This window comes from Vibrio sp. LB10LO1 (assembly GCF_010092875.1).
Lineage (GTDB): Bacteria > Pseudomonadota > Gammaproteobacteria > Enterobacterales > Vibrionaceae > Vibrio > Vibrio campbellii.
On the sequence record NZ_JAADJW010000033.1, the window covers coordinates 1 to 57665 of the forward strand.

A 57665-nucleotide genomic window follows, 5' to 3' on the forward strand; every position below is an offset into this window, starting at 1 on the left:
TGGCGCGTCCTGGAGGATTCGAACCTCCGACCGCCTGGTTCGTAGCCAGGTACTCTATCCAGCTGAGCTAAGGACGCGCAGATCTTCTTGCTAGGAAGTTGTGAAGTAAATCACATTCATTTCTTACGAAACAAAAAAAAGGCCGTCGGGCCAGTCAATGAATGGCGGTGAAGGAGGGATTCGAACCCTCGATACGGGATAAACCGTATACTCCCTTAGCAGGGGAGCGCCTTCAGCCTCTCGGCCACCTCACCGTTTTCATTGTTATATCTCAGAAGAGATATGGCGCGTCCTGGAGGATTCGAACCTCCGACCGCCTGGTTCGTAGCCAGGTACTCTATCCAGCTGAGCTAAGGACGCACTTTTTGTTGATAAATCAACGTTGCAAGAATGGCGGTGAAGGAGGGATTCGAACCCTCGATACGGGATAAACCGTATACTCCCTTAGCAGGGGAGCGCCTTCAGCCTCTCGGCCACCTCACCGTCTTGCGGAGGCACATATTACGTTTTACCGAAAATATGTCAAACACTTTCTTTGAAAAAAAACGCAAAAATCGCTTAACCGATGCGGATTTAATCAAAGTGACTATTAAACAAACTTTACCACCCTATTATGATGAAAAAAAGAGAGTCTTCTCTTAAAAAATGACATTAATTAGAAACTAAAAAGGCTAGCCCATCGGCTAGCCTTTTTCATTCAAACTAAGCTCTGTAAACAGGAGCGGCTTAGTAGTTACCAGAAGCAACGTTACCATTGCCCTTTTCAGCTTGAATGCGCATGTAGATTTCTTCACGGTGAACAGAAACCTCTTTCGGAGCGTTAACGCCGATACGTACTTGGTTACCTTTAACACCTAGTACAGTTACAGTCACTTCATCACCAATCATCAGTGTTTCGCCTACGCGGCGAGTCAAAATTAGCATTCTTTGCTCCTTGAGTAATCTCTAAATATTCTTGCTACAAAGCTATTATCCAACAAAAGTTATATTTTCGTAAACTACCTTGTGACCGAAAATTAGCCCAAAAAGGCATGTTTTTGCTGAATGTTTACTGCTTCGCTAGATGTGACGTAAGCATCATGAAGAATGTTTGCTGCTGCATCCACACACTCAGGTGGTAAGACTAGCATCATAGTGAGTGCATTCGTTGAGCAGAAATTGATCGCAATATCTTGCTGTGCCAACAATTCGCAGGCGTGGTCAACCATTCCATTGGCTTCAAGCCCCACAGCGGTCAACAGGCTTACAGCCTCACTATTACGGATTTTATCGCTGAACACCAGATCCAACTTGGCACATGCATCTTGTTTTATCATGATACCTGTTCGATCTGTTTCCTCGATCACATTCCAAATGTCGATACCCAACATCTGACATTGCTTTGTAATGCTAGACAAATGTTCGTTGTCGACTTCAATCATGGCAAGGTCACGTTGAATGGCTATACCAGAGACGGCTTTTAAGCCTGCTTCTCCTTTTACCAAACTGCCTTCATTCACATCAAATGTAGAAAGCACGCGCAGCGGTACATTATTCTTCCATGCAAACTGCACAGAAGGGAGATGCAACACTTTCGCTCCACGACTGGCCATTGCTTCCATCGAGGGGAAATCAATCACCGCCATCTTTTGAGCGTTTTTTACTACACGTGGATCACAAGTATAAATACCATCAACGTCGGTAAAGATTTGACACTCATCAGCGCTTAACGCACCAGCCAGTGTCACTGCGCTCGTATCTGAGCCACCTCGACCTAATGTGGTGATATCCCCATTTTCATTCACACCTTGGAAGCCTGCTACGATGACGATTTGGTCTTGCTCAAGTAAATCCATAACCGTAGAAGTATCAATGTGTTTAATCGTCGCGTCATTGTGTTGATTGTCCGTCACAATGTTCGCCTGTGCTCCGGTAAGTGAGCGCGCAGCATAACCCAATTTATTCAGAGTCATTGCCAGCAGTGCCATCGACACTTGCTCACCAGCAGAGAGCAAAACATCAAGTTCTCGAGCCGTAGGAACGCTATCTACTTGTTTAGCTAGGTCCATTAATCGGTTTGTTTCGCCTGACATTGCAGACACAACTACGACAACTTGATTACCATCATTTTTCGCCTTAATGATGTGTTCAGCTACCTGGTGGATTCTCTCAATTGAACCCACCGAGGTTCCGCCAAACTTTTGCACGATAAGGGGCTTTTTCACCAGTCTTCACCTTCCCAAGACCAAAGTCTCATTAGGACCACTCATATTCCACTAGTTGAAATTATATAAGCGGTAGTTACAACAAAAACCAAGCAGCGTAAATGACCTGGTTAAAATACGGTCAATTAAACCACTTGGTTATCATAAAAAAATTACGCCCAATCAAAGAACATTGATTGAGCGTAAGATGTGTTTTAAATAATTATAGGCGTTCTTCTAGCCAAGGCTGTACAGTCTGAATCGCCGCAGGTAGCGCCGCAACATCGGTACCACCTGCTTGAGCCATATCTGGACGACCGCCACCTTTACCACCAACTTGCTCAGCAACCATCTTAACTAGGTCGCCCGCTTTCACTTTGCCGATAAGGTCTTTGGTTACACCTGCAATCAGGCCGATCTTGTCATCGTTCACGTTTGCAAGAAGGATAACGCCGCTACCTACTTGGTTTTTGATGTCATCAACCATAGTACGTAGGTTCTTGTTATCTGCGCCTTCTAGAGCTGCAATCAGTACTTTAGTACCGTTGATATCCTGTACTTTACCCATGATGTTCGCGCTTTCTGCTGCTGCCATCTTGTCTTTCAGTTTTTGGATTTCTTTCTCTAGAGATTTCGCTTTCTGTGCTGATTCAGCCAGTTTCTCTTCGTACTTAGCCGCTTGAGCTTCGATTGCGTCTAGCGCACCTTCACCCGTTACCGCTTCGATACGGCGGATACCTGCTGCGATACCACCTTCAGATGTGATCTTGAATAGACCGATGTCACCAGTGCTTGAAGCGTGGATACCACCACAAAGCTCAGTCGAGAAATCGCCCATAGACAGTACGCGTACTTCGTCGTCGTACTTCTCACCGAACAATGCCATTGCGCCTTTCTTCTTCGCAGACTCAATGTCCATCACGTTGGTTTCAATCACGTGGTTACGACGAATTTGCGCGTTGACTAGACGCTCAACTTCTTTTAATTCAGCTGCAGTTACTGCTTCTAGGTGTGAGAAGTCGAAACGTAGACCATCAGCCTTCACTAGTGAGCCTTTCTGAGTAACATGCTCACCAAGCAATTGGCGTAGCGCTGCGTGTAGCAAGTGCGTTGCTGAGTGGTTTAGAGAGATAGCTGCGCGACGCTCGGCGTCAACGATAGTTGCTACTTCGTCACCTTTCGCTAGCACACCTTCAGCCATCACACCGTGGTGCGCGATTGCGTTACCTAGCTTCTGAGTGTCTTCAACACGGAATACACCAGACTCAGTGCGGATTTCACCAGCGTCACCACATTGACCGCCTGACTCAGCGTAGAATGGTGTTTCACCAAGTACGATGATTGCTTTATCGCCTGCAGATAGTGATTCTACTTCGTTACCTTCAACGAACATCGCTGCTACAGAGCTAGAGCCTTTAGTGCCTGTGTAACCACAGAATTCTGTTTGCGTATCAACTTTGATTGCTGCGTTGTAATCAGTACCGAAGTTACCTGCTTCACGTGCACGTTGACGCTGCTCTTCCATCGCTTTCTCGAAACCTTCCTCGTCGATAGCGAACTCACGCTCACGTGCAACGTCGTTAGTTAAGTCAGCTGGGAAGCCGTAAGTGTCGTAAAGTTTGAATACGGTTTCGCCGTCTAGTACTTTACCGTCCGTTCCTTGCGAAGAAATGTTATCTAGCGCTTCGTTTAGAATCGCCATACCACGCTCAAGTGTACGACCGAAGTTTTCTTCTTCGATACGCAATACTTTTTCAACCACAGCTTGTTGACGCTTCAGCTCTTCACCAGCCGTACCCATGATGTCAGCTAGTACACCAACCAATTTGTGGAAGAATGCACCTTGTGCGCCCAGCTTGTTACCGTGACGAACTGCACGACGGATGATGCGACGTAGAACGTAACCACGACCTTCGTTTGAAGGCATCACGCCATCAACGATCAGGAATGAACATGAACGGATGTGGTCAGCAATAACGCGTAGCGATTGGTTTGATAGGTCTTCGTAACCGATCACTTCAGCAGCGGCTTTGATAAGAGCTTGGAATACATCGATTTCGTAGTTTGAGTGAACGCCCTGCATGATTGCAGAGATACGCTCGATACCCATCCCCGTATCTACCGATGGTTTTGGTAGCGGTTCCATAGTGCCGTCTGCTTGACGGTTGAACTGCATGAATACGTTGTTCCAGATCTCGATAAAACGGTCACCATCTTCTTCAGGTGTGCCAGGACGGCCACCCCAAATGTGCTCACCGTGATCGTAGAAGATTTCAGTACATGGACCACAAGGACCCGTGTCACCCATTTGCCAGAAGTTGTCTGACTCAAATGGCTTACCACCTTTCTTGTCGCCAATGCGGATAATGCGGTCTGCTGGAACGCCTACTTTCTTGTTCCAGATATCGAATGCTTCGTCATCTGTCTCGTAAACCGTTACTAGTAGACGGTCTGCTGGCAGCTTAAGAGTTTCAGTTAGAAATTCCCATGCGAAAGCAATCGCGTCTTCTTTGAAGTAATCACCAAAGCTGAAGTTACCTAGCATTTCAAAGAATGTGTGGTGACGAGCAGTGAAGCCAACGTTTTCCAGGTCGTTGTGTTTACCACCAGCACGTACACAACGTTGAGCCGTAGTCGCTCGAGTGTAGGCTCGCTTTTCTAAGCCTAAGAAACAATCTTTAAATTGGTTCATACCCGCGTTTGTGAACAGCAGGGTTGGGTCGTTATGTGGAACTAACGATGAACTTTCTACGATTTGGTGTCCTTTGCTCTCAAAGAACTTGAGGAACGCGTTACGAACCTCATCAGTGCTCATGTACATGCAGCTCTTCCTGAAAATAGTCGAGTTAGAATTTTGCCGTATTGTAGATCATGCAATCAGCTACGACTAGTTTTCTTACGGAAAAGAGGGGGGAGAAGAAAAAATTTGAAGCAAAACAAAAATCAGCGTGAACCATTCACCGCTAATCTTCGTCCTCAAAGCTCAGCGCATAGCTGATTTGGTCAAAACTGTAGCCACGATATTGCAGAAATCGCACCTGTTTAGCGTACTCTTTCTGGTCTTTGGCTTTTATTCCTTTGAATTTCTTCTCTGCAGCCATTCTTGCCAGTTCAAACCAGTCTTGTGGCTCTTCTGCCATCGCCATATCAATGATGGATTCTGCGACACGCTTTTGGTTCAATTCTTGACGAATGCGACGCTCACCGTGACCTTTGTAAACATGCTGGCGCACTTGGCTTTTTGCATAACGCAGATCATCCAAATAATTATGGTCGAGACAAAAATTAATGGCCGCTTCGATGTCTGCTTCTTCATAACCTTTTAGAGCTAACTTTTGGTATAACTCGTATTGCCCATGATCTCGACGGCTTAATAATTGGATAGCCGCTTCTTTGCTGGATAAGGTCGGCGCTTGACGCTTTTGGTACATGGTGATCCTAAAACTGTTTTTGCTGTACAGGCTCTATAACAATCGTAGTAAACAACCGCTCACTCTAGCTTACTGACGCGCTAGTTCTGATCGCTTACCTACTCTAATTGATATTAATCTAACCTTTGTTTTTTCGGTTTTGATTTCAGCAGATACAACAAAGCCCCGCATAGCAGGGCTTTGTTCAATATGATTCAATCAGAAGATTAAAACTCTTCTTCTTGCTCTGATTTTTCACCCGATTCTGGTGCTTCAGGTAGTGCTGGTGAAAGTAGCATTTCACGCAGTTTAGCATCGATAGTTTTACCGATTTCTGGGTTTTCGCGTAGGTAGTTACAAGCGTTTGCTTTACCTTGGCCAATCTTGTCGCCTTGGTAGCTGTACCATGCACCCGCTTTTTCAACTAGCTTGTGCTTCACGCCTAGGTCAATCAGTTCGCCTTCACGGTTGAAACCTTGGCCGTACATGATTTGCGTGTTTGCTTCTTTAAACGGTGCTGCAATCTTGTTCTTAACAACTTTGATGCGCGTTTCGTTACCTACTACTTCGTCACCTTCTTTGATTGCGCCAGTACGACGGATATCTAGACGAACAGAAGCGTAGAACTTAAGTGCGTTACCACCAGTCGTTGTTTCTGGGTTACCGAACATCACACCAATCTTCATACGGATTTGGTTGATGAAGATACACATACAGTTAGATTGCTTTAGGTTACCCGTTAGCTTACGCATCGCTTGAGAAAGCATACGTGCTTGAAGACCCATGTGGCTGTCGCCCATTTCGCCTTCGATTTCTGCTTTTGGTGTTAGTGCTGCAACTGAGTCGACAACCATAACGTCAATCGCACCAGAGCGTGCAAGTGCGTCACAGATTTCTAGCGCTTGCTCACCAGTGTCTGGCTGAGAAACCAATAGTGCATCGATATCAACGCCAAGTTTCTTTGCGTATACAGGATCTAGAGCGTGCTCTGCATCGATAAACGCACAAGTTTTGCCTTCACGTTGCGCAGCAGCAATAAGTTCAAGAGTTAGCGTTGTTTTACCTGAAGATTCTGGACCGTAGATTTCTACGATACGACCCATTGGTAGACCACCAGCACCCAAAGCGATATCAAGAGAAAGAGAACCCGTTGAGATGGTTTCTACGTCCATTGCGCGGTTATCACCAAGGCGCATGATAGAGCCTTTACCGAATTGCTTTTCAATTTGACCTAGCGCAGCGGCGAGCGCTTTCTGTTTGTTCTCGTCCATTACTTTCTCCGATTTATTCATCTTCTTTGGGCGACGAATAGTAATTCATTTTTCTTAAGCAGAAGAACTGCTCAGCAATGAAAGTTATTATACTGTTGATTCATACAGTGTCTATACCTGTATGAAAAAAATTTGGCTGACCTATAGCCATAATTTGCTCTAGCCCTTATCAACGCTGGGCTAAAACAATTTCAGAAATTCTAGAGCAGATGTTGATGCAATTGAGTCAGTGCATGCTCGACCGCTTTTTTGCGAACTTTTGCACGGTCACCAGTGAAATGCATGGTTTCTACTTGCTGCCAACTTTGGTTATCAGCAAAAGCAAAACAGACTGTACCGACAGGTTTCTCTTCACTGCCTCCTCCCGGGCCTGCAATACCACTGATGGATACGCCGATGGTGGCATTTGAGTTTCTAATTGCGCCCTGCACCATTTCAATCACAACTGGCTCACTCACTGCACCATGCACATCTAATGTTGAAGCCTGTACGCCAAGCATCTCCATTTTAGCCTCGTTACTGTAAGTGACGAACGCGCGATCAAGCCACGCTGAACTACCAGCAATGTCAGTAATGGCGGTTGCAACACCACCGCCTGTACATGATTCTGCCGTCGTTAAAACATGTCCGTGCTTAGCCAATAATGCGCCTAAATCGGCACTCAATTTTGTTGCTCTTTCCATAGCCAAAAATGCCCTTTGTCTCTTTTTACTTGATAGGGATTCACGTATCCTAAGCCGCTACGGAAATAAACAAAAGTACTTACCTGTGAAAGCTGAACAAAAACACACTCCGATGATGCAGCAATATCTCAAGCTAAAGGCTGAGAACCCAGAAATCTTGCTGTTTTACCGCATGGGCGACTTCTACGAACTCTTCTACGACGATGCTAAACGCGCATCTCAATTGCTTGATATTTCGTTGACCAAACGTGGTGCGTCGGCAGGTGAACCTATCCCGATGGCTGGTGTTCCATTCCATGCGGTAGAAGGTTATCTAGCTAAACTTGTTCAGCTTGGTGAGTCTGTGGCGATCTGTGAGCAGATTGGCGATCCAGCAACAAGTAAAGGCCCGGTTGAGCGTAAAGTAGTACGCATTGTTACGCCTGGTACTGTGACTGATGAAGCGCTGCTGTCCGAGCGTATCGATAACCTGATTGCATCGATTTACCATCATAATGGTAAATTCGGTTACGCGACATTGGATGTAACTTCGGGGCGTTTCCAACTAGTCGAGCCGGAAACCGAAGAAGCGATGGCCGCAGAGCTGCAACGCACCGCACCTCGTGAGTTACTCTTCCCAGAAGATTTTGAACCCGTACATTTGATGTCGAACCGTAACGGTAACCGTCGTCGCCCGGTCTGGGAGTTCGAGCTAGATACCGCTAAACAGCAATTGAACCAACAATTTGGTACGCGCGATTTGGTAGGCTTTGGGGTTGAGCATGCTTCACTCGGTCTGTGTGCTGCGGGTTGTTTGATCCAATACGTAAAAGATACTCAGCGCACTGCCCTACCGCACATTCGTTCATTGACGTTTGATCGCCAAGATCACTCTGTCATTCTTGATGCCGCTACACGTCGCAACTTAGAGCTGACGCAAAACCTATCAGGCGGCACTGATAACACGCTAGCTGAAGTGCTCGATCACTGTGCGACCCCAATGGGCAGCCGTATGCTAAAACGTTGGTTGCACCAGCCAATGCGCTGTGTTGATACCCTTAACAACCGTCTTGATGCGATTGGTGAAATCAAAGATCAAAGCTTGTTCACCGACATTCAACCAATCTTCAAACAAATTGGTGATATTGAACGTATCCTCGCTCGTTTGGCACTTCGCTCGGCACGTCCGCGCGATATGGCTCGTCTGCGCCATGCGATGCAGCAACTGCCAGAGTTGGAAGCTGTGACTTCTTCTCTAGCTCACCCATACCTTAAAAAGCTGGCTCAGTTTGCTGCACCATTAGATGAGGTATGTGATTTACTCGAGCGCGCAATCAAAGAAAACCCGCCAGTGGTTATTCGTGAAGGAGGCGTGATTGCAGAGGGCTACAATGCTGAGCTTGATGAATGGCGCAAACTTGCAGACGGCGCAACCGAGTATCTAGAAAAACTCGAAGCTGACGAACGCGAACGTCATGGTATCGACACCCTAAAAGTTGGCTACAACGCTGTACACGGTTTCTTCATTCAGGTTAGTCGTGGTCAAAGCCACTTGGTTCCACCACACTATGTACGTCGCCAAACGCTGAAAAATGCTGAACGCTACATCATTCCTGAGTTGAAAGAGCACGAAGACAAGGTACTGAACTCTAAATCAAAAGCGCTAGCAGTTGAGAAAAAACTGTGGGAAGAGCTGTTTGATTTGTTGATGCCAAACCTTGAGAAGATGCAAAACCTTGCTTCGGCGATTTCTCAGTTAGACGTACTACAAAACCTAGCCGAGCGTGCAGATTCACTTGATTACTGCCGCCCAACTTTGGATAAAGAAGCGGGCATCAGCATTCAAGCCGGCCGTCACCCTGTCGTTGAACAAGTGACTAGCGAACCATTTATTGCCAACCCGATTGAGCTTAGTTCAAACCGTAAAATGCTGATCATCACTGGTCCAAACATGGGTGGTAAATCGACCTATATGCGCCAAACCGCATTGATTGCTTTGATGGCTCACATTGGTTCATACGTACCTGCAGAATCAGCTCATATTGGCTCTCTAGACCGTATCTTTACTCGTATCGGTGCATCTGATGATTTGGCCTCTGGTCGCTCAACCTTCATGGTAGAAATGACTGAAACAGCCAACATTCTTCACAACGCAACCAAGAACAGCTTGGTGCTAATGGATGAGATCGGTCGCGGTACCAGTACTTACGATGGCCTGTCTTTGGCATGGGCAAGTGCTGAATGGCTTGCAACTCAAATTGGCGCTATGACGCTGTTCGCAACGCACTACTTCGAACTGACTGAGCTGCCAAACCTACTGCCAAATCTAGCCAATGTTCACCTTGATGCGGTAGAGCACGGTGACAGCATTGCCTTTATGCACGCAGTACAAGAAGGCGCGGCAAGCAAGTCTTATGGTTTAGCAGTTGCTGGTTTAGCGGGCGTTCCAAAGCCAGTCATCAAGAACGCACGTCACAAACTGTCGCAGCTTGAACAATTAGGTCAAGGAACTGACTCACCTCGTCCGAGTACTGTTGATGTGGCAAATCAACTCAGCCTAATTCCTGAACCTAGTGATGTTGAACAAGCACTGTCGAACATCGATCCTGACGATCTAACGCCGCGTCAGGCATTGGAAGAACTTTACCGCTTGAAGAAGATGCTCTAGTTTCTGAAGTGATCCTGTAAAACGCAAAAAGGCTATGGTCACCCATAGCCTTTTGTTTATTCTGAATTCGCCTCTACAGCGGTCTTTGTTTAGTCGTCTTCTACGTTGAACAGGTTTTCCATATTCAGACCTTGTTTGATCAAGATCTCGCGTAGTCGACGTAAACCTTCCACCTGGATCTGACGAACACGTTCGCGTGTTAGACCAATCTCACGTCCCACTTCTTCAAGTGTTGATGGCTCATAGCCAAGCAGACCAAAACGACGCGCTAGCACTTCTTTCTGTTTTGGATTCAGCTCTTCTAGCCAATGGATCAATGAAGATTTGATGTCATCGTCCTGAGTGGAAACTTCAGGATCCGAGTTGTTGGCATCAGGAATAATATCCAGTAGCGCTTTCTCGCCGTCACCACCAATCGGTGTATCGACAGAGCTAATGCGCTCATTAAGGCGAAGCATTTTGCTTACGTCTTCTACTGGGATATCTAACTGTGCAGCAATCTCTTCTGCTGTTGGTTCATGGTCGAGCTTCTGAGAAAGTTCACGCGCAGTACGCAGATAAATGTTCAGCTCTTTAACCACATGAATTGGCAGACGGATTGTACGAGTTTGATTCATCAACGCACGTTCTATCGTTTGGCGAATCCACCACGTCGCGTAAGTTGAGAAACGGAAGCCTCTTTCTGGATCAAACTTCTCTACCGCACGAATCAGACCTAAATTACCTTCTTCAATGAGATCAAGAAGTGCTAGACCACGATTGCTGTATCGACGAGAGATCTTCACTACAAGACGCAAGTTACTTTCGATCATACGTTTGCGAGCAGCTTCATCGCCACGCAGCGCACGTCGAGCATAAAGTACTTCTTCTTCTGCCGTGAGTAGAGGTGAAAAACCAATTTCGCCTAAGTAAAGCTGAGTAGCGTCTAGGCTCTTGCTGCTCGCGTCGAATTCTTCGCGTGCTGCTGTTTTGGTTCGGTTGGATGTTTTTTCAAGCTCGTTGTTAGCAATGCCTTCCGTTGATGCATTGTCATATTCGAACTCTTCAACTTTGGTTACTGTGTTGCTGATACTCATAACGCCTCCCCCTGGCGAGTTAGCAAGACATGACAACTCAATATGTCGCTAAATGATGTCGCAAGTTGTTATTCAAAGTTTTAAGGTAAATAGCGCTTTGGATTCACTGACTTACCTTGGTAGCGAATTTCAAAGTGAAGTTTGACGGATTTAGAACCTGAACTACCCATGGTCGCAATTTTTTGTCCGCTCTTAACACTTTGTCCTTCTGAAACCAGCAATCTGTCATTGTGTGCGTATGCGCTTAAATAATTGTCGTTATGCTTCACTATAATTAGGTTGCCATAACCTCGTAGCGCATTACCTGAGTACACAACTGTGCCGGCTGCGGTTGAAACGATAGGCTGACCACGCTGTCCTGCGATGTCGATGCCTTTATTTCCCTGTTCTCCCGCTGAGAAGTTCTTGATTACTCTCCCTTTTGTTGGCCATAACCACTTAGATACTTTGTCGTTTTTCGCCGTAGTTACTGGTGGTTTTGGTTTAACATTTTGGTTACCTTTTGACCCAACATACTCCTTTGATTTGGATTGTTCAACCTTCTTTGGCGGCTGTTTTTGTGCAACTTGAGTCGTAGTTGGCTTGGGTTGTTGAGTAGAGCTTTTACTTGAATTTGACGACTTTGACGCTGTTGATGTTTTAGTCACTGGAGCAGGTTTCGCCGCAACTACCGGAGCTACAACGGGTTCCACTTTATGGCCATATTTAGGTGCGACATATTTCGGGGCCCAAAGTTTTAGCTTCTGCCCCGGAAAAATCGTGTAAGGCGCAGACAATTCATTGTAACGAACAAGATCATTTACATTCTTATCTGTGACGTAGGCAATAAAATAAAGGGTATCACCTTTCTTTACTTCGTAATAACTCCCTCTATAGCTGCCACGTTCAACCGCTGAGTAATCTTTGTTTAAGCTAGAAACAGGTGCAGGTGAGTGAGCCGCGCAACCAACCAGTCCCGCAGCCAACAAACAGCTAATACCAAAACGATGTAATAACTTCTTCACCTAGTCTTTAACCCTTAAGCTAAATCACCTGCAACTAATGGCACAAATCTTACCATTTCTACCGCGGTCGACAGATATTGTTCACCCTGACGTTCAATTTTTAATAGTTGTTGCTCTTCTTCACCAACAGGAATGATCATCTTACCGCCCTCTTTCAGCTGGGATAAAAGTGCTTGGGGAACACTTTCCGCAGCCGCAGTGACGATAATCGCATCGAACGGGCCTTTCGCTTCCCATCCGAGCCAACCATCTCCGTGTTTAGTAGAGACGTTATAGATATCCAGTTGTTTCAGGCGACGCTTAGCATCCCATTGCAGAGACTTAATGCGTTCAACTGAATAGACATGATCAACAATTTGAGCAAGGACTGCTGTTTGGTAGCCCGAGCCCGTGCCAATCTCTAAAACATTGCTGTCCGATTTCAAATCGAGCAACTCTGTCATTTTTGCAACGATGTAAGGCTGAGAAATGGTTTGCCCCTGACCAATCGGCAACGCATTGTTGTCGTACGCTTGGTGCATCATTGCTTGTGAGACAAAGCTCTCACGCGGCAGTCGATAAATCGCATCCAACACTCGTTGATCACTGATGCCACTGGAGATAAGAAATGCTATCAACCTGTCAGCATGTGGGTTAATCATTAATTCTCTTCCTTTAACCAACTGTCCATTGCGCGCAGCGACTCATGAGCAGTGAGATCGACTTGCAGTGGCGTGATTGAAACAAAGCCATGTTCAATCGCGTAAAAGTCCGTACCGATACCGGCATCTTGCTCTTTGCCCGGAGGACCGAGCCAATAGATATCATGTCCACGCGGATCTTTCTGCTTGATCATATTCTCAGCGTGATGACGCGCACCTAAGCGAGTCACTTCAATCTCACCAAGCTCTTCAAACGGAAGATCAGGGACGTTCACATTCAATAGACGGTTGGTTGGAATTGGGCGAATCAGATGCTGCTCAACCAACTGGCGAGCAATTTTAGCAGCCGATTCAAAATGTTGTTTACCGACTAGAGAAAAAGCGATCGCCTGCACGCCAAGGAAGTGCCCTTCCATCGCAGCTGCCACCGTACCGGAGTACAACACGTCATCACCTAGGTTTGCGCCGTGATTGATGCCTGACAGCACGAGGTCTGGCAGGTCATCTTTCATCAACTCGTTCAGCGCAAAGTGCACGCAGTCTGTTGGTGTACCTTGCACAGAGAAGGTCTTCGGCGCTATCTCGGTAACACGCAGTGGTTGCTCTAATGTCAATGAGTTAGAAGCACCAGAGCGGTTTCTATCCGGCGCAACGATCGTCACTTCAGCAATGCTTCTTAGCTCATCAGCAAGCGCATGAATTCCCTGAGCATGAACACCGTCATCATTGCTGAGCAGTATTCTTAATGGCTTCGCGTTGTGTGAATCCATTTCCATTAATATTCTCTTTCTACCTTTTCTTCGATGACCAACTCACGCACGATTGAGGTCGCAAATGAACCCGCATCCAGCGAGAATGTCATCGTGATGTTATTGCCATCGACCGTCCAAGCTAGGTCTTGTGGCTTGAGTGCTATATCGCGGCGGTCGTGACGCATGCGGTTACCACGAATCAGTGCCATCAAATCTGGTTCTTCATCTAAGAACGGTTGTTCTAAGGTTAGCGCATCCGCTTGAGTTGGTAGCGCGTTATCACCCGCCAGTGCAGCAGTGATCGCCACTTGGCTTTGAGCAAATTGCGCTTGTAGAGCAGCCATGTTGCTTGCGTCAACTAACTGAGTACCAGAAGCTGTCTGTGCCACATCACCATCGATGAACTTGTCAAACACACCATTCTCCAGGCGAGCGGAAACAATGCGGTTGAAGATCCAGGAACGAGCTGCTGACAGGTACATACTGCGCTTGTTTTGATTACGGGTACGAACGTTCTCGCGTCCCCATCGACGTGCTTCTTCAAGGTTGTTGCCATCGTTACCAAAACGCTGGCTACCAAAGTAGTTCGGCACACCCACTTGTTTCACTTTTTCAAGGCGTTGCTCAACATCCGCTACATCTGTCACTTCAGACAAAGTCACCACGAACTCGTTCCCTACTAGGTCTCCAGGACGCAGTTTTTTATTGTGACGATCCGTTGCAAGGATTTCGATGCTTGGGTATTGCGCCAAAAATGCTGAAAAGTCTGGCGTTTCACCTTTTGGTAAATGCACACTTAGCCATTGTTCAGTCACAGCATGACGGTCTTTAAGGCCCGCCCAGCTAACGTCTTTCGACTTAACACCACAGGCTTTTGCTAGTTCGTTAGCAACAAAACTGGTGTTCTCACCTGTTTTACGGATACGAACCATTAAGTGCTCGCCTTCACCCGTAAAGGCAAAACCTAAATCTTCGCGAACCTGAAAGTGCTCTGGTTGCGCTTTGATTTTTGCAGATGCAACTGGCTTACCTGTTAGGTAAGCCAATGAAGATAAAATGTCTGACATGATGTATTTCCGCTGATATCACAGCTTAGAGGAGCAAATTGCTAATTATTGCTTAAACAGAAGTACAACTGCTTCCGTTGCAATGCCTTCTTTGCGTCCAGTAAAACCAAGACGTTCTGTCGTGGTTGCTTTTACGTTAATGTTGCTAATGTCGGTTTCAAGGTCTTCGGCAATGGCAGCACACATTGCGTCAATGTGCGGTGCCATCTTCGGCGCTTGTGCCATGATAGTGACATCTGCATTACCAAGACGGTAGCCTTGCTCTTTGACTCGACGGTAAACGTCTTTCAGTAATTCACGACTATCTGCGCCTTTCCATTTGTCATCCGTATCAGGGAAGTGACGACCAATGTCGCCCGCAGCAATCGCGCCAAGCAGGGCATCCGTTAACGCATGCAGCGCTACATCACCATCTGAGTGAGCAATCAAACCTTGTTCGTAAGGGATCGCTACGCCACCAATGATTACCGGACCTTCACCACCGAATTTATGTACGTCGAAACCATGACCAATTCGAATCATTTTTTATCCTTTCTTTATTCGCCGCGCTCACGGCTGAGATAAAACTCGGCTAACGCAAGATCTTCTGGCTGAGTAATTTTTATATTATTCGCATTCCCTTGAACTAAAGCCGGCTTCTCGCCTAACCATTCCAAAGCCGAAGCTTCATCAGTAATGGTTGCACCTTGTTCTAATGCGTCAGCCAGTGCTTGAGTAAGCTGCTGAGTTTTAAACATTTGTGGAGTTAATGCATGCCACAATGCTTCTCTATCTACCGTGTGATCGATATCTTGTGCCGCGTTTGCTCGCTTCATCGTGTCTCTCACTGGAGAAGCGAGAATGCCACCCGTAGGATGAGCGCAACAAACATCAATCAAACGGTCAATGTCGGATGTTAATACACACGGTCTTGCCGCGTCGTGGACTAATACCCACTCGCTTTCCAGATGTGTACTTACATAGTTTAGCCCTGATAACACAGAGTCTGCCCTTTCTTTGCCACCAGCTACACGAATCACATCAGGATGTTGAGCAATGGACAGTTCAGGGTAGTATGGGTCGCCGTCGGTAATAGCCACGACAACCTTAGAAATCTTTGGGTGAGAAAGCAGTTTCTCTACGGTATGTTCCAGTACCGCTTTGCCGTCAATCAACAGGTATTGTTTTGGGCGATCTGCCTTCATGCGGCTGCCAACACCAGCTGCTGGCACAATGGCAATATGGGTTGGAGTGTTAGTATCCAACATATTAATGCTCTTCCTCATCGACAATTCGGTAGAAGGTTTCGCCATCTTTAACCAAACCAAGTTCATGACGTGCACGTTCTTCGATTGCATCAAGACCTTGTCGTAAGTCATCAATCTCAGCGAACATCTCGTTATTACGAGCTTGCAGCTTGCTGTTTACTTGCTGCTGCACTTCAATTTCATCTTCTACTGTGTAGTAGTCAGAGACCCCGTTTTTGCCAAACCAGAGGGTATATTGAAGCCAGCCAAACAGTAACGTAAGGGCTATAACAAAGATTCGCATATCGTTGCTAACATTCTGTACCGGAAGGGATTAGATAAGGTGACATATATAGCATAAATGCGTGATTGGCTCTAGGGTATAAAAAGAGACTCACACGCTCCTTACAGGAAAAAAGCAGCAAAATGAAACAAAGAGATTCCCGACTCTCTCCTTCGTCGTTCTAGGGAATGACAAATGAACATGAGCGAAAGACATCAAAAAGCAAAGTCTGTTCTTATATCTCCAAGTGAAGTGCTCTCGAAGGGCGAAGCCCGTTCCCGCCTCTCGAAGCGAAGCGTTCTCGAAGGGCGAAGCCCCTTCCCGCCTCTCGAAGCGAAGCGTTCCTGAAGGGCAAAGCCCGTTCCCACCTCTCGAAGCGAAGCATTCCCGAAGGGCGAAGCCCGCTCCCGCCTCTCGAAGCGAAGCGTTCTCATATGTCAGATACAAAAACGCCCCGCAAGTGCGAGGCGTTTTCAAAAGCTTTAAGTTAAGCTGTTAATTCAGTTAAGAATTAAGCTTGACCTTTAACTTCTTTAAGACCGTTGAAAGGAGCGCGCTCACCTAGAGCTTCCTCGATACGGATAAGTTGGTTGTACTTAGCAACACGGTCAGAACGGCTCATAGAACCAGTCTTGATTTGACCTGCAGCTGTACCTACCGCTAGGTCAGCGATAGTTGCATCTTCAGTTTCGCCAGAACGGTGAGAGATTACTGCTGTGTAACCTGCGTCTTTAGCCATCTTGATTGCAGCTAGAGTCTCAGTTAGAGAACCGATTTGGTTGAACTTGATAAGGATAGAGTTAGCTACGCCTTTCTCGATACCTTCAGCAAGGATCTTAGTGTTAGTAACGAATAGATCGTCACCTACTAGTTGAAGCTTGTCACCTAGTAGTTCAGTTTGGTGCTTGAAGCCAGCCCAATCAGACTCGTCTAGACCGTCTTCGATAGAAACGATTGGGAATTGGTTAGCTAGCTCAGCTAGGTAGTGGTTGAACTCTTCAGAAGTGAAAGTTTTACCTTCGCCTTTCATGTTGTAGATGCCAGCTTCTTTGTCGAAGAACTCAGATGCTGCACAGTCCATAGCTAGAGTAACGTCTTTACCTAGTTCGTAACCAGCAGCTGCAACAGCTTCTGCGATAACTTCTAGAGCTTCAGCGTTAGACTTAAGGTTTGGAGCGAAACCACCTTCGTCACCAACTGCAGTGCTGTAGCCTTTAGACTTAAGAACTTTAGCTAGGTTGTGGAATACTTCAGCACCAATACGTAGACCTTCTTTAAGAGTCTTAGCGCCAACTGGTTGGATCATGAACTCTTGGATGTCAACGTTGTTGTCTGCGTGCTCACCACCGTTGATGATGTTCATCATTGGTAGAGGCATAGAGAACTGACCAGCTGTGCCGTTTAGCTCAGCGATGTGCTCGTATAGAGGCATGCCTTTAGCTGCAGCAGCAGCTTTAGCGTTTGCTAGAGAAACAGCTAGGATAGCGTTCGCACCGAACTTAGATTTGTTTTCAGTGCCGTCTAGTTCGATCATTACTGCGTCGATTGCAGCTTGGTCTTTAGCGTCTTTGCCAACTAGAGCTTCAGCGATTGCGCCGTTTACAGCTTCAACAGCTTTAAGAACACCTTTACCTAGGAAACGTGCTTTGTCACCGTCACGTAGCTCAAGAGCTTCGCGAGAACCAGTAGATGCGCCAGATGGAGCTGCTGCCATACCTACGAAACCGCCTTCTAGGTGTACTTCAGCTTCTACAGTTGGGTTACCACGTGAGTCGATGATTTCACGACCTAGAACTTTAACGATCTTAGACATTAATGTTTCCTCTCGTTTCAAATATAAATGTCAATTTTAAAGGGCAGCAGCACAACCTTCGCCGCTGCCCGTATCCTTTTACTTCTCGAATTCGCCGCGAGCGTTTTGGCCAGCAGCTTTAACGAAACCTGCGAATAGTGGGTGACCATCGCGAGGCGTCGAGGTGAATTCTGGGTGGAATTGAGCCGCTACAAACCATGGGTGAGCTGGGTTCTCAATCATTTCCACTAGTTTCTTATCCGCTGATAGGCCAGATACTTTCAGACCTGCTTTTTCGATTTGCGGACGAAGATTGTTGTTTACTTCGTAACGGTGACGGTGACGCTCATGAATTGTCGCGTTGCCGTATAGTTCACGAGCTTTCGTACCTTTTTCTAGGTGACATAGCTGTGAACCAAGACGCATCGTACCACCTAGGTCAGACGTTTCAGTACGTTCTTCAACTTTACCTTCGCCGTCTACCCATTCAGTGATCAAACCTACCACAGGGTACTTAGTGTCTTTGTTAAATTCTGTTGAATGCGCACCTTCCATACCCGCTACGTTACGCGCGTATTCGATAAGTGCTACTTGCATGCCTAGACAGATACCTAGGTAAGGTACTTTGTTTTCACGAGCGTATTGTGCTGCGCGAATCTTACCTTCGATACCACGGTCACCGAAGCCGCCAGGTACTAGGATTGCATCTAGACCTTCAAGTACTTCTACGCCTTTCGTCTCAACATCTTGAGAGTCTACGTATTTAATTGTGACGTTTAGACGGTTTTTCAAGCCTGCGTGTTTAAGTGCTTCGTTTACTGACTTGTAAGCATCTGGTAGTTCGATGTATTTACCGACCATACCGATAGTTACTTCACCAGTTGGGTTCGCTTCTTCGTAGATAACCTGTTCCCATTCAGACAGGTCAGCTTCTGGTGCGTTGATACCAAAGCGAGCACAAACTAGGTCATCTAGACCTTGAGACTTAACAAGTTGAGGGATCTTGTAGATAGAATCTACGTCCTTCATTGAGATAACTGCTTTTTCTTGTACGTTACAGAAAAGAGCGATTTTCTTACGCTCGTTCGCTGGGATCATACGATCAGAGCGACAAACTAGAATATCTGGTTGGATACCGATAGACAGCAGCTCTTTAACAGAGTGCTGAGTTGGCTTAGTTTTCACTTCACCTGCAGCTGCTAGGTAAGGAACTAGCGTTAGGTGCATGAACATTGCGCGTTCACGGCCTAGTTCTACAGCAAGCTGACGGATAGCTTCCATAAATGGTAGTGATTCGATATCACCTACCGTACCACCGACTTCAACGATAGCAACATCATGGCCTTCAGAACCTGCGATTACGCGGTCTTTGATAGCATTAGTGATGTGAGGGATAACCTGAATGGTTGCACCTAGGTAATCACCGCGACGTTCTTTACGTAGTACGTCTGCATAAACACGACCAGCAGTGAAGTTGTTACGCTTAGTCATCTTGGTGCGGATGAAACGCTCGTAGTGACCAAGGTCAAGGTCAGTCTCTGCGCCATCTTCCGTAACGAACACTTCACCGTGTTGAGTTGGGCTCATTGTGCCTGGATCAACGTTGATGTAAGGGTCAAGCTTCATCATAGTCACTTTAAGACCACGAGCTTCTAGAATAGCGGCAAGAGATGCTGCTGCAATACCTTTACCTAGAGAGGATACAACCCCGCCAGTAACAAAAATGTAATTTGTCGTCATGTTTAACCTGAAATTGGTTGAATGAGGGAAATGGAGTGCTTCTGGACGGGACGTAAATATACCAGAAGCTCCTAACCGCCACAACGTGAAATCTATCACACCGTAATTTTTTATTTTTTGCTTCAAATCAAATTCGAGTATTCATGCAATTTCAGCTTCGCTCTTCCCGTTTCACTTCATCCCACATGGAATCGAGTTCATCTAGAGTAAAGTCTGTGAGCTGCTTACCGTGCGCTGCAACTTTAGTTTCCACGCCTTTAAAGCGTTTCGAGAACTTTAAGTTGGCTTTTGCCAGTGCTACTTCTGGGTCTTTCCCTAAGTGACGCGACAGGTTCACGGTAGCAAATAAAAGATCGCCTAATTCAAGTTCGACTTTTTCCTCATCCGGCGTAATTTGAAGCGCTTCTTCCATTACCTCTTCAATTTCTTCCTGCACTTTGCCTACAACCGGGCCAAGCGAATCCCAATCGAAGCCAAATTTTGCGCACTTTTTCTGGATCTTTGTAGCACGCGAAAGCGCAGGTAGAGAGTTTGGTATTGAGTCTAGAATACTTTCTTCAGCTTTGCCTACTTGTGCTTTCTCTTTCGCTTTTTCCGCTTCCCAGTTTGCGTTAATCGCTTCTTCAGAATCGAACTCTACTTCTGAAAAAACATGAGGATGGCGACGCGTCAGCTTCTCGTTAACGGTTTCCACCACATCAGAAAACTCGAACAATCCCTGCTCTTTCGCCATTTGGCTGTAGAAAATCACTTGGAACAATAAGTCACCCAACTCTTCTTGCAAGTTCGGCCAATCACGGTTTTGAATCGCATCCACCACTTCGTAGGTTTCTTCGATAGTGTGCGGAACAATGGTGTCGAAGGTCTGCTTTAAATCCCAAGGGCAACCGCTTTCTGGGTCACGCAGCTTCGCCATAATTTGTTCTAACTGTTCAATTGGATGACTCATTTTCTGTTCCTTTAAACCTTTCTATCTAAAGAAAAAGGTGAGCGGCCAAAACCACTCACCTTTAATTTGTTTTCTAACTGTTTTTACTAAGTAGTTGGTTCTTCTGGCAAGGCAGCAAACTTATGAGACCCATGAGCATAGCTTGCCTATGAGATTGGGCCACATAAGTGCAGCTAACGCCGCTAGAAAGCCAAATACGACGTAAAAATTAGCCTAAGCGTTTAACCGACATCACATCCTTGATCTGCTCAACACGCTTCGAAACGCGTGAGAACACTTCAAGGTTGGTCACTTCAAGGTCAAAGTCCATGATCGACATTTGCGTGCGGTAATCGACACGGCTCTTCATGCTGGTGACCTTGATTTTCTCGTTCGCAAATAGCGTTGTGATGTCTTTTAGTAGACCACCACGTTCCATCGCTTCAACACGAACCGTCAAGATGTAAGAACCGACAAAGCCGCTACCCCAAACGGTATCAATGATACGTTCTGGTGCGTGATGACGAAGTTCTTCTAGTTGCTCACAGTCACTACGGTGCACCGAAATACCACGACCTTGAGTGATGTAACCTGAGATCTCATCACCTGGGATCGGCTGACAACAGCGCGCTAGGTGCGTCATTAAGTTATCGACACCTTCTACCACAACCGCATCTTTCTTCGGACGGCTTTGCGCTGGCGCGCGATTTTCTGCTTCTTGCAGTTTTTCTAGCGCTTGCTGGTCTTCCTCTTCCGCGGTTGGTTTGTTTACCAACGCGTTGATGTGATTGATGATCTGGTTGATACGCAAGTCACCACTACCAATACCAACATACAACTCATCAGCACTATTAACGTTAAAGCGTTTCAGCGCGTAGTTATCAGCGTCTTTCAGTGTCGCGCCGATTTTCGCCAGTTCGTGTTCTAGAATTTCACGACCCGCTTCTAGGTTCTTCTCACGACTTTGCTTGCGGAACCAAGCGTTGATCTTCGCACGTGCTCGGCTCGACGTCACAAAACCCAGCGTCGGGTTCAACCAATCACGTGAAGGGTTTGGCTCTTTCTGAGTGATGATTTCAACCTGATCGCCCATTTGCAGTTTATGAGTGAACGGAACGATACGCCCCGCCACTTTGGCACCGATACAACGGTGACCCACTTCTGAGTGAATGTGGTAAGCGAAATCGAGCGGGGTTGCGCCCATTGGTAGATCGACAACATCGCCACGTGGGGTAAAGGCATACACGCGGTCATCAAATACCTGACTACGTAGCTCGTCCAGCATCTCACCAGAGTCGGACATCTCTTCTTGCCAATCGAGTAGCTTACGTAGCCACGTGATCTTCTCATCGTAACCGCTGCGGCTGCTTGCGCCTTCTTTGTATTTCCAGTGCGCTGCAACACCGAGCTCAGAATCTTCGTGCATTTCTTTAGTACGAATCTGGATCTCGATGGTCTTACCTTCAGGGCCAAGAATCACGGTATGGATAGACTGGTAACCGTTTGGTTTCGGGTTTGCTACGTAATCGTCGAACTCACTTGGTAAGTGTTTATATTTGGTGTGAACCACACCCAGAGCGGCATAACAGTCTTGAAGTTTGTCAGCGATGATACGTACCGCGCGTACGTCAAACAATTCATCAAACGCCAGACTCTTCTTCTGCATTTTGCGCCAGATACTGTAGATGTGCTTTGGACGACCACTGACTTCTGCGTTGATGCCGCATACGGTCATTTCTTGGGTAAGGTCGTCGACAAAGTCTTTGATGTATTGTTCACGGACAATACGACGCTCAGCCAATTGCTTCGCGATTTGCTTGTAGGTTTCTGGTTGTTGGTAGCGGAAGGCGTAATCTTCGATTTCCCACTTCAGCTGACCAATACCAAGGCGGTTTGCCAGAGGCGCATAGATGTTTGCACACTCTTTTGCCGCTGCACGACGAACTTCGTCCGGCGCTTTTTTTACTTCAATCAGGTTACAGATACGTTCTGCCAGCTTGATAACCACGCAACGGAAATCATCCACCATTGCCAACAGCATGCGACGAACGTTATCGACTTGAGACGAGGCAGCTCCACCATCCATTGTTACATTCAACTGGCCGATTGCCGCCATTTCATCGACGCCATCGATCAGCTTAATGATTTCTTTGCTGTATTTTTCCTCAAGGAGTTCTCTATCAAAAGCACCACTTGAGACCAAAGGGAACAGCTGCGCAGCGACGAGTGTCGCTTTATCCATCGACAAGGTGATCAAGATTTCGATCATCTCTCGTCCACGCCACAACAAAAGCTCCGCCTGCTCGTTATCCGCCAATACAGATTGGCAGTCACGATACACTTCGGTTAAGCGTTTCGCTGTGTTCTTCTCTTGACCTAGGCTAGCCACCCAGTTTTCAAGTTCAAACTGTTCATCTTGGTTTAAATGCGCGCTTCTTACCGCAACCATCTCATCATCCTAATTATTATATTTGTGTGGTTTGACTAACACCATCCAGGTTAGTTCTTGTGCCAAGCCTTAAGCGTTGGCTTATTGACCACCCTCCACGAGTAAGTGATCAATAAAGTCCCAATTATCAGGACTTTTCAAACAGTGCCATCGACTCTAGATGGCTGGTATGAGGGAACATGTCCAGCATACCTAATTTGGTTAATTGGTAGCCTTGCTCCAGCAAGCTCTGGCTATCCCTTGCAAGGGTAGCAGGATTACAAGAAACATAAACTATACGGCGTGCGCCAAGTACAGAAACTTGATCAATGATCCCACTCGCACCCGCACGTGCTGGATCGAGCAGCACTTTGTCGAATTGTTCAGCCGCCCAAACTTGCCCTTCAAAATCTTGCTCAAGGTTAGCGTGATAAAATCGAGCGTTATTGATTTGGTTCAAAGATGCATTGTTTGCTGCCTTTTCCACCATTTCTGCCACACCTTCTACGCCAACCACGTGTTTTGCACGTTTCGCGATAGGCAAACTGAAGTTACCTAAACCACAGAACAAATCTAACACTCGCTCGTCACTTTGTGGGTCTAACCACTCCACTGCCTGAGCAACCATTTTCTGGTTTACCGCTTGGTTCACTTGAATAAAGTTATTTGGCGTAAATGGCACGGTGACACCCGCTTCTTGATAGAAAGGCACTTCACCTTCAATCAAATCAAGCTGATCGGTTTCTGGCATCAAGTAGAGCGATGCATTGTGACGCTTCGCTAATTCCACCAACGAGTTGGTTTCTTTTTCCGTCAGTTTGCTCAGATGACGCAATGTGATGCATGGACCGTTGTCGCCTAGCACCAACTCTACGTGACCAAGTTGCTCTGGCTTCTTAAACACTTTTAACGTCGAGTAGATTTCTGGCAATAGCATATTCAACTCAGGGGCGAGCACAGGACAATCCGTCACTTGTGCAATTTGCTTACTCTGCTTTTTACGGAAACCAAAGTGCAGCTGACGAGTCTTTTTGTCCACGAACAAGCTCACACGAGCACGGCGACGGTAGCCAAGAGATTCACCCAACACAGGCGCATCCAACTCGATATCACTGCCGGCAAATTTTCTCATTAACTGACGAAGCGTTTGCTGCTTGTGCGTCAATTGTTGGTCATAGTTCAAATGCTGCAGATCACAGCCACCACATTCATGGTAATGGGGACAAAATGGCTCCACGCGGGCGTCACTCGGTTTAAGGATTTTAATCAACTTACCGCGAGCGAACTTGCTCTTTTCTTCCACCAATTGGGTTACCACTTCCTCACCCGGTAGCGCACCATCGATAAACAATGGTTTCTTCTTAAGGTAAGCAATGCCTGCGCCGTGGTGATCCAAACGCTCTACTTGCACCGCTTGGTGACGGGTATTCAATTGCGTTTTCTTTTTAGGTTGAAAGATACGTGCCATGCTCTGTGCCTGATTTGTGTCTAATTGCTCTACTGCTTCACTATTCTTGCTTGCAGCCGTTGTGTGATTCGAGTGACTTGATTATGCTTACCGTTTATCCGGTGACGTCACTTTTTTGCTCAAGGCTTTATCGTGCGCTTGAGAAATAATGCGTTATTTTCCCATATCCAGACTCCGATGTAATTAGATAACATGACCAGATATGGCTTAAGAGCACGTGTAATTACACTAACTCTCGCTCCCACTCTTATTATTGGTTTATTACTGAGCGGCTTTTTCTCATTCAACCGCTACCAAGACCTAGAGAAACAAGTTATCACCACAGGTAATAGCATTATCGAACCGCTTGCGATTGCCAGTGAAACTCACCTGCTTTCCGAAAGCCGCGAGGCCGTTCGCCGCCTTATCAGTTACGCTCACCGTAAGAATTCGAAACTGGTTCGCAGTATTGCGGTATTCGATGAAAATCATGAGCTTTTCGTCACTTCTAACTTCCATCCCAATTTTGAAGCTCTGATGTTCCCGAAGGATAAACCGATCCCTCAGTTAGGGGACTCGGAAATCTTCGATAACTCGCTTATTCTTCGTGTGCCGATTCTATCTGAAGGTCACTATCTTTCGGAGCTCTCAAATGAGAATCAGGGTACAAAAGCCATCGGCTACATCGCCGTAGAAATGGATCTTTCGTCACTTCGCTTGCAGCAATATCAAGAAGTCTTCTCTGCCTTCTTGGTGTTGATCCTTGGTCTTGGTCTCGCGAGTGTGTTCGCCTCTCGCCTCATGCATGATGTAACCCAGCCGATCACCCACATGAAGAACGTTGTGGACCGCATTCGTCGTGGTCACCTTGATGTGCGTATCGAAGGCAAAATGCACGGTGAGTTGGACCAGTTGAAAAACGGTATCAACGCCATGGCGGTCTCGCTGTCGGAATACCACGTTGAGATGCAGCACAGTATAGACCAAGCGACATCAGACTTGCGTGAGACTCTGGAACAGCTAGAGATTCAGAACGTGGAGTTGGACATCGCGAAGAAGCGTGCCCAAGAAGCAGCACGTGTGAAATCCGAATTCTTGGCGAACATGTCTCACGAACTTCGTACTCCGCTGAATGGTGTGATTGGCTTTACCCGCCAGATGCTGAAAACACAGCTATCGAACAGCCAAACGGATTACTTGCAGACCATTGAGAAGTCCGCAAACAACCTACTGAACATCATCAACGACATCCTCGACTTCTCGAAACTGGAAGCCGGTAAGCTAGCACTGGAAAATATTCCGTTTGAATTCCGTGAAAGCTTAGAAGAAGTAATCAACCTACAAGCCACCAGCGCGCACGAAAAAGGATTGGAAATCACCTTGAAAGTGGATCCGAAGATCCCGCAAGGCTTGGTGGGTGACCCACTTCGTATCCAACAAATTCTCACCAACTTGGTCGGCAACTCCATCAAGTTTACTGAGCGCGGTAATATCGACATTAGCGTTGAGATGCGCTCACAATCTGGTGATTCGGTCGAACTGCAATTCATGGTGCGCGATACTGGTATTGGTATCTCTGAGCGTCAGCAAGCGCAGTTGTTCCAAGCGTTTAGCCAAGCGGATGCAAGTATTTCACGTCGCTATGGTGGTACCGGTCTGGGTCTGGTTATCACTCAGAAACTAGTAAGCCAGATGGGCGGCGAAATCAGCCTAACCAGTCGCCTACACCAAGGTTCAACCTTCTGGTTTACGGTTCGCTTGCACTCAACTGAAATGCCAATGAGCGATCTGATTGAAGTCGAACTACTGACTGGCAAGCAATTGTTGTTGGTTGAACCGAACATGCAAGCGGCGTCAGTGACACAGCAGATCCTGAGCCAAGAAGGTATTCTGGTGACCTACCGCTCTTCGTTGCCAGAAAACGATGAGAACTACGATTACGTCTTGTTGAACTTGGCTGCCAACCAAACCTACGATGATCAATCGGTAGCGTCTTGGATTGAACAAGCCAAACGCATGGCACCGAGTGTGATCATGGGTACGCCGAGTACCGAACTGGCACTGGCAGATCAAGTGATGAACGATCATCAGATCCAATGTCTGACCAAGCCATTATCACGTCGCAAGCTTCTACAAAGTCTGATCACAGATCATGTCGAAACGCCTCAAGCGGTAATTGCTCCAATTGAGCCTGTAGTGAATGAACGCTTGCCACTGACGGTACTTGCGGTCGACGATAACCCAGCTAACTTGAAACTGATCTCTGCGCTATTGAAAGAGCGTGTAGAAACGGTAACAGCGTGCAGCAATGGTCAGCAAGCGGTGAATCTTGCGACTGAGAAGAAATACGATCTGATCTTCATGGACATTCAAATGCCATTGATGGACGGCGTGACGGCTTGTCAGCATATTAAAGAGCTAGAGCTGAACAAAGACACCCCAGTGATTGCGGTGACCGCGCATGCCATGGCAGGCGAGCGTGACCGACTATTAGCAGCGGGGATGGATGACTACCTAACTAAACCAATCGAAGAGCATGTGCTGCAACAGGTTTTGGTCCACTGGAACCCAAATACCTGTACTGAGAGTGTCGACAAAATAGCGCCTTCTTATGTCGAACCGATTGTGGAGACTGCACCACCAGCACCAGAAAAACCACAGCAAGATGTCATCATCGACTGGCAAGCGGCATTGAAGCAAAGTGCCAACAAGGAAGACTTGGCCAAAGACATGCTGCGCATGCTGATTGATTTTATTCCTGAAGTGGAAGAAGTGGTCGATCAAGCTTTAGAACAAGAAGACTTCTCGCGTGATGACCTTATCCATGTGGTGCATAAACTTCACGGCAGCAGCTCTTACTGTGGCGTGCCGAGATTAAAGTCTCTGTGTGCAACCTTGGAACAAGCACTGCGCTCGGGCGCTGACATCGAAGACATCGAACCGGAAATGTTCGAACTGCAAGATGAAATGATTAAAGTAACCACGACGGCGAAACTCTATCTTGAACAGTAGAAAATAACGTAGTAAATCATAGATATAAAAAAGCCAGAGCATCAACTCTGGCTTTTTCGTATTCGGTTATTAATCCGTAATCAGACAAATTAGGATTCAAAAATCACCGTCGCGACCGCGTAATGACGTTCATCCGAAATGGATAGATGAACATGATTGACGCCCATCGACTCGGCGATTTGCTTCGCCACACCAGATAAGGTCAATATCGGTTTACCGAACTTATCATTCGAAACCGTAAAATCATGGAAGGTCACGCCTTTTGCGATGCCAGTTCCTAACGCTTTTGAGGCCGCCTCTTTTACTGCGAAACGCTTCGCAAGGTAGCGCCCTTTTTGCTTCAATTCAGCAAACTTAACCATTTCATCTTGCGACAAAATGCGCTTTGCGAAGGGCTCACCCGTACGACCGAGCGCTTTTTCAATGCGCTCAATCTCTGCGATGTCAGTGCCTAATCCTAAAATTGCCATGCTTAAATCTGATTACTTACGAGCCGCAACCATGATGGCTTTCATTTCTGCCACAGATTTTTCTAGACCATCGAAAACCGCACGGCCAATGATCGAGTGACCGATGTTCAGCTCGTAGATTTCTGGCAGTGCTGCGATTGGTGCAACGTTGTGGTAAGTCAGACCGTGACCTGCGTTTACGATGATACCTAGGTCATCAGCATAGCTCGCGCCTGCTGCGATCTTCTTCAGCTCATCTTGCTGATCTTCTTCTGTTGTCGCGTCTGCGTAGTGACCAGTGTGAAGCTCAATGTAAGGTGCGCCACAAGCTTTTGCCGCATCGATCTGTTGACGGTCAGCATCAATAAACAGAGAGACTTTGATGCCCGCTTCGGTAAGTTTTTGCGTTGCCGCTTTCACTTTCTCAAGTTGGCCTACAACATCCAGACCACCTTCTGTTGTCAACTCTTCACGTTTTTCAGGAACCAGACAAACGAACTCAGGCTTAGTTTGTAGCGCAATCTCAACCATCTCGTCCGTTACTGCCATTTCAAGGTTCATACGAGTTTGAATGGTTTCACGTAGGATACGTACGTCACGATCTAGAATGTGGCGACGGTCTTCACGTAGGTGGATGGTAATACCGTCAGCACCGGCACGCTCTGCGATCTCAGCAGCATGAACTGGATCTGGGTATTTAGTACCACGTGCATTACGTAGAGTGGCAATATGGTCGATATTAACGCCTAAGTAGATTGAGCTCATTTTCCGTTACTCCGTGCTCGATATGTCTGAATGAATAATTCGCGGCTTTTTAAAGGTTTGCCGCCAAGATACGGCTTTAATGCCATACGTGTAAAGCGTTTCGCCGCTTTTAATTGCTCTTTAGTGACGAACCGCCGTTCACTAATCGCAATCAATTCATTACCTAAAAATGTCAGGTTATCGCGCCTCACTGAGGCTATGAATCCCTTTTGCTCACGATAGCGGTAAGTCATCTCAGGATCGACTGGCTCCCCCGTCCCGGCGCAGTGTAAGAAATCGACGCCATAACCCATTGAAGACAGCAGGGCCAATTCAAAACGACGCAACCCCGGTTCAGGGTTATCACTCTGAGCCAATTCCGTTAGTGCATGCAGATAATCATGAAACAGCGCAGGCATCGGCACTTCCGCCATTAACACGCGCCCGACTAATTCATTTACGTACATTGCGGAGTAAAGGTTTATCCCGAACAACGGCAAACCCAAACTGATTGGCTCAGCCTGACGTAAGGTTTTCATAGAACCTTTGCCAGACCATTTCAGCAATAGTGGCGTGAAGGGCTGTAATGCCCCTTTAAGATTAGAGCGTTTGCTGCGCGCGCCTTTCGCCATCAGCGTGATACGACCATACTCCTCGCTGAATACATCAAGGATCAAGCTCGATTCACTGTAAGGGCGTCGGTGCAATACAAAGCAGCGCTGGAAGCCTTCTGAAGACTGGTTGCTCATTTCAATCAGTGTGCCTAAGTCGGTAATAAAAAAATAAGGAGCCAAGCGGCTCCTTATTTTAATCGATATTATATTTTAGTCGATGTTGGAACGAAGTGTCTTCGTTACCAAACTTACAAGCAACCAAACTTACAGGTCGTCGATGTAACCTAGTGAGCGCAGAGCACGTTCGTCATCTGCCCAACCAGATTTCACTTTTACCCAAGTCTCTAGGTAAACCTTACGACCGAATAGCTCTTCCATATCTAGACGCGCTTCACGACCAATTGTCTTGATCTTCTCGCCGCCTTTACCAATCACCATTTTCTTCTGACCATTACGTTCAACAAGAATTAGGGCGTTGATATGGAAACCATCGGTTTCTGGGTTGTAGTCGAAGCGCTCAATCTCAACTGTTACTGAGTATGGCAGCTCATCACCCGTGAAGCGCATTAACTTCTCACGTACGATTTCTGATGCCATGAAACGCTGAGAGCGGTCCGTCACGTATTCTTCTGGGAAGTGGTGCGTTGCTTTCGGTAGGTGATCGCGTACGTGCTTGCGCAGTACTTCAATGTTCTTACCGTGTTTTGCAGAGATTGGCACAACGTCAACGAAGTCCATCTTCTTCGACATGTCCATCATGTGCAGCATCACTTCATTACGATCTTGCACGTTGTCTACTTTGTTCACACAAAGTACAACTGGGAAGTTCGACTTCTGAAGCTTAGTCAGCACCATCTCGTCGTCGTTCGTCCAGTGCGTACCGTCGACCAAGAAGAACACTAGGTTCACATCACTTAGAGATGAGTTTGCCGCACGGTTCATCAAACGGTTAATCGCGCGCTTTTCTTCAATGTGAAGTCCTGGTGTATCTACGTAGATCGCTTGGTAATCGCCGTCTGTGTCCACACCCATGATGCGGTGACGCGTCGTCTGCGGTTTACGAGACGTGATCGAAATCTTCTGACCCAAGATTTTGTTCAGAAGCGTCGATTTGCCTACGTTTGGACGACCAACAATCGCAATGAAGCCACAGTGTTGGTTTTCTGGTGAACTTACTTCACCGTGTGATGCGAAAAACGCATCGATATCGAATTCGTTATCAGCCATTCGTTAATTGCTCAAGTGCCGTTTCTGCAGCCGCTTGTTCTGCCTTGCGGCGGCTGGTGCCTTTACCGATTACAGGCTTATCCACACCTGCTACGTCACACTCAACCGTGAACTCTTGGTTGTGCGCTTCACCTTTAATATTAGTCACTGTGTAGACAGGCAGCGGTTTTCTTCTGCCTTGCAGGAACTCTTGTAGGCGAGTTTTTGGATCTTTTTGTGATACGCCAGGCTTGATCGCCTCAAGACGCGAGTTGTACCAGCTCAGTACAATGCCGCGAACTTGTTCAATATCACTATCAAGGTAAATCGCACCAATAATGGCTTCTACCGCATCGGCTAGAATAGAGTCTCGGCGGAAACCGCCACTCTTCAATTCACCTGGACCTAATTTTAAATAATCTCCTAGATCGAATTCACGACCCAGTTCCGCCAATGTGTGCCCACGAACCAAGGTCGCGCGCATACGGCTCATGTCACCTTCGTTCACTTTCGGGAAACGATGGTACAGATCATCAGCGATGACAAAACTTAAAATTGAATCGCCCAGAAACTCAAGACGTTCATTATGCTTGCTGTTGGCGCTGCGGTGAGTCAGCGCCAAGTTGATAAGCCCAGCATCCTTAAATTGGTAGCCGAGCTTTCTCTCTAGTTTATCAATTGGAGAATTCATACTCTCTCGATATGTAATGGTTAGTGAATACCACCGATGCGGTTGAAACGCACACCAGTTGGAATCCATGAAGGTAGAACGCTGTCTGCGCCACGATCAAACTCGAAGCTGATCCAGATCGCAACAGCTTTACCGACTAAGTTTGCTTCTGGAACAAAGCCCCAGTAACGGCTGTCTGCACTGTTGTCACGGTTATCACCCATAACAAAGTACTGACCTTGTGGTACAACCCACTCGTTAACACCTGGACGTGGCTGGTAGTTCTGCACACGATCACGAGCGAGTGGATTCACCAGAATTTGGTGCTCAACTTCACCCAATTTTTCATTCATCTGAACCAGAGGAATACCATTTTGGATGAATGGGCTCTCTTCAACATTGCTCAACTTAACTGGCTTACAAGTTGATTCACCTTTCGACTGAATACATACCTGCTTATCCGCAGAGTAACGAACAGTATCACCTGGCAAACCAACCACACGCTTAATGTAGTCAATGTTTGGCTGAGGTGGGTATTTGAATACTACGATGTCGCCACGTTCTGGCTTGCCAGTTTCCACTAGCTGAGTGCGCCATACAGGATCTTTCAATCCGTACGCGTATTTCTCCACCAAAATGAAGTCACCCACTAATAGGGTTGGCATCATTGAGCCTGAAGGGATTTGGAACGGTTCATAGATAAAAGAACGTAATACCAATACGAATGCAATCACTGGGAAGATAGACACACTGTTCTCTACCCACCACGGTTGGCTTTCTACTTTTTGTAGCGTCACAGCATCCAGACCATTTGCTGTTTGCGCTTGGATCTCCGCTACTTTCGCTTGACGTTTTTTCGCAAACACCAGCTTTTCTAGTAGCCAAACTACGCCAGTTACCAAAGTCACGATAACTAGAATCAGTGAGAATGTATTCGCCATTAAATTCCCTTATCTAAAAATACGAAAGTGAAAGAGCCGAAACCCTTTCACTTATTTTACTATCTAACGTCTTATGACAGACAAGAGTACGAGATAGTTCAACTCTAGTCTTTACCAACGTGAAGAATTGCTAGGAACGCTTCTTGAGGCAGCTCTACGTTACCGATCTGCTTCATACGTTTCTTACCTTCTTTCTGTTTCTTCAGAAGTTTCTTCTTACGGCTCACGTCACCACCGTAACATTTCGCGATTACGTTCTTACGTAGCTGTTTCACTGTAGAACGCGCGATGATGTGGTTACCGATAGCCGCTTGGATCGCGATGTCGAACATCTGACGAGGAATGAACTCTTTCATTTTCTCAACAAGCTGACGACCACGAGTCTGAGACTGATCTTTGTGCGTAATCAGCGCTAGCGCATCCACTTTGTCGCCGTTCAGTAGTACGTCTACACGTACCATGTTCGATGCTTCAAAGCGTTGGAAGTTGTAATCCAGAGACGCGTAGCCACGTGATGTCGATTTCAAACGGTCGAAGAAGTCCAGTACCACTTCAGCCATTGGAATGTCGTAAGTGATCGCAACTTGGTTACCGTGGTAAACCATGTCCACCTGAACGCCACGCTTCTCAACACATAGTGTGATTACGTTACCTAGGTAGTCCGCTGGTACTAGGATGTTACAGCGCGCGATAGGCTCACGGATCTCTTCAATGTCGTTAACCGCTGGCAGTTTTGCAGGGCTATCAACGTACATTGTCTCACCGTTAGTTTGCTCTACTTCGTAAACTACGGTTGGTGCCGTTGTAATTAGGTCTAGGTCGTATTCACGTTCTAGACGCTCTTGGATGATTTCCATGTGCAGCATGCCTAGGAAACCACAACGGAAACCAAAGCCTAGTGCTGCTGAGTTTTCTGGCTCGTAGAATAGCGATGCATCGTTTAGGCTAAGTTTACCTAGTGCGTCACGGAAGTTTTCGTAATCATCAGAAGATACTGGGAATAGACCCGCGTATACCTGAGGTTTTACTTTCTTAAAGCCAGGAAGTGGCTTCTCGCTGCCGTTTTTCGCTAGCGTCAGCGTATCACCTACTGGTGCGCCTAGGATGTCTTTGATACCACAAACTACCCAGCCTACTTCGCCAGTACGCAGAACATCAGTGTCCACTTGCTTAGGCGTGAAGATACCTAGACGGTCCACACCCCAAGTTTGACCTGTGCTCATTACTTTGATCTTGTCGTTTTTCTTCAGTGAGCCGTTTTTAATACGAACCAAAGAAACAACGCCAAGGTAGTTATCGAACCATGAGTCGATGATCAGCGCTTGAAGTGGCGCATCTGGATCACCTTCTGGTGCTGGAATTGCTGATACGATGTTTTCTAGAACATCATCTACACCGATACCTGTCTTTGCAGAACAGCGGGTAGCTTCCATTGCATCAATACCAACGATTTCTTCAATTTCTTCCGCTACACGCTCAGGATCAGCAGCTGGTAGGTCAATCTTGTTTAGGATTGGCACAACCTCAAGATCCATTTCGATCGCGGTGTAACAGTTAGCTAGCGTTTGAGCCTCTACACCCTGACCTGCGTCAACCACCAGTAGCGCACCTTCACAAGCGGCTAGAGAACGTGATACTTCGTACGCAAAGTCAACGTGTCCCGGAGTATCGATGAAGTTCAACTGGTACGTTTCGCCGTCTTTAGCGGTGTAGTTCAGCGTCACACTCTGAGATTTGATGGTGATACCGCGCTCACGTTCAAGATCCATTGAATCCAGAACCTGTGCGGCCATTTCACGATCGCTTAATCCACCACAAACTTGGATTAAACGGTCAGATAGGGTCGACTTACCATGGTCGATGTGGGCGATAATCGAAAAGTTACGAATGTGCTTCATAGATTTAGGGTGACTAACTCTTTACAAATAGGGACAGTAAGAAAGCCGTCAGTTGACGGCATTTCAATCAAGTTGGCAGATTCTACCCAATTTCGTTAACGGGCGCACCTTATTTAAAGTCTAGAACTTATTGAATAGGTTCACCGAGAACTCGAATAAGGGTGACTTGGCGCTTTGACTCATCTTCAAGCGGGCGTGACACACGTTTTGCGAGCCACATACCACCAGCCGCAAACAACACCGAGGATAGGATAGTAATACCCTCACCACCTGTCGTTATAGGTGCAAGCAGGAAGTTGCCAATCACGGCACCGAGAATCAAACCAAACAGAGGAAGAAGGTAGACCGCCATAGCAGATTTGATCAGGCTTGATTCAGGAAAACCGATTTCCACGACTTGACCAACTTTGACGGATTTTGGAGTACGCAAATGCCACGACAGCGTTTTGTTACCAATGGCTTTGGTAACCACGCCTGTGCCGCAGCTTTTTTGCGATGAACAGCTGCTGCAACTGGTTTGTTGCTCACAGCTGAGATCGACATCGTATTGCTGACCGTGACGATGAACACCCGTCACGGTAGCCAATGCAGTCATCATTGCACTTCACTCTTTGTTACATTAAAAGTGACCGATTGTGCGATACGCTGAGCCGTTGCCGGTGGAATATCACCAACGACGGAAATTTCATGATTGCCGCTTATAAAGCTATGCAATGTGCGACGACCTTGACGAACCAGCTGGCCTTTCAACGAGTGCTCGTCTTTGTTCGCTACGTACACAGAGAAACTAAATAGTCCATCAGAGTACAGTTGGCTTTCTACCATTTGGTCGGTCACTGCCATACGGTAGCGATTCAGTTCATTTGGATGGAAACCTTCAGGCGTCCAACCTACATTCCAGTTACTCGTTCCAATATCACCTTTTGGCATTGTCAGAACCGCCGGCAACTGAACTTCTTCTAAGCCACTCATCAACTCAGCAATCTTAGGGTTTACTGAGTAAGAGATAGTACGGTACTGCTCAAGCATTTCACCATCGCGGTCAACTAGGTCAGCACGCAGTGGCAAATGGCTCTTCTCATCAATCCACAACACATATGAATAACGCAAGCCATCTTTTGGCACAATGCGCAGTACTTGTGTTGGTACGCCAGCTTCACGCGCACGCCCCACTTTTACGTAGTCGTAGTACAAGTTTAGCTCGTCAATATTGGCATTCAGCATTGGCATGATGGGAGCGACCATTTTACCCGATTCAATGGTAAACGGTTCTGCGCCAGTTTCGATGTAGCTTACTTCAGTGCCGCGACGGATCACTTCACGTACGGGACCACTTAAGTACACAAGGTGTGCGTACTGGTCTTTGTCGTGAGTCGCATGACGATACAGCAAAGGTTCAATGCTGTTCTTTTTGATAAGGATATAAGAGAGCTCGTAGCTTAAATTCTTGCTCGCCTCGCTCATTTGATGCAATAAAGCCTCCGCTGGCTTATCACCAGCAAAGGCTTGCGAAGACATCAGACTGAACAGAGCGCAAGCGCTGATCAGAAATTTTTTCATTCAATATCCGGAGTCAGATGTGCATCTTGCTGAGACGCATCACTGTTAATTCTTAGCTGCAATTCGTAGTCACGAAGCATAGCATGAACGCGTTTGCGTTGCTCTTGCATATTTGCTTCACCAACTGAACGCTCTACGGATTCACGCGTCAAGCTTACTGGTTCAGCACTGCCCGCGAATGGCACAGTCTGAAGTACAGGAAGTTGGTCTGCTTGCGGCGACATTGGGTCGCTACCACCATACTGCTGTACGCCTAGTATCACAACAAGTGATACACACGCAGCAACGGCTACTTGACCAAATTGAGTCAACCATGCAGGCAACTGGCGTTTCGCTTTTTGTGGCTCTGGTTGCGACTCTTTTGGCGCGTCGTTAATTGAAATTACGTTAGCACTGCGCGAATCGATAGCACGATGCACAGGCTCGTCTTCTAACGCTAACGCTACGCTTTCAGCAATATTCCACTCAGGCTTTGCTGGCGCTTCGCCTCGCATCACATCACCAATTAGGTGATAGTTCTGCCAAGCATCACGGCTCTCTTGGTCTTGCTCTAATTCTTGAATTAAAGCCTTATCGACCAATTCTCCATCCATGAGAGCTGAAAGTTTTTCTTTGTCAGCCATTATTTTCACCATAGTTATCACTTGTACTAGCGCTGCAAAAGAGGTTTGATTTTCTTTTCCACCGCCTCACGAGCACGGAAGATACGCGATCGTACCGTTCCCACCGGGCAATCCATTACTTCAGCAATTTCCTCGTAGCTTAAGCCATCAAGCTCACGCAGAGTCATTGCGGTTTTTAAATCTTCAGGTAAGGCCTCGATTGCACTGAACACTACCCGTTGCAATTCTTTGGACAACGTTAAGTTCTCAGGGTTCGAAATTTCTTTAAGTGCATTACCTGTTTCGTAAAATTCAGCTTCTTCAGCATCCACGTCTGTTGCTGGCGGTCTACGACCTTGGGCAACGATGTGATTTTTCGCAGTATTCACAGCAATGCGATACAGCCACGTGTAAAACGCACTTTCCCCACGAAAACTAGGGATAGCTCGGTAAGCTTTGATAAACGCTTCTTGTGCTACATCTGGAACATCGCCAGGATTACTTACGTATCTGGAGATAAGGTTACATACCTTGTTCTGGTACTTTGTTACCAGCAGGTTGAATGCTTGCTTATCGCCATTCTGAACTCGCTCAATCAATACTTGATCGGTCAGCTGCTCGTTCATTCGAGCGGATACTCCTATTTGTTATGCCCCTACTCTTCTCAGATATGGGTACTAATTATGCAAAACGTAGTATTGACACCACTGCTTACTTGAGCACTATTGTGACTCCGACGTGAATGAGAAAGTTCCATGGTTTCTCAAATTTTTTGTCATTGTTTTTTCACAGTGTGATGTCATTAGCCAAATCCCGCTCCTCGTCCGACTTAAGTCTCGTTTTGACAAGCGAGCATACTGATGGGGAAATGGGTATAATGGATGATCTCTGTCCCAGATTGTGCTGGGTAGAGCATAGAAAAGCAATGGCATTGACAAACTATTACTTTTCATTTGCATGGCTAATGGCTATCAGAACATCGCGTTGCAAACAAAACTCAGGAAGCATCCTCATGCCCAAAGCATGGAAAAACAAGAGTGGCTGAAGTCACCAAAGTAACGCCGATTTCGATACGTCTCCCAACTTAGCCCTTAGCGACGGATGTCGCGTTAATGGAATGCACATGGTGTGCAAAATATACACAAGGTAGCCTTGTTACCTTAGCTTGGGATTGTAAAAGTAATATGAACACAAATCGTGAACATGAATGTGATGTGTTAGTGGTAGGGAGTGGCGCCGCGGGCTTGTCGTTAGCTTTGCGTGTCGCAAACCACTGTAAGGTGATGGTTCTAAGTAAAGGACCACGCAGCGAAGGCGCAACGTTTTACGCGCAAGGTGGTATCGCTGCTGTATTCGATGAGTCGGACACGATTGAGTCTCACGTTGAAGATACGCAAATTGCCGGGGATGGTATCTGTGATGAAGAGACCGTTAAATTCATCGCGGAAAACTCAAAAGAGTGCGTGCAATGGTTGATTGATGGCGGTGTACCATTTGATCGTGAAGACGATGATTCTGACGATGAACCACGCTATCACTTAACTCGCGAAGGCGGTCACAGCCGTCGCCGTATATTGCACGCTGCCGATGCAACTGGCATGGCAATGCAAACCTCTCTGCAAGACAACGCACACAGCCACCCAAACATTCATGTTCTTGAACGTCATAATGCTCTGGATTTGATCACCGAAGATAAAATCGGCGGCGACAAAAACAAGATCATTGGTGCTTATATTTGGAACCGCAACGAAGAGCAGGTAGAAACTGTTCGCGCTAAATTTGTTGTACTGGCAACGGGCGGCGCTTCCAAAGTTTACCAATATACCTCTAACCCAGACGTATCATCTGGCGATGGTATTGCAATCGCATGGCGCGCAGGTTGTCGCGTTGCGAACATGGAATTCAACCAATTCCACCCGACCTGTCTGTTCCACCCAGAAGCGCGCAACTTCTTACTGACAGAAGCATTGCGTGGAGAAGGCGCGTATTTACGTCGTCCTGATGGTTCACGTTTTATGCCGGATTTCGACGAGCGTAAAGAGCTTGCTCCACGTGACGTCGTGGCTCGTGCGATCGACTTCGAAATGAAGCGCTTAGGTGCTGACTGCATGTACCTCGACATCAGCCACAAGCCAGCGGATTTCATTACTAAGCACTTCCCTACCATCTACTCTCGTTTGATGGATTTGGGTATCGACATGACTAAAGAGCCGATCCCAATTGTACCAGCAGCGCACTACACGTGCGGTGGCGTCATGGTCGATCAAAACGGTCATACCGACCTGAAGAACCTCTACGCAATTGGTGAAGTGAGCTACACAGGCTTGCACGGTGCGAACCGTATGGCATCGAACTCACTACTTGAGTGTGTGGTTTACGCATGGTCGGCAGCCAAAGACATTCTTAAACATCACAACGAAGTAGAACTAGCACAGCAGGTTCCCTGTTGGGATGAAAGCCAAGTGACCAACAGTGATGAAGAAGTGATCATCCAACATAACTGGCATGAGCTGCGCCTGTTTATGTGGGATTACATGGGCATCGTTCGTACCGATAAGCGCCTTGAACGTGCACTGCGTCGTATCCAGATGCTGCAACAAGAAACGCACGAGTACTACAGCCACTTCCGCGTATCGAACAACTTGCTAGAGCTACGTAACCTGCTGCAAGTCGCTGAGCTGATGGTGCGTTGCGCGATGCAGCGTAAAGAAAGTCGTGGCCTGCACTACACCTTGGATTATCCAAACCAGCTAGAAAATAGTGGCCCAACAATTCTTACACCAAACAAATAGCTCTGGCACTAAACAGTAACCGTCAGATACAAGATCAAATGGGGGCTTCGGCTCCCATTTTCCATTGACGTAATATCAAACACAGTTGGCGATAAGCCACATCCTCACAACTGTCTCGCCAAATTGTCGCACTTTCCCCCGACGTTAATTCAAACGTCACTTTGAACGCCGTAGCCGAAACATCAACGCTAGATAATGTCGAGGTTTGCTTGTCATTACGTACCGTGCCATCACGATGTAAATACCAGCGACCACAAGCAGAAGGCACGACAAAGCCGCCTTGCATTTGGCTGCGGAGAATCAGTAATAACAGATAAGTTGATAAGACGAGTGGGATGTCAGAACAGATAAGCGCCCAAACGCAACCTAGGAGAAGAAGTTGGTTGGCAATTTGGGCGTATAGAGACGTGTTAACCTTGAGATTAACGAACCTTGCTGAGGTTGTGCGCGACAATTTTATCAACCATCGATGCATGACCTAGGTTTTCGCTGCGACCGTGGCCCATCACCCAAGTAAACAGATCTGGATCATCACATTCTAATAGTGAGACAAAATCACGCTGCTCTTGCTCATTCAGTGCATCAAAGCACTCTTCAAAAAACGGCATAATCACCACGTCAAGCTCAAGCATGCCACGACGACAAGCCCATTTAATACGCGCCTTTTCTTCCGCAGTGTACATTCAGTATTCCTTCATAGATGTCTTGTTCTTAGTGCGGAGTGTAACAAGGGATGTGCAACGTCACTAGTGTGCGGGTCACAATATGTAGCCAAGTCGCTGCAAATCCTGAACGCATTTAATAAACAAACGTTCAGCCAAGCCAAACACCTCAAAATTGCGTGGATATATTGAGTGCTGACAAATACCGATTCTGCATTTAACATAGCTGAAAAATATCTTCAAAAGGCATTGTAATCATGGAATGGCAAACTCGCTTTTCACCACTGAACCTATCGACACAAGACGCACTACCTGAGCTGTCTGTCTCGCTATTGGATAACCTAGGCATGATCACCATGGTCGGGGATGACAAAAAGTCATACCTACACGGCCAAGTTACTTGTGATGTGGTTTCTCTTGAGAAAGACCAATCAATGTTGGGTGCCCATTGTGATGCGAAAGGTAAAGTGTGGAGCGTCTTCCGACTATTCCACCATAACGATGGCTACGCAATGGTTCAGCCGAAATCAGCGATTGAAGTGGAACTGAAAGAAATCAAAAAGTACGCGGTGTTCTCTAAAGTGACCATCGAAAAGTCTAGCGACGTTGTGCTAGGTGTCGCTGGTGAGAATGCCGATGCGTTCATCTCAACATTAAATGCTGATTCTGGCGAAGTGCGTACTGTTGAAGGTGGCACTGCAGTCAAAGTGGCTTCAAACCGCTGGTTACTTGCGCTTACAGCAGAAGCAGCACAATCGTTATTGGAAGACAGCCAAGCAACACTGACCACTCATGAACTTTGGACCCGTTTCGATATTGAAGCAGCACTACCATACGTGGCAGCAGACGCGCAAAACGAGCACATTCCACAAGCGCTAAACGTACAAGCGCTCGGTGGCATCAGCTTTACGAAAGGCTGCTACACAGGCCAAGAAACCGTAGCACGCGCGAAATACCGCGGCACCAACAAACGTGCAATGTACATTGTTAAAGGTGTAACCGCTGAAGCCTTAGGTGAGGGTGCGATCGAATTGGAACGTAGTGTCGGTGAAAACTGGCGTTCAGTAGGCGCATTGCTCACACATTACCAATTCAGCGATAACCAAGCGATGGGTCTCATTGTGTTACCAAACAACCTGGACGATGACACTCGTCTGCGCTTGGTTGCTCAGCCAGAGTGCGAATGGGAAATCGCTGCACTACCGTACAGTCTTGACGATGAGTAATACCATTCATACCCCTTTGATGCAGTTTTTGGCGGACCAGAACATCGAGTTCCGCCTTCTTCCTCATCAAAGGCCAGCAACAACCATTGAGGATGCCGCGCAACAACGCGGCATTCGCTCCTCTCAAATGGTCAAAGCGATTCTTTTGCGCGATATGGGGAACCAATATGCGCTTGCCTGTGCTCCAGGTGATCGTAGCGTTGATCCAAAGAAGGTACGCGCACTACTGCAATGCCGTCGCATGACCTGTGTTGATCAAGCGGACGTAGAAGCGATTACCGGATACAAGATTGGTACTGTCACGCCACTACTTTTAAAACGCTACATGCCGATCGTGTTTGACCCAAGTTTGCTTGAAGAAAAAGAAATCACCATTAGCAGCGGTGATCGCATGGCAGGCTTAGCGCTGTCCATCGATGATCTCATCCAATTGTGCCAACCAACCATGGCTGATATCTGCCGCTAACATGTAATCGAGCGCAGGATTCTCACTCCTGCGTGATCTCACTCATATCTCGCCGATTACATTAAAGAGTTTTTAATCATTTTAAAAACATAAATAGTCACACATAAAAAACTCGTATATGCTGAATTTGTTGGTTAAGTTTTCAACAACGACTCAATCAACATAAAGTGAATCAGCTGACTTGTATGACAGCGTTCATTAAGTCAGTCGTCCACTTTTGTGTAATGCATCTGTGACTATTCGCCCGCCGAAGCGGGCTTTTTTTTACGTGGAACTTTTTCCTTTTTAATTCCTCTAACTCAATGAAAGCAATGCATTTGAGGTTTCAACCTCATCAAAACGAACAAAATGCAATCAATTGAGTAAAAACATTTCGCAAACAATCATTTTCCTTCTATTCTTAATTCTGTAACAAAGCTGTTGCTTAATGCACCAAATAAGAACAGGAGGACTCAAGGACAGGTTCCTTCGACAATGATTTTTTGAGGTAATCCTCACGCTATTTGAGATATGACTCTGTCAATTTGTCTAAGGCAGCACAAATCTCTAAAGCAAAGGAGCTCAACTGCACTTAATACTATTGCTGTCACAATAATTTTTACGTGAGAAACGTAGAATGACTGGGCTAGGTAAGAGATAAGGAAGAGTAAATATGAGACTGTTTAAGCGCTATACACCAGGTATGATTGCTAAACACATAAGTCGTCTTTTTAAGGGAAGAATCTATATTTACGGAGTCGGTAAGTTCGAGTTTGATAACGGAAAATTGATACTGCCAGAGAAAGCTGAGAAGCGTCACTTTCAGGCAGTAAAAGAGATTAACCAAGAGATTATGAAGCTCAGATGCGCATACGCTTAGCTTAAAACATCGATGTAATAAGAAAGGCTGGATTAACCAGCCTTTTTTGTGTCTTTTATTCGCCAAGCGAGAGAGGCGTTTATTGACGCGCCAGTTCCGGCAAGTTGCCTTTCAAACCTAATGCACGTTTCATGATTTCGTCTTTTGCCCCCGGCAACTGTCCTGCTAGGCTCAAACCAATACCTCGGACCAGCTTCTTGGCAGGATTCTCACCAGAGAACAGATCACGGAAGCCTTGCATTGCTGCGATCATCTTCGCCGCTTCAGCTTTACGCCAACGCTCGTAACCACGTAGGTTACGTTTGGTGCCAATGTCCTGCCCTTGTTTCCACAGCGCCAATACTTCTTGCGCTAAGCTCGCAGCATCCAGTAAGCCAAGGTTCACACCCTGCCCCGCCAGCGGATGAATGGTATGTGCAGCATCGCCAACTAACGCCACGCGTTCGACTACAAAGTCTCGTGCATAACGCATCTTAAGTGGGAATGCAGCACGTTCACCAACCACTTCACACAAACCTAAGCGCACATCAAATTCGCTAGTCAGTGCTTTATTGAACTCTTGCTCGTTCATCACCAGCAGTTGCTCTGCGCGATTTGGTTCGGTAGACCAAACAATCGAACACATGTGTGGATCAGACATTGGCAGGAAAGCCAATGGACCTTGCGGTGTAAAGATCTGACGAGCAACGCTATTGTGTGGGTCTGCGGTTTTCACGTTCGCAACAAGGGCACTATGACCGTAATCCCAATGCGTTAGTGGGATATCCATTTGGTTACGCAGCCAAGAATTTGCACCATCCGCACCAACAACCAACTTCGCTGTCATAGCTTGACCATTATCGAGCGTTAGCCAGCTTTCTTGCTCACCCACGGCAAGTGTTGCACAACGAGCAGGCATAAACAGCGTCACGTTATCGAGCTTTTGTACTTGCTCTAACAGCGCTAATTGAATCACACGGTTTTCAACGATATGACCGAGATCAGGCTGAGCCATGCTCTGTGCATCAAATGCGATATTAGCGAAGCTGTCTTGCTCCCATACTTCCATCGCATAGTATGGTGAGGCACGACGCTGCTCGACACCTTGCCACGCACCAAGGTTGCGAAGGATGGTTTCACTTGAACGACTTAACGCCGATACGCGAACATCTGGTAGTTCGTTGAGTGTGTCGTTTGGTACTGCACCTTCAATAACGGCCACACGCAGGTCACTGTCCTTAAAAGCGGCAGCTAATGCTAAACCGACCATTCCACCGCCGATGATGGCGATATCTACACTTTGCATCATTGCTATTTGTTACCTAATTCGTTGCCGTTTATCGTTTCACTAAACCAAGTGTATGGCGTAGCAGCGGCTGCTTAAAAGTAGAAAGGTTATCCATCGTTGCGAGGGCAAGATTACGCCCAATTCGCATCGCCGGTAAATCATTTGAGAAAATATGCACGAGAGAGCTGGTTAGCCAAATCGTTTCGCTGCGATCGTCTTCACGGCGTTGGCTAAATCGCATCAGGCCTTGATAACGACCCACGTCTTCAGCTTGCTTAACAACCTCTTCCGCTAAAGATGCCACATCACGAATACCAAGATTGAAGCCTTGCCCTGCAATCGGGTGAAGCGTCTGTGCGGCATTGCCAACAATAGCAAAACGGTGTGAAATGTTTTGCTTACGATGACGAAGAAGAAGCGGATAGCTCGCGCGTTGTCCAACTTTCTGCATCGCACCTAGTCGCCAGCCAAAATCGTTCTGCAAGCGCTCAAGAAACTCTGCATCGGACAAGTTCACCACTGTTTGCGCTTCTTCAGGACGAAGGCACCATACTAACGACATACGGTTGTCACTCATCGGCAGCAGTGCGACTGGACCATTTTCAGTAAAACGTTCAAAAGCACGACCTTGATGAGGCTCTTGCGTCACAATGTTCGCAATCACTGCCACTTGGTCGAAATCATGTTCAGACAACTCTAGGCCGATTTGCTGACAACATTGCGATACTGCCCCATCGGCAGCCACCAGCAATTTAGCTTCAAGCTTTTCACCGCTGCTTAGTTCAATGTGTGCTTTGTCTTGCTCACGCTCGATGTTCGCAACCGAATCAGGGCAAAACAGGGTGATCGCCTCACTCTTATCCAAAAGCTCTTGGTAGACACGGCCAACATCGGCGAGTTCCACTACGTAGCCAAGCGCTTCAACGCCAACTTCATGCTTGGTAATTTCGGTCATGCCCGCATGAGAGCGGTCAGAAACATGAATATGTTCAATTGGGGTAGCACAAGGCTCGATGGCAGACCACAACTGTAAGTGACGCAGGATGTTGACCGTGCCGTAGGACAGAGCAATCGAGCGAGAGTCAAACCCAGGATGTTGATCCGATTGGGCTTTAAAAGGCTCGACAACCGCAATTTGCAGTGCGCCTTTGGATAAACGGTCGATTGCCAACGCCAGTGTGGCCCCTGCCATGGCACCACCAGCAATTACAACATCATATTGCCTCATGCTAACCTCTAGAAGCTATTCGATAATGGAGAACGAGTGATTAATGAATCGTTGGTTTGTTTTCGTTGCTTTCAGGACGAGCACCAAACTCTGCATGAATAGTTAATACGCAGGCTTTTACGTGTTCGATTACTTGCTCTAGCAATAGTGCTTGCTCGCCTAGGTCATCATCTTCATCAATGCCCAGCTTGGCGATTTCTTCTAGATCAGTTAATGCTTCTTTCGCATCGTCTGAGGCTTTATCAATTGCAATCCCCGCTAACCCCATACCAGAAATAAAGTGGTTCACAAAGTCAGACACGCCATCAGCTAGAGCAAACAAACCTTCTTCACCCGCTTCATCAGGAAGCAGCAGCGACAATTCCATAGAAGTGCCAGTTAGCTCGTTTACCGTTACTTGGAACACACTTTGTGCCAACCCTAATGCACTTGATGGCCAGCCCATGCCTTCGTTGGTGTAATCAAACAGAATCGGTTGCCAGGTTTGGTCGTTAATCGCCAATCCACCACTTAGCATGCCAACAAGTAGACCGTGCAACTCTGCTGGTGTCACAGCAAGACTTGCGGATTTCAGTTCGGCAGCAATAGATTGGTATTCAGGAAGGGTGATTTCACTCATAATCTTGGCTCATTCTTGCGTAATAATGTATCGACATATCCTACCATCAAGCCTAGTCGGCTGAAACGGCTATCAAATTCAATTTTGGACAGCATTTAGACAATTTGCCCAATTCCTGTGTGATCACTTCACCATTTTTCTTTCTGTGATGGGAAATGCTTGAATCTTAATAGCGCTTTTCCTATAGTTTCCTCCTCGGTAGTTGTATAACGCAACGCCTTAGATAGCGCGAATATAGAGTTTATTCATCATGAGCAATCAAGCGATCGACGTTGAAATCCTTGGCAAAATGACACGAGTCAATTGTCCAGCAGGGCAAGAAGAGTCACTAATTACAGCGGCTAAAGATCTTGATCGTCGATTGAAAGAGATGAGCGAGCGTACTAAGGTAACCAATGAAATTCAGCTACTGACTTTTGCTGCGTTGAACATTTGTTATGAATTGCACACCAAGTCATACGAATCTAACGGTCAGCAACAAGAAATGACTGAGCGAATGGAAAAGCTCACCGCGTCTTTAGAAAGCGCGCTTAGTAAAGTTACGCAAGGACAGCAGTAGATACCAAATTTACCCTGGGGTGTGCGTCAGTTGGATTTAAGTCCCTGAGCCGATAAGCAATACCTAAGGGTTAGTACTTGATAGCTATTGAGCAAGCTTGGCATGCACCGAGAAGCCTACGGTTATCATTGCTGATCCGCCTTGAACCAGCTGGTTCAAGGGCCACAATCCTCAACGGCACCCTGGGGTATCCTCTCTATGTCAGACCTATCTCGACAAGAATTCCGCAAACTTATCCGTGAAAAACGCAATGCGCTGTGTAGTGACACTCAGTTTCAAGCAGGGCTCGATCTGATTCACCAATTTTCACAATTACCGGAAATTAAAACCGCACAACACATTGCCATCTACCTCTCCGCCGATGGCGAGTTAGACACCAAACCTCTAATAGAGTCACTATGGCAGCAAGGTAAGTCGATTTACCTGCCCGTCATCCACCCTTTCTCGAAAGGTCAGTTACTCTTTTTGCAGTATCTCAATGATGTTCAGTTGGTGTACAACAAATACGGAATCTTAGAACCTGCGCTGGATATTCGTCACCTCAAACCAGTGCGTGACCTTGATGTTATCTGTACACCGCTAGTAGGATTCGACAGCGTTGGCCATCGCCTTGGTATGGGCGGAGGCTACTACGACCGTACGCTCTCACGCTGGTTTAGTACTGGCGAAGGCGCCAAACCTATCGGTATTGCCCACGATTGTCAGCACGTTGAACGTCTACCTGTTGAAAATTGGGATATTCCATTGCCTAAGATCGTGACTCCAAGCCAAATCTGGCAATGGGAAAAGTAACACTTACCCGCTATAATCACGCCGCAAACGTTAACGAACATCTATTCAGGAGATTGGCATGACTCAAGATGAAATGAAGAAAGCGGCTGGTTGGGCAGCACTTAAGTATGTTGAGAAAGGCAGCATTGTCGGTGTTGGTACTGGCTCTACCGTGAATCACTTCATCGATGCCCTAGGCAGTATCAAAGATGATATCAAGGGTGCAGTGTCTAGCTCTGTTGCTTCAACTGAGCGTCTAAAAGAGCTTGGTATTGAGGTTTATGAGTGTAACGACGTAGCAATGCTAGATATCTACGTTGATGGTGCAGATGAAATCAACGCAGCACGTGAAATGATCAAAGGCGGCGGTGCTGCACTGACTCGTGAAAAGATCGTTGCGGCTATTTCAGAAAAATTCGTATGTATCGTTGACGGCACAAAAGCAGTTGACGTACTTGGCCAGTTCCCACTTCCTGTAGAAGTTATCCCAATGGCGCGTTCTTACGTGGCTCGTGAATTGGTAAAACTGGGCGGTGACCCTGCATACCGTGAAGGCGTAACAACGGACAACGGTAACGTAATCCTAGACGTACACAACATGCAAATCACTAACCCGAAAGAGCTTGAAGACAAGATCAACGGCATTGCAGGTGTGGTAACTGTGGGTCTATTCGCTCACCGTGGTGCTGACGTGGTTATCACTGGCACACCAGAAGGTGCGAAAATAGAAGAATAAATCATTAGATGATTTAAATTTTCTGTTATTTCATTACAGACGGCGCCCTAGGGCGCCGTTTTTTCTTCCTTTTTCTAAGAAAAGCATGCCTTATTCCGTAATTTTCTTACCCAAAGCAAAAATTTTTTGTTACTTTATTGAGCAGAAGACGCACAGGGAAACGTTTGTCTTCCGACAAAACTGTTAATTATCCCCTTTTTAATGGTTTTGCTTTATGTGCGCCACATTAGCCCACCTTTCCATTTTAAGGACGAGAAAAATGGCCAAAGTTTCACTGGAAAAAGAAAAGATTAAGATCCTCTTGCTCGAGGGACTTCACCCTTCTTCAGTTGAAGTTCTTCAAGCAGCTGGCTACAGCAACATTGAATATCACAAAGGTTCCCTTCCAGAAGAAGAGCTGATTGAAGCAGTAAAAGACGTACACTTCATCGGAATCCGCTCCCGAACGAACCTATCAGAAGAAGTGATCAATGCGGCGAATAAGCTGGTCGCGATTGGCTGTTTTTGTATCGGTACCAACCAAGTAGACCTAGACGCAGCAGCGCGACGCGGTGTACCTGTCTTTAACGCACCATTCTCAAATACGCGCAGCGTAGCAGAGCTCGTACTTGGTCAAATCCTACTGCTTCTTCGTGGTATCCCAGAGAAGAACGCACTCGCTCACCGCGGTGTTTGGAAAAAGAGTGCAGACAGCTCTTACGAAGCACGTGGTAAGCGTCTGGGCATCATCGGTTACGGTCATATCGGCACTCAGTTGGGTATCATCGCAGAAAACTTGGGCATGCGTGTCTACTACTACGATATCGAAAACAAGCTTTCTCTAGGTAATGCAACGCAAGTGTTCACCATGAGTGAGCTACTGAACAAGTGTGACGTGATCTCTTTGCACGTACCTGAAACACCAGAAACTAAGAACATGATGGGTGAAGCAGAGTTTGCACGCATGAAGCCCGGTGCAATCTTTATCAACGCTGCACGTGGTACCGTGGTCGACATCCCTGCGCTATGCCATAGCCTAGAATCCGGCCATATCTCGGGGGCTGCGATTGATGTATTCCCTGTAGAACCGAAAACCAATGCGGATGCATTTGAGTCTCCATTGCAGAAGTTCGACAACGTCATCTTAACTCCACACGTCGGTGGCTCAACGCAAGAAGCGCAAGAGAATATCGGTGTTGAAGTAGCAGGTAAACTGGCGAAATACTCAGATAACGGCTCAACCCTATCAAGCGTGAACTTCCCAGAAGTATCACTGCCTGAACACCGTGAATGCTCGCGTCTACTGCACATCCACAAAAACCGCCCTGGTATCCTGACGCAAATCAACACCATCTTCGCAGAAGAAGGCATTAACATCGCGGGTCAGTACCTACAAACGGCAGCAGAGATCGGCTACGTAGTTATCGACGTTGAGACGTCTCGCTCAGAAGAAGCACTCGTGAAACTAAAAGGCATCGAAGGCACAATTCGTGCTCGTATCCTTCACTAATCGCGGATTAATGAACATAAAAAAGGCAGGGACTTCCCTGCCTTTTCTGTTTCTATTCATCGTGTTTAACTGGGCTTATTTAAGTTTGTAAACCACATCAACTTGATCACGAATCACGAGTGTAGAGTCTTGGTAGCTGTTAGAGCTCTCTCTCGCATCCATTGCCATCGAGCGCATCAGTACAGGGCGAGCGTGCATTTGGTTATAATTGATCTGCCACACATCACCTAGCTTCTTATCAAAACCCGTCGCTAAAGAGGCCGCTTTGCTTTGCGCGTCTTTAATCGCTGCCATACGTGCCTTTTGCTGGTACTCAGATTGGTTACTCACTTTAAGCTGAATGTTGTCGACTTGGTTGATGCCCGCCTTAAGCGCCATGTCCAAGTATTCATTCAAATTCGCTAAATCACTGACGGTTACATCAATGCTGCGTGACGCTCGGTAACCAACCAGTTCCGCTTTCCCAGATTTCGGGTAGTGGTACTGAGGCGCTAAGTACAAGTTTGAGCTGGTAATATTGTCTTTCGATAAACCAGCATCGGCTAGGCTCTTCAGAAACTCATCAACCGTATTATCGACCGATTGTTTCGCCTGCTCAGCTGTCATTGTCGTATCAACAACCTTTACAGAGAAGGTTGCCATATCTGGTGTTGCAACCACTTCACCGTAACCCGTGGTTGATACATGGGCAAAATTCGGCACATCATTCGCAAAAACAGAAATGCTGGTAAGGCTGAGTGCTGAGGCCAATAAACATGAAGACAGTTTCATTCGATAAATCCATCCGTTTTGAAAGATTGAAGTCACTCCACATGCCGGAGTTCAGGCGAGATACTCGACGAATGCCTTGGCGAATGAATTGGCGTCTAAACTCGAACAATAAGAGACACCAATGAACTGGAGTGTATATAGACTCATCATAGAAACTTCTGCCAATTATCCAAGCGCCCTACGCGACTTCTAACACAACTTTGACTGTGTTACTTCGCAGTGATTTCCATTTAAAACGCGAGTCAGTTGGGAACTTATTGCGGAAGGTGCTGTTGCGCGTAGCCTACAATCGCTTTTGAGATCTCTTGAAGAACACCCGTTTCTAACTGCCAGTGATGCCAGTAAATTCGATAAGACATTAAAAAGCCCGGCGTAATATCGATTAACTCGCCATTCTCTAATTCATCAGTGATCTGCAATCGAGGAATCAAACAATAAGCGACTCCCGCTAATGCCATTTTAAGAAAAGCTTCAGAACTACTGATGTTGTGATGAATCACGCTGTCTGGCCTAACGTTGAAGTGTTCAGTCAAAAACTTCTTATGTAAATCATCGTATTGGTCATAAGAGACTGCTGGCGCTTTAGCCAGTGTTTGGTTATTCACGCCTTCTGTAAAATATCGCTGATAAAACTCAGGGTTGGCGACACAAACATAATCAATGCGACCAAGGTAATCCGCTCGACAGCCCGGGATGGCTTGAGATTCCAAACTGATTGCCCCAGCGACCTCACCACTTCTGAGTTTTTCAATTGAGCGCGACTCACCGTAGATGGTTAACTTAAGCTCTACTTGACGATGCTTCATTACGTCCTGCAGCGCAGGTAGCAGCCATGTCGCAAGACTATCTGCATTGGTTGCTAATGAAAGCTGTACAGGCCGTGTTGTGGTGTCGTTTTTGAGTTCTGGTAGGATTTCATGTTCAAGGAGCCTAACACGACGATAAAGCCCGAGCAGCTTCTTACCAATAGGCGTCGGCTTTGGGGGTTGCTCACGAATAAGAACCGGCTGAGCGAGATATTTCTCGAGTTGCTTGATACGCTGGGAAATAGCTGATTGCGAAACAAAAAGGTGCTCCGCTGCTCGGTCAAAACTGCCTTGGTGTACCACCGCATCCAAAGCCTCTATCCACTTATAATCCAATCCTCGCACGTGTTTTTCCTCCCTAATAAACGCCAAAGCCAAAAGATAAGCAAAGCTAATAATATATTAAAATCATTAATTATACTTATTTAAATAAAAGCTTTATCTTCCACTCCTCTGTTGTTCTATTGCTAAATTTTTGAGGTGTGTTGTGAGCTTTTGGGTGTTATTACAAGGATTCGGTTTAGGTGCGACGATGATCATTCCGATCGGTGCGCAGAATGCGTATGTCCTTAACCAAGGTATTAAGCGTCAACATCACCTGACGACCGCGACCATCTGTAGCATCCTAGATATGCTCTTCATTTCGCTCGGCATTTTCGGTGGCGGTGCGATTCTATCGCAAAATGAAATCCTGCTGACCTCCGTCACTTTAGGTGGCATTGCCTTCTTAAGTGTTTACGGTTTACTGTCACTAAAAAGCGCATTCAAACCGGCAAACGCCTCTGAATCGAAAGGGGAAGTCGTCGCTCGAGGTCGTCGTACCGTGATTCTTGGCGCACTTGCCGTCACAGTGTTGAACCCACATCTTTACTTAGATACCGTAGTGATCTTGGGTTCAATTGGTGGTCAATTCGAAGGCAACGATCGTATCGCATTTGCTTTGGGCACCATCATGGCTTCATTTGTGTGGTTCTACACACTCTCATTAGGTGCTGCGAAATTAGGTCCGACGCTCTCAAAACCAAAAGTGAAGAAAGGCATCGATATTGCGGTTGCCGCTATGATGTTTACTATCGCTTTTGTACTTGCGAATGAGTTAGTCACCAAATACTGGTAAAGACAAATAGGAAAGAAACACGACATGGAGTCACTGGAAAAAATCTATCAACTCAATCGAGAGCGATTTAATGCGCTCTCCATCCCCTTTCGAGAGTGGCAGCATGAAGCCATTCTCGACTTCGAAACCGACATCAAAGTCGCCGCACAACTCGGTTGGACTGGCACGCATACTAAGAGTCTTTTTCTCAAGCTAAAAGGGCAAGGTTATGCCGTATACCTAACCGACAAGGACTCACGTTTAGACTCCAAGCAAATCAAAGCCATTACCGGTAAACGACCTTCAATTTGCAGCGACGATGAAATGGTTGAGCAGCTAGGCTGTATACCCGGTGCAGTTTGTCCTATTGGCTTACCTGAGCATGTCACTATTATCGTCGATACAGCACTCTACCAACACGATGAGTTGCTCTATACACCAGGTTTACCCGAGTTAACCTTTGGCTTTGCAGGTAGCGAACTTAAACGTCTGCTCCTTGCTGGCAGTAACACTCTGCTAGAACTTTAGAACATTGGGATATAAAAAAAGCGAGGCCATTGCCTCGCTTTTTCATGTTCTCAATCGAAGTGATTAAGCTTCTACTTTGTTCAAGTGAACGTCCATTTGTGGGAATGGAATTTCGATACCAGCTGCATCCAACGCTTCTTTGATTGCTAGAGTAGAATCGAAGTAAACGTCCCAGTAGTCAGCTGTTTTACACCATGGACGAACCACGAAGTTAACTGAAGAATCTGCTAGTGCTAACACACCAATCGTCATGTCTGGATCTTTCAGGATACGAGGGTCTTTTTCTAGCGTTTCACGAATCACTTGTTTAGTTTGCTTAAGATCCGCTTTGTAAGAAACACCAATCACTAGATCTACACGACGCGTCGCGTGGCGAGAGTAGTTAGTGATTGCGCCGCCAATAACTGACGAGTTAGGTACAACAACCATTTTGTTGTCTGGTGTTTTTAGTACTGTTTGGAAGATTTGAATTGCTTCAACGCTACCTGCCACACCGCCGATTTCTACATAGTCGCCAGACTTAAATGGACGGAATGCAACAATCAATACACCCGCAGCGAAGTTAGATAGTGAGCCTTGTAGAGCAAGACCAACAGCAAGACCTGCCGCACCGATTACCGCAACTACAGATGCAGTTTGAACACCTACACGACCTAGTGCCGCGATAAGTACGATAACAAATAGAAGGTAACGAACTAGACCGTTGACGAATTCAACAACCGCTTTGTCCATCTTTTTCTTTTCAAGCACTTTTGAAACGCTGTTTGCTACCGCTTTAACGATAATGTTACCGATAAATAGGATCAGCAGTGCAGAAATGATGTTCACACCGTACTGAATAAGAAGATCTGAGTTGTTATTTAGCCATGTTTCAGCTTTGCTCAAACCATCCGTTAAAGAGGTATCGATACCCATCGATTCACCTGCCATATTCGTATCCTCAAAATAAAGATATATAAATCTAATTGCCGTTAACTTATGAACCGTGTTTTTTATAGGTTCTTATTCACAACAACATCCCTATTGTTTTCCTGAACACTGTCAGATTTTTGGCACAATATCTCAAAACTGAAATTTTGCAAAGTCAGAGTTTCGCAAAGACCTACAAAACAAAGTGTTATCAGAGTTTTCTGATATCGGCATATTACAGAGTACGCAATGGATTTACATTTCGCCACACTTTTTACTTGGTTTTATGCCACTTGGTGCTGAAATGCGCTTGGTTTCGAAATTTGCGCCAAAAACAGAAGGGATATGAAGTAAGGTGATCATATAGCAGTTGACTGAGTTATCAATTGCCACAAGAGAGAGAATCCGAATTGTCTCATTGTCTAGACATAAAAAAACCCGCTCTAAGAGCGGGTTTTTAAAAACTCAGGTAAGACGAATTATAGTACGTCTACTGCGTTTAGGTCAGCAAAAGCTTTCTCTAGACGAGCTACCATTGAAGCTTGACCAGCACGTAGCCATACGCGTGGATCGTAGTACTTCTTGTTTGGAGCGTCTTCGCCAGTTGGGTTACCGATTTGACCTTGTAGGTAATCGCGGTTGTCAGCTTCGTACTGACGGATACCATCCCAAGTTGCCCACTGTGTATCAGTATCGATGTTCATTTTGATAACACCGTAACCGATAGACTCTTGGATTTCTGCTTCAGTAGAACCAGAACCACCGTGGAATACGAAGTTTAGAGCGTTTGGTGCAATACCGAACTTCTCTGCACAGTATGCTTGAGAGTCACGTAGGATAGTTGGAGTTAGAACAACGTTACCTGGCTTGTATACACCGTGTACGTTACCGAAAGATGCTGCGATAGTGAAACGTGGGCTAACAGCACTTAGTTTCTCGTATGCGTATGCGACGTCTTCTGGAGAAGTGTAAAGCTCAGATGCGTCCATATCAGAGTTATCAACGCCGTCTTCTTCACCACCAGTACAACCAAGTTCGATCTCGATTGTCATGTTCATTTTAGCCATGCGCTCTAGGTACTTAGCACATGTTTCGATGTTCTCTTCTAGAGACTCTTCAGAAAGGTCTAGCATGTGAGAAGAGAATAGAGGCTTACCAGTTTGAGCGAAGAACTCTTCACCAGCGTCTAGTAGACCGTCGATCCATGGTAGAAGTTTCTTAGCAGCGTGGTCAGTGTGTAGGATTACTGGCACACCGTAAGCTTCAGCTACAGCGTGAACGTATTTAGCACCAGCTACAGCGCCAAGGATTTGAGCACCTTGACCTTCAAGTTTAACGCCTTTACCAGCGAAGAAAGCTGCGCCGCCGTTAGAAAACTGAACAACAACTGGAGCTTTAACTTTTGCAGCTGCTTCAAGTACTGCGTTTACAGAATCAGTACCAACAACGTTTACTGCTGGAAGTGCAAAGTTGTTCTCTTTTGCTACTTCAAATACTTTCTGAACGTCATCGCCAGAGATAACACCTGGTTTTACGAAGTCGAAGATCTTAGACATGGATGTAATCCTATTTATCTGTCGTTTTATAAACAAAACTTGTTAAATTGAAAATCTTGCAAACGTTTGCTCACAACTGGGGCTATTTTAGCAGAGTTCCACTCTCGTTGCAGCAAACAAGAAAGCGGGAGAGGACTCCCGCTTTACTAATATTACTTAGCGCGTGCTTCTAGCATTTCAACTGCTGGAAGTACTTTACCTTCTACGAACTCAAGGAAAGCGCCGCCGCCAGTAGAGATGTAAGATACGTCAGCTTTGATACCGAACTTGTCGATAGCTGCTAGCGTGTCACCACCACCTGCAACAGAGAAACCTTCAGAAGCTGCGATAGCTTCAGAAATACCTTTAGTACCAGCTTCGAAGTTCTTGAATTCGAATACGCCTACTGGACCGTTCCAAAGGATAGTCTTAGCGTTCTTAAGGATTTCTGCTAGTTCAGCAGTTGAATCTGGACCAAGGTCGAAGATCATGTCGTCGTCTTGTACTTCAGAAACGTGCTTGATTTCAGCTTCTGCGTTCTCGTCGAATGCTTTCGCACATGCAACGTCAGTTGCTACTGGAATTGCACACTCGTCCATTAGCTTCTTAGCTGTTTCAACTAGGTCTGCTTCGTATAGAGACTTACCAACGTTGTGGCCAGCAGCTGCGATGAATGTGTTAGCAATACCACCGCCAACAACTAGTTGGTCAGCGATTTTAGATAGAGACTCAAGAACAGTTAGCTTAGTAGAAACTTTTGAACCACCTACGATAGCAACCATTGGACGAGCTGGCTTGTCCATTGCTTTGCCTAGTGCTTCTAGTTCATTTGCTAGTAGAGGACCAGCACATGCTACGTCTGCGTGCATGCCTACACCGTGAGTAGATGCTTGGGCACGGTGAGCTGTACCGAATGCGTCCATTACGAAGATGTCACATAGAGAAGCGTATTGCTTAGACAATTCTTCTTCGTTTTTCTTCTCGCCTTTGTTAAAGCGAACGTTCTCTAGAACAACGAGTTCACCAGCGTTTAGTTCTAGACCGTTTAGGTAGTCTTTCGCTAGTTTAACTTCGCAGTCTAGTGCGTCGTTTAGGTAGTTAACTACTGGTTGTAGAGAGAACTCTTCAGCGTATTCACCTTCAGTTGGGCGACCTAGGTGAGAAGTAACCATAACTTTAGCGCCTGCTTCTAGACAGTGCTTGATAGTTGGAAGAGATGCGATGATACGTGCATCTGAAGTTACTTTACCGTCTTTTACTGGCACGTTTAGGTCAGCACGGATAAATACACGTTTACCTGCAAGATCCAGGTCAGTCATCTTGATTACAGACATGATGTGTCCTCTCAAATATTAAATAATTAAAGTTTTTAAAAACTCGGCAATCCTGCCAAGCCCGTTAATTCTTCAAACTGGTTACTGATATGGAGATACGTCAGATTTATTTCAAGGCTTAAAATAAAAATTTTCTCCATCGCCTCTTCACCATTATTGCTCCACTTGTGAAGAAGCTTGCATTGCTAAGGCGGTATCCAGCATCCGGTTAGCAAAGCCCCATTCGTTATCGCACCAAACGAGCATTTTAACGAGTTGCCCATTACTCACTCTTGTCTGGGTTCCATCCACAATTGCACTATGGGGATCGTGGTTAAAGTCGATGGAAACGAGCGGCGATTCAGTATAGTCAACAATGTCACGTAATGTACACTGAGATGCGTTAACAATGGTTTGATTTACGTCATTAACTTTCACATTTGTACTAATTGTGACACTTAAATCCATCGCAGTGACGTTAACTGTCGGAACTCGAACCGAAATTGCTTCGAATTTGTTGGAAAATTTCGGGAAGATTCTTTCAATACCCTTATGCAACTTAGTATCGACTGGAATGATGGATTGACTAGCTGCACGCGTACGACGTAAATCATTGTGGTAAGCGTCGATAACTTGCTGATCGTTCATTGAAGAGTGAATCGTGGTGATGGTGCCAGACTCAATGCCAAAGGCCTCATCTAATACTTTGATGATCGGAACGATACAGTTGGTGGTACATGAACCATTGGACACCACGCGGTGCTCATCTTTGAGGGTTTCGTGGTTCACACCGTAAATAATGGTGTTATCGAGATCGCTTGCGCCAGGATGTGAAAACAGAACTTTTTGCGCGCCAGCTTCAATATGAGCTTGGCCGTCTGCTTGCGAGCCGAAAACACCTGTACAATCGAGTACAATGTCGACTTCTAAGTCTCGCCATGGCAAGAGTTCAATTTCAGCAAGGTGAAGGATTCTAATGGGATCGTATTCGCTACTGTCGTGGTGAACATAGAGGTGCTCTTGGTCGTGCGAGATTTTCTTTCCGAAGCGGCCATGACTGGTGTCATATTGAAGAAGATGTGCCATCGCTTCGGGTTGCGCGAGTTCATTAACCGCCACAACTTTTATCTGCTGATGCTTACCGCTCTCATATACTGCTCGCAGTACATTACGACCGATACGTCCAAATCCATTGATCGCAACTTTTAGCATTTATCCTTCGCCTCACCAAAAATTCGTGTCACAGATAGTACCTGATACGGAGGCTGAGCGCATTAAGTAAGTGATCTACCTCGAGGTAAACTATCTTTTCACTTCACAATACATTCACACCAGAAATATATTAATTTCTGACCTCGCGTATTTCACTTGGCACTTTAGCTCCTTGTTTGACCACCAAAGGAAATGCGTATGTCAGGTTTTCCCGCTGCTCACTTTTGCAAGCGATGCAATAGAGAAACACCACACTCTGAAGTGCTGGTCCGTAAACCAAGTCGTTATGATACGGATAAATCAATTCTTGGAACGTTAAAGCTTTGGGCTCATACCCTGCTGAACGGCGGTCACTATTACGATATGGATCGCTATGTCACCTGCAAGGAATGTGGACACAAAGAGAAAGACAATTGGGGAAAAGAATTTGAATAGGCACAAAAAAACCGAGCATTAACGCTCGGTTTTTCATTTCTAACGCTAAATTACGCCAGCAGTTCTTTTGCTGTGTTCACTACGTTTTCTACAGTGAAACCAAACATTTCGA

Annotated in this window: 54 protein-coding genes, 4 tRNA genes and 1 other RNA gene; 14 read left to right on the forward strand and 45 right to left on the reverse strand. The window is 46.4% G+C overall.

Translation table 11 applies throughout. From position 1 onward, the window contains the following. The 10 genes from GXP65_RS19500 to pncC all read right to left on the reverse strand — a co-directional run bounded on the left by GXP65_RS19500 (position 1) and on the right by pncC (position 7547). Positions 1-77: transfer RNA gene (locus tag GXP65_RS19500), tRNA-Arg, on the reverse strand. Positions 78-162: 85 nt separating this feature from the next. Beyond that, a tRNA-Ser gene (locus GXP65_RS19505) sits at positions 163-254 on the reverse strand. A gap of 29 nt (positions 255-283) precedes the next feature. Further along, positions 284-360: transfer RNA gene (locus tag GXP65_RS19510), tRNA-Arg, on the reverse strand. 31 nt (positions 361-391) lie between these two features. Then, positions 392-483 (reverse strand) — tRNA-Ser (locus GXP65_RS19515). 243 nt (positions 484-726) lie between these two features. After that, complete coding sequence (gene csrA, locus GXP65_RS19520; protein ID WP_004415691.1) at positions 727-924, reverse strand: carbon storage regulator CsrA; 198 nt, start codon at positions 922-924, stop codon at positions 727-729. Positions 925-1016: 92 nt separating this feature from the next. Further along, positions 1017-2204, reverse strand: a complete 1188-nt coding sequence (locus GXP65_RS19525) for an aspartate kinase (protein ID WP_005425356.1) — start codon at positions 2202-2204, stop codon at positions 1017-1019. Between the two features lie 202 nt (positions 2205-2406). Beyond that, positions 2407-5004, reverse strand: a complete 2598-nt coding sequence (gene alaS / locus GXP65_RS19530; protein ID WP_050919026.1) for an alanine--tRNA ligase — start codon at positions 5002-5004, stop codon at positions 2407-2409. A 142-nt stretch (positions 5005-5146) separates the two neighbouring features. Next, positions 5147-5614 carry a recombination regulator RecX gene (gene recX / locus GXP65_RS19535; RefSeq protein WP_005425358.1) on the reverse strand — a complete coding sequence of 156 codons (468 nt, stop codon included), beginning with the start codon at positions 5612-5614 and terminating at the stop codon, positions 5147-5149. A gap of 206 nt (positions 5615-5820) precedes the next feature. Beyond that, on the reverse strand, positions 5821-6864 hold the full coding sequence (recA, locus tag GXP65_RS19540) for a recombinase RecA (RefSeq protein ID WP_005425359.1): 1044 nt from the start codon (positions 6862-6864) through the stop codon (positions 5821-5823). Positions 6865-7064: 200 nt separating this feature from the next. Next, positions 7065-7547: a nicotinamide-nucleotide amidase gene (gene pncC / locus GXP65_RS19545; protein ID WP_103412692.1), complete on the reverse strand. Its 483-nt coding sequence runs from the start codon at positions 7545-7547 to the stop codon at positions 7065-7067. A gap of 85 nt (positions 7548-7632) precedes the next feature. Here pncC and mutS point away from each other — a divergent pair, with 85 nt between their 5' ends. After that, a complete protein-coding gene (gene mutS / locus GXP65_RS19550; protein ID WP_162093527.1) occupies positions 7633-10194 on the forward strand; it encodes a DNA mismatch repair protein MutS in 2562 nt (853 codons plus the stop codon). A gap of 89 nt (positions 10195-10283) precedes the next feature. Here mutS and rpoS read toward each other — a convergent pair whose 3' ends face one another. The 13 genes from rpoS to rlmD all read right to left on the reverse strand — a co-directional run bounded on the left by rpoS (position 10284) and on the right by rlmD (position 24599). Further along, positions 10284-11270, reverse strand: a complete 987-nt coding sequence (gene rpoS / locus GXP65_RS19555) for an RNA polymerase sigma factor RpoS (RefSeq protein ID WP_005425361.1) — start codon at positions 11268-11270, stop codon at positions 10284-10286. Positions 11271-11350: 80 nt separating this feature from the next. Next, on the reverse strand, positions 11351-12274 hold the full coding sequence (locus GXP65_RS19560; protein WP_162093528.1) for a peptidoglycan DD-metalloendopeptidase family protein: 924 nt from the start codon (positions 12272-12274) through the stop codon (positions 11351-11353). 14 nt (positions 12275-12288) lie between these two features. Then, entirely contained in the window at positions 12289-12915 is a 627-nt protein-coding gene (locus GXP65_RS19565; protein ID WP_162093529.1) for a protein-L-isoaspartate(D-aspartate) O-methyltransferase, read from the reverse strand. Continuing rightward, the gene (gene surE, locus GXP65_RS19570; protein WP_005531673.1) at positions 12915-13691 is read right to left on the reverse strand and encodes a 5'/3'-nucleotidase SurE; all 777 of its coding nucleotides are present in this window, start codon (positions 13689-13691) and stop codon (positions 12915-12917) included. Before surE ends, GXP65_RS19565 begins: the two co-directional genes overlap by 1 nt. Next, complete coding sequence (gene truD, locus GXP65_RS19575; RefSeq protein WP_077200201.1) at positions 13691-14734, reverse strand: tRNA pseudouridine(13) synthase TruD; 1044 nt, start codon at positions 14732-14734, stop codon at positions 13691-13693. The genes surE and truD overlap by 1 nt, the downstream gene beginning before the upstream one ends. 45 nt (positions 14735-14779) lie before the next feature. After that, the gene (ispF, locus tag GXP65_RS19580) at positions 14780-15256 is read right to left on the reverse strand and encodes a 2-C-methyl-D-erythritol 2,4-cyclodiphosphate synthase (RefSeq protein WP_005425365.1); all 477 of its coding nucleotides are present in this window, start codon (positions 15254-15256) and stop codon (positions 14780-14782) included. Between the two features lie 14 nt (positions 15257-15270). Beyond that, entirely contained in the window at positions 15271-15981 is a 711-nt protein-coding gene (gene ispD, locus GXP65_RS19585) for a 2-C-methyl-D-erythritol 4-phosphate cytidylyltransferase (protein WP_162093530.1), read from the reverse strand. 1 nt (position 15982) lies between these two features. After that, the gene (gene ftsB / locus GXP65_RS19590) at positions 15983-16264 is read right to left on the reverse strand and encodes a cell division protein FtsB (protein ID WP_005452106.1); all 282 of its coding nucleotides are present in this window, start codon (positions 16262-16264) and stop codon (positions 15983-15985) included. Between the two features lie 490 nt (positions 16265-16754). After that, positions 16755-18056, reverse strand: a complete 1302-nt coding sequence (gene eno, locus GXP65_RS19595; RefSeq protein ID WP_005425372.1) for a phosphopyruvate hydratase — start codon at positions 18054-18056, stop codon at positions 16755-16757. A gap of 78 nt (positions 18057-18134) precedes the next feature. After that, on the reverse strand, positions 18135-19775 hold the full coding sequence (locus GXP65_RS19600; protein ID WP_005531665.1) for a CTP synthase: 1641 nt from the start codon (positions 19773-19775) through the stop codon (positions 18135-18137). A gap of 151 nt (positions 19776-19926) precedes the next feature. Continuing rightward, positions 19927-20724 (reverse strand): nucleoside triphosphate pyrophosphohydrolase, encoded by a 798-nt coding sequence (mazG, locus tag GXP65_RS19605; RefSeq protein WP_038891109.1) that lies wholly within the window; start codon positions 20722-20724, stop codon positions 19927-19929. A gap of 208 nt (positions 20725-20932) precedes the next feature. Further along, positions 20933-23152: a GTP diphosphokinase gene (gene relA / locus GXP65_RS19610; protein ID WP_038891111.1), complete on the reverse strand. Its 2220-nt coding sequence runs from the start codon at positions 23150-23152 to the stop codon at positions 20933-20935. 127 nt (positions 23153-23279) lie between these two features. Then, positions 23280-24599 carry a 23S rRNA (uracil(1939)-C(5))-methyltransferase RlmD gene (gene rlmD, locus GXP65_RS19615; RefSeq protein ID WP_134976371.1) on the reverse strand — a complete coding sequence of 440 codons (1320 nt, stop codon included), beginning with the start codon at positions 24597-24599 and terminating at the stop codon, positions 23280-23282. Positions 24600-24791: 192 nt separating this feature from the next. Between rlmD and barA the strand changes: the two genes are divergently transcribed. After that, positions 24792-27590 carry a two-component sensor histidine kinase BarA gene (gene barA, locus GXP65_RS19620; protein ID WP_162093531.1) on the forward strand — a complete coding sequence of 933 codons (2799 nt, stop codon included), beginning with the start codon at positions 24792-24794 and terminating at the stop codon, positions 27588-27590. Between the two features lie 89 nt (positions 27591-27679). On the opposite strand, the gene acpS is transcribed toward barA, so the two are convergent. From acpS to rpoE, 11 genes are all read right to left on the reverse strand, one after another. After that, positions 27680-28060 carry a holo-ACP synthase gene (gene acpS / locus GXP65_RS19625; RefSeq protein WP_162093532.1) on the reverse strand — a complete coding sequence of 127 codons (381 nt, stop codon included), beginning with the start codon at positions 28058-28060 and terminating at the stop codon, positions 27680-27682. 12 nt (positions 28061-28072) lie between these two features. Beyond that, entirely contained in the window at positions 28073-28804 is a 732-nt protein-coding gene (gene pdxJ / locus GXP65_RS19630; protein ID WP_005426507.1) for a pyridoxine 5'-phosphate synthase, read from the reverse strand. Then, positions 28801-29532, reverse strand: a complete 732-nt coding sequence (gene recO, locus GXP65_RS19635; RefSeq protein ID WP_005426504.1) for a DNA repair protein RecO — start codon at positions 29530-29532, stop codon at positions 28801-28803. The genes pdxJ and recO overlap by 4 nt, the downstream gene beginning before the upstream one ends. Before the next feature lie 129 nt (positions 29533-29661). Then, the gene (era, locus tag GXP65_RS19640; RefSeq protein ID WP_005531651.1) at positions 29662-30624 is read right to left on the reverse strand and encodes a GTPase Era; all 963 of its coding nucleotides are present in this window, start codon (positions 30622-30624) and stop codon (positions 29662-29664) included. Further along, positions 30617-31294 (reverse strand): ribonuclease III, encoded by a 678-nt coding sequence (gene rnc / locus GXP65_RS19645; RefSeq protein ID WP_017189113.1) that lies wholly within the window; start codon positions 31292-31294, stop codon positions 30617-30619. The genes era and rnc overlap by 8 nt, the downstream gene beginning before the upstream one ends. Positions 31295-31314: 20 nt before the next feature. Then, a complete protein-coding gene (lepB, locus tag GXP65_RS19650; RefSeq protein WP_162093533.1) occupies positions 31315-32214 on the reverse strand; it encodes a signal peptidase I in 900 nt (299 codons plus the stop codon). A gap of 104 nt (positions 32215-32318) precedes the next feature. Further along, a complete protein-coding gene (gene lepA / locus GXP65_RS19655) occupies positions 32319-34112 on the reverse strand; it encodes a translation elongation factor 4 (RefSeq protein WP_045395395.1) in 1794 nt (597 codons plus the stop codon). A gap of 127 nt (positions 34113-34239) precedes the next feature. Further along, positions 34240-34710, reverse strand: coding sequence for a SoxR reducing system RseC family protein (locus GXP65_RS19660; RefSeq protein WP_012128921.1), 471 nt, complete (start codon positions 34708-34710; stop codon positions 34240-34242). Beyond that, positions 34707-35672 (reverse strand): sigma-E factor regulatory protein RseB, encoded by a 966-nt coding sequence (rseB, locus tag GXP65_RS19665; RefSeq protein ID WP_005531641.1) that lies wholly within the window; start codon positions 35670-35672, stop codon positions 34707-34709. Before rseB ends, GXP65_RS19660 begins: the two co-directional genes overlap by 4 nt. After that, positions 35669-36295, reverse strand: a complete 627-nt coding sequence (locus tag GXP65_RS19670; RefSeq protein ID WP_005449785.1) for a sigma-E factor negative regulatory protein — start codon at positions 36293-36295, stop codon at positions 35669-35671. The genes rseB and GXP65_RS19670 overlap by 4 nt, the downstream gene beginning before the upstream one ends. Before the next feature lie 26 nt (positions 36296-36321). Then, positions 36322-36900 (reverse strand): RNA polymerase sigma factor RpoE, encoded by a 579-nt coding sequence (gene rpoE, locus GXP65_RS19675; RefSeq protein ID WP_005449784.1) that lies wholly within the window; start codon positions 36898-36900, stop codon positions 36322-36324. 558 nt (positions 36901-37458) lie between these two features. Here rpoE and nadB point away from each other — a divergent pair. Further along, a complete protein-coding gene (nadB, locus tag GXP65_RS19680) occupies positions 37459-39066 on the forward strand; it encodes an L-aspartate oxidase (protein ID WP_162093534.1) in 1608 nt (535 codons plus the stop codon). A 34-nt stretch (positions 39067-39100) separates the two neighbouring features. Here nadB and GXP65_RS25290 read toward each other — a convergent pair whose 3' ends face one another. Together GXP65_RS25290 and GXP65_RS19690 are read right to left on the reverse strand one after the other, a co-directional pair. Then, positions 39101-39541, reverse strand: a complete 441-nt coding sequence (locus GXP65_RS25290) for a protein YgfX (protein ID WP_308736799.1) — start codon at positions 39539-39541, stop codon at positions 39101-39103. Beyond that, a complete protein-coding gene (locus GXP65_RS19690) occupies positions 39489-39749 on the reverse strand; it encodes a succinate dehydrogenase assembly factor 2 (RefSeq protein WP_005429937.1) in 261 nt (86 codons plus the stop codon). The genes GXP65_RS25290 and GXP65_RS19690 overlap by 53 nt, the downstream gene beginning before the upstream one ends. 236 nt (positions 39750-39985) lie before the next feature. Here GXP65_RS19690 and ygfZ point away from each other — a divergent pair, with 236 nt between their 5' ends. The 3 genes from ygfZ to GXP65_RS19705 all read left to right on the forward strand — a co-directional run bounded on the left by ygfZ (position 39986) and on the right by GXP65_RS19705 (position 42279). Further along, entirely contained in the window at positions 39986-40954 is a 969-nt protein-coding gene (gene ygfZ / locus GXP65_RS19695) for a tRNA-modifying protein YgfZ (RefSeq protein WP_162093535.1), read from the forward strand. Then, a complete protein-coding gene (locus GXP65_RS19700) occupies positions 40947-41420 on the forward strand; it encodes a YbaK/EbsC family protein (protein WP_162093536.1) in 474 nt (157 codons plus the stop codon). The genes ygfZ and GXP65_RS19700 overlap by 8 nt, the downstream gene beginning before the upstream one ends. 652 nt (positions 41421-42072) lie before the next feature. Beyond that, the gene (locus tag GXP65_RS19705; RefSeq protein ID WP_005531630.1) at positions 42073-42279 is read left to right on the forward strand and encodes a DUF1107 domain-containing protein; all 207 of its coding nucleotides are present in this window, start codon (positions 42073-42075) and stop codon (positions 42277-42279) included. A gap of 79 nt (positions 42280-42358) precedes the next feature. On the opposite strand, the gene GXP65_RS19710 is transcribed toward GXP65_RS19705, so the two are convergent. From GXP65_RS19710 to GXP65_RS19720, 3 genes are read right to left on the reverse strand one after another with little or no spacing between them, the layout of a single operon-like run. Beyond that, positions 42359-43567 carry an FAD-dependent 2-octaprenylphenol hydroxylase gene (locus GXP65_RS19710; protein ID WP_162093537.1) on the reverse strand — a complete coding sequence of 403 codons (1209 nt, stop codon included), beginning with the start codon at positions 43565-43567 and terminating at the stop codon, positions 42359-42361. A 28-nt stretch (positions 43568-43595) separates the two neighbouring features. Continuing rightward, positions 43596-44774 (reverse strand): 2-octaprenyl-6-methoxyphenyl hydroxylase, encoded by a 1179-nt coding sequence (ubiH, locus tag GXP65_RS19715; RefSeq protein ID WP_045451151.1) that lies wholly within the window; start codon positions 44772-44774, stop codon positions 43596-43598. A 40-nt stretch (positions 44775-44814) separates the two neighbouring features. Continuing rightward, complete coding sequence (locus tag GXP65_RS19720) at positions 44815-45393, reverse strand: YecA family protein (RefSeq protein WP_010650321.1); 579 nt, start codon at positions 45391-45393, stop codon at positions 44815-44817. A gap of 250 nt (positions 45394-45643) precedes the next feature. Here GXP65_RS19720 and GXP65_RS19725 point away from each other — a divergent pair, with 250 nt between their 5' ends. The 5 genes from GXP65_RS19725 (at position 45644) to serA (ending at position 48948) form a co-directional block, all read left to right on the forward strand. Further along, the gene (locus GXP65_RS19725) at positions 45644-45952 is read left to right on the forward strand and encodes a cell division protein ZapA (protein ID WP_005531622.1); all 309 of its coding nucleotides are present in this window, start codon (positions 45644-45646) and stop codon (positions 45950-45952) included. Between the two features lie 8 nt (positions 45953-45960). After that, a non-coding RNA gene (ssrS, locus tag GXP65_RS19730) (6S RNA) lies at positions 45961-46145 on the forward strand. A gap of 5 nt (positions 46146-46150) precedes the next feature. Further along, entirely contained in the window at positions 46151-46744 is a 594-nt protein-coding gene (locus GXP65_RS19735) for a 5-formyltetrahydrofolate cyclo-ligase (RefSeq protein ID WP_162093538.1), read from the forward strand. 58 nt (positions 46745-46802) lie between these two features. Continuing rightward, a complete protein-coding gene (rpiA, locus tag GXP65_RS19740) occupies positions 46803-47459 on the forward strand; it encodes a ribose-5-phosphate isomerase RpiA (protein ID WP_005436473.1) in 657 nt (218 codons plus the stop codon). A 259-nt stretch (positions 47460-47718) separates the two neighbouring features. Continuing rightward, the gene (serA, locus tag GXP65_RS19745) at positions 47719-48948 is read left to right on the forward strand and encodes a phosphoglycerate dehydrogenase (protein ID WP_045451144.1); all 1230 of its coding nucleotides are present in this window, start codon (positions 47719-47721) and stop codon (positions 48946-48948) included. Positions 48949-49023: 75 nt separating this feature from the next. Here serA and GXP65_RS19750 read toward each other — a convergent pair whose 3' ends face one another. Further along, positions 49024-49719 (reverse strand): oxidative stress defense protein, encoded by a 696-nt coding sequence (locus GXP65_RS19750; RefSeq protein WP_005429927.1) that lies wholly within the window; start codon positions 49717-49719, stop codon positions 49024-49026. Positions 49720-49973: 254 nt separating this feature from the next. After that, on the reverse strand, positions 49974-50870 hold the full coding sequence (locus tag GXP65_RS19755) for a LysR family transcriptional regulator ArgP (RefSeq protein WP_103410532.1): 897 nt from the start codon (positions 50868-50870) through the stop codon (positions 49974-49976). Between the two features lie 142 nt (positions 50871-51012). Here GXP65_RS19755 and GXP65_RS19760 point away from each other — a divergent pair, with 142 nt between their 5' ends. Next, positions 51013-51642, forward strand: a complete 630-nt coding sequence (locus GXP65_RS19760; protein ID WP_162093539.1) for a LysE/ArgO family amino acid transporter — start codon at positions 51013-51015, stop codon at positions 51640-51642. A 24-nt stretch (positions 51643-51666) separates the two neighbouring features. Then, positions 51667-52149: a YbaK/EbsC family protein gene (locus GXP65_RS19765; RefSeq protein WP_162093540.1), complete on the forward strand. Its 483-nt coding sequence runs from the start codon at positions 51667-51669 to the stop codon at positions 52147-52149. 63 nt (positions 52150-52212) lie between these two features. On the opposite strand, the gene mscS is transcribed toward GXP65_RS19765, so the two are convergent. The 4 genes from mscS to epd all read right to left on the reverse strand — a co-directional run bounded on the left by mscS (position 52213) and on the right by epd (position 57118). Further along, positions 52213-53079 carry a small-conductance mechanosensitive channel MscS gene (gene mscS, locus GXP65_RS19770; protein ID WP_005531607.1) on the reverse strand — a complete coding sequence of 289 codons (867 nt, stop codon included), beginning with the start codon at positions 53077-53079 and terminating at the stop codon, positions 52213-52215. 458 nt (positions 53080-53537) lie between these two features. Next, complete coding sequence (gene fbaA / locus GXP65_RS19775) at positions 53538-54614, reverse strand: class II fructose-bisphosphate aldolase (protein ID WP_012128936.1); 1077 nt, start codon at positions 54612-54614, stop codon at positions 53538-53540. Positions 54615-54766: 152 nt separating this feature from the next. After that, positions 54767-55927 (reverse strand): phosphoglycerate kinase, encoded by a 1161-nt coding sequence (locus GXP65_RS19780; RefSeq protein WP_005436484.1) that lies wholly within the window; start codon positions 55925-55927, stop codon positions 54767-54769. Between the two features lie 153 nt (positions 55928-56080). Beyond that, entirely contained in the window at positions 56081-57118 is a 1038-nt protein-coding gene (gene epd, locus GXP65_RS19785; RefSeq protein ID WP_005531601.1) for an erythrose-4-phosphate dehydrogenase, read from the reverse strand. Positions 57119-57316: 198 nt separating this feature from the next. Between epd and GXP65_RS19790 the strand changes: the two genes are divergently transcribed. Further along, a complete protein-coding gene (locus tag GXP65_RS19790; RefSeq protein ID WP_005534899.1) occupies positions 57317-57553 on the forward strand; it encodes a hypothetical protein in 237 nt (78 codons plus the stop codon). The last annotated feature ends 112 nt before the right edge of the window (positions 57554-57665 follow it).

Excerpts from the sequence above, each read along its gene's own strand:
- csrA (WP_004415691.1), bottom strand. The coding sequence starts at position 924 with ATGCTAATTTTGACTCGCCGCGTAGGCGAAACACTGATGATTGGTGAT.
- alaS (WP_050919026.1), bottom strand. The coding sequence starts at position 5,004 with ATGTACATGAGCACTGATGAGGTTCGTAACGCGTTCCTCAAGTTCTTT.
- recX (WP_005425358.1), bottom strand. The coding sequence starts at position 5,614 with ATGTACCAAAAGCGTCAAGCGCCGACCTTATCCAGCAAAGAAGCGGCT.
- recA (WP_005425359.1), bottom strand. The coding sequence starts at position 6,864 with ATGGACGAGAACAAACAGAAAGCGCTCGCCGCTGCGCTAGGTCAAATT.
- pncC (WP_103412692.1), bottom strand. The coding sequence starts at position 7,547 with ATGGAAAGAGCAACAAAATTGAGTGCCGATTTAGGCGCATTATTGGCT.
- rpoS (WP_005425361.1), bottom strand. The coding sequence starts at position 11,270 with ATGAGTATCAGCAACACAGTAACCAAAGTTGAAGAGTTCGAATATGAC.
- GXP65_RS19565 (WP_162093529.1), bottom strand. The coding sequence starts at position 12,915 with ATGATTAACCCACATGCTGACAGGTTGATAGCATTTCTTATCTCCAGT.
- surE (WP_005531673.1), bottom strand. The coding sequence starts at position 13,691 with ATGGAAATGGATTCACACAACGCGAAGCCATTAAGAATACTGCTCAGC.
- truD (WP_077200201.1), bottom strand. The coding sequence starts at position 14,734 with ATGTCAGACATTTTATCTTCATTGGCTTACCTAACAGGTAAGCCAGTT.
- ispF (WP_005425365.1), bottom strand. The coding sequence starts at position 15,256 with ATGATTCGAATTGGTCATGGTTTCGACGTACATAAATTCGGTGGTGAA.
- ispD (WP_162093530.1), bottom strand. The coding sequence starts at position 15,981 with ATGTTGGATACTAACACTCCAACCCATATTGCCATTGTGCCAGCAGCT.
- ftsB (WP_005452106.1), bottom strand. The coding sequence starts at position 16,264 with ATGCGAATCTTTGTTATAGCCCTTACGTTACTGTTTGGCTGGCTTCAA.
- eno (WP_005425372.1), bottom strand. The coding sequence starts at position 18,056 with ATGTCTAAGATCGTTAAAGTTCTAGGTCGTGAAATCATCGACTCACGT.
- GXP65_RS19600 (WP_005531665.1), bottom strand. The coding sequence starts at position 19,775 with ATGACGACAAATTACATTTTTGTTACTGGCGGGGTTGTATCCTCTCTA.
- mazG (WP_038891109.1), bottom strand. The coding sequence starts at position 20,724 with ATGAGTCATCCAATTGAACAGTTAGAACAAATTATGGCGAAGCTGCGT.
- relA (WP_038891111.1), bottom strand. The coding sequence starts at position 23,152 with ATGGTTGCGGTAAGAAGCGCGCATTTAAACCAAGATGAACAGTTTGAA.
- rlmD (WP_134976371.1), bottom strand. The coding sequence starts at position 24,599 with ATGGCACGTATCTTTCAACCTAAAAAGAAAACGCAATTGAATACCCGT.
- barA (WP_162093531.1), top strand. The coding sequence starts at position 24,792 with ATGACCAGATATGGCTTAAGAGCACGTGTAATTACACTAACTCTCGCT.
- acpS (WP_162093532.1), bottom strand. The coding sequence starts at position 28,060 with ATGGCAATTTTAGGATTAGGCACTGACATCGCAGAGATTGAGCGCATT.
- pdxJ (WP_005426507.1), bottom strand. The coding sequence starts at position 28,804 with ATGAGCTCAATCTACTTAGGCGTTAATATCGACCATATTGCCACTCTA.
- recO (WP_005426504.1), bottom strand. The coding sequence starts at position 29,532 with ATGAGCAACCAGTCTTCAGAAGGCTTCCAGCGCTGCTTTGTATTGCAC.
- era (WP_005531651.1), bottom strand. The coding sequence starts at position 30,624 with ATGGCTGATAACGAATTCGATATCGATGCGTTTTTCGCATCACACGGT.
- rnc (WP_017189113.1), bottom strand. The coding sequence starts at position 31,294 with ATGAATTCTCCAATTGATAAACTAGAGAGAAAGCTCGGCTACCAATTT.
- lepB (WP_162093533.1), bottom strand. The coding sequence starts at position 32,214 with ATGGCGAATACATTCTCACTGATTCTAGTTATCGTGACTTTGGTAACT.
- lepA (WP_045395395.1), bottom strand. The coding sequence starts at position 34,112 with ATGAAGCACATTCGTAACTTTTCGATTATCGCCCACATCGACCATGGT.
- GXP65_RS19660 (WP_012128921.1), bottom strand. The coding sequence starts at position 34,710 with ATGATGACTGCATTGGCTACCGTGACGGGTGTTCATCGTCACGGTCAG.
- rseB (WP_005531641.1), bottom strand. The coding sequence starts at position 35,672 with ATGAAAAAATTTCTGATCAGCGCTTGCGCTCTGTTCAGTCTGATGTCT.
- GXP65_RS19670 (WP_005449785.1), bottom strand. The coding sequence starts at position 36,295 with ATGGCTGACAAAGAAAAACTTTCAGCTCTCATGGATGGAGAATTGGTC.
- rpoE (WP_005449784.1), bottom strand. The coding sequence starts at position 36,900 with ATGAACGAGCAGCTGACCGATCAAGTATTGATTGAGCGAGTTCAGAAT.
- nadB (WP_162093534.1), top strand. The coding sequence starts at position 37,459 with ATGAACACAAATCGTGAACATGAATGTGATGTGTTAGTGGTAGGGAGT.
- GXP65_RS25290 (WP_308736799.1), bottom strand. The coding sequence starts at position 39,541 with ATGCATCGATGGTTGATAAAATTGTCGCGCACAACCTCAGCAAGGTTC.
- GXP65_RS19690 (WP_005429937.1), bottom strand. The coding sequence starts at position 39,749 with ATGTACACTGCGGAAGAAAAGGCGCGTATTAAATGGGCTTGTCGTCGT.
- ygfZ (WP_162093535.1), top strand. The coding sequence starts at position 39,986 with ATGGAATGGCAAACTCGCTTTTCACCACTGAACCTATCGACACAAGAC.
- GXP65_RS19700 (WP_162093536.1), top strand. The coding sequence starts at position 40,947 with ATGAGTAATACCATTCATACCCCTTTGATGCAGTTTTTGGCGGACCAG.
- GXP65_RS19705 (WP_005531630.1), top strand. The coding sequence starts at position 42,073 with ATGAGACTGTTTAAGCGCTATACACCAGGTATGATTGCTAAACACATA.
- GXP65_RS19710 (WP_162093537.1), bottom strand. The coding sequence starts at position 43,567 with ATGATGCAAAGTGTAGATATCGCCATCATCGGCGGTGGAATGGTCGGT.
- ubiH (WP_045451151.1), bottom strand. The coding sequence starts at position 44,774 with ATGAGGCAATATGATGTTGTAATTGCTGGTGGTGCCATGGCAGGGGCC.
- GXP65_RS19720 (WP_010650321.1), bottom strand. The coding sequence starts at position 45,393 with ATGAGTGAAATCACCCTTCCTGAATACCAATCTATTGCTGCCGAACTG.
- GXP65_RS19725 (WP_005531622.1), top strand. The coding sequence starts at position 45,644 with ATGAGCAATCAAGCGATCGACGTTGAAATCCTTGGCAAAATGACACGA.
- GXP65_RS19735 (WP_162093538.1), top strand. The coding sequence starts at position 46,151 with ATGTCAGACCTATCTCGACAAGAATTCCGCAAACTTATCCGTGAAAAA.
- rpiA (WP_005436473.1), top strand. The coding sequence starts at position 46,803 with ATGACTCAAGATGAAATGAAGAAAGCGGCTGGTTGGGCAGCACTTAAG.
- serA (WP_045451144.1), top strand. The coding sequence starts at position 47,719 with ATGGCCAAAGTTTCACTGGAAAAAGAAAAGATTAAGATCCTCTTGCTC.
- GXP65_RS19750 (WP_005429927.1), bottom strand. The coding sequence starts at position 49,719 with ATGAAACTGTCTTCATGTTTATTGGCCTCAGCACTCAGCCTTACCAGC.
- GXP65_RS19765 (WP_162093540.1), top strand. The coding sequence starts at position 51,667 with ATGGAGTCACTGGAAAAAATCTATCAACTCAATCGAGAGCGATTTAAT.
- mscS (WP_005531607.1), bottom strand. The coding sequence starts at position 53,079 with ATGGCAGGTGAATCGATGGGTATCGATACCTCTTTAACGGATGGTTTG.
- fbaA (WP_012128936.1), bottom strand. The coding sequence starts at position 54,614 with ATGTCTAAGATCTTCGACTTCGTAAAACCAGGTGTTATCTCTGGCGAT.
- GXP65_RS19780 (WP_005436484.1), bottom strand. The coding sequence starts at position 55,927 with ATGTCTGTAATCAAGATGACTGACCTGGATCTTGCAGGTAAACGTGTA.
- epd (WP_005531601.1), bottom strand. The coding sequence starts at position 57,118 with ATGCTAAAAGTTGCGATCAATGGATTTGGACGTATCGGTCGTAATGTA.
- GXP65_RS19790 (WP_005534899.1), top strand. The coding sequence starts at position 57,317 with ATGTCAGGTTTTCCCGCTGCTCACTTTTGCAAGCGATGCAATAGAGAA.